Here is a 57,671-nt window from a genome sequence, read left to right on the forward strand (position 1 = left end):
AAATTTTTTTAAGAATTATCCACTCCTTATTGTAACTTTTCTCATAAAGGATGCAAGGATAAAAGTTTGCTTCTTAAAAGATGACGAATTCTCGCTGAATGTATAAAATGATAAACAGGATAAAGAAAAAGGAGAGATACGATGAAATTTTTTATGAAGGAAAATGGCTTTGAAACTGAAGTGGAGTATGGTAAATTGCAAATTTGTGGTGATGAGAAATATGGATATCGCCCGTATCAACTTTTGGTCTCAGCAGTAGCAGTATGTAGTGGTGGCATTCTGAGGAAAGTATTAGAAAAAAAGCGAATTTCTTTTTCTGATATCACGGTAACGACAGAAGTTGAACGCAATGAGAAAAAGCAAATAGCATTAGTAAGATACATATGCACTTTTCTATCACAGGTACTGGCTTAACAGATGAAATCGTTGAAAAGTGTCTGAAATTAACCAGAAAAAATTGTTCGATGGTTCAATCAGTTGAAGGTAGTATCGAGATTACGGAGTCATTTGAAATTAAGGAATAGTGTTATTAACCATGATATAAACGAAAAAAAGGGCTGCGGCAATGCAGCCTTTTTCCTATTACAATTACATAATCGTCGTTTCGTGATTGCCTTCAACTAATTCGATATGTTCTGGTTCAATTTTTAATAAGCAATACTCAGGATCATTTGGACCTTCTAACCAAGGTGTCAATTGGTCATTCCAATACTTTTCTTTTAATTGTTGGTCATTTACGACGGTTGCGGTTCCTTGAAGCTCAATGTATTTATCGCCTTTTTGATCAAAACCTAAAAGCACATGTACGTTAGGGTTGTCTTCAATTTCCTCTACTTTATGTGTTTTCTTATTTGTGGCTGTATAAAGTTGTAATTCATCATGAAAGAACATCATATACCTTGCATGAGGCTTGTTTCCCTGCATGGTAGATAACACACCGACATGGTCGCTATCGATGATATTTATTACTTGTTGCAGATTGTTGTTGTCCATTTTGGTACTCCCTTCCAATTTATCTAAGGGTAAGATGGAACGATCCCCTCTAGTTAGTTTTTTGTTCTAAACTTGATTTCATTCATTTTTTTTATAGTGCTTTCATTTTAGTCCTTTTCGGTAAAAAATTTGTGTTAGAAAAGAGCCAGATGACCAGAGAGAGTAACACTCTAGGTAAAAAATTGGTTTAATAAGGTAACCTAAGTTTAATCATCGAGGATATAATAAAAACAACTCCTATTGAAGATGGCCGTGATCGCGTTGATTGCTGCCTTTTGTTTTTACTTCCGTAAACAGCTGATTATTTTGGTTTTGTGCCGGTATAATAGTCGGTGGAGGGATTTGCCCGCCAGGAAGCTTGCTATGGATATAATTAATTAAGAGTTGAAGATCCTGCTTTGTGGCAGGTTGGGCATGTTCTTTTAATAATAGACCGATTTGTCCACTTGGCTCGATAGTAGCCATTTGTACATCGGAAAATTGTTTAACACTTTCTTGACGAAGCCTTACTTCAAGCTGATCGATGGTTAAACGTAGCCTCTTTAGATTTTTTTCTAATACCACACCGTTTTCAATGACGAGTATACCTTTCCCAGTAATAAACGACTCGAATTTATCATTTTTCATTTGAATAAATTCCATAAAAATAAGCACTAGGACAAGCAGTAAAGCAATTAGAAATGTAACAAAAATATTGCGGTTACTCACTGGTTGTATCATTAAGTTCCCAATTGAAATCATGATGACGGTTTGTGAAACAGTTAGCTGGGAGATTGATTTTCTTCCCGCTAATCGTAAAACAAGTGAACCGACAATAACGATTAAGATTGATTTCCAAACCCAATGGAAATCCATTAATCTCACCTACTTTAAAAAAGATATATGAGGTAAGTTTCCATTAATATGCAATTATTATTCTAGTGCAGTTTATTAATTGAAAAAGTCTTTGCTATCTATCTAATTTTGATAGATAATATTTATTTACTTACTTTTAGACGTGGTACTTAAAAACGTACACACGAGCAAATGCTAATTAAGGAGTTTTTGAAATGATAATTAAAAGAATACTTAGTTTCCTGTTAGGGTTAATCATCCTCTCACTAGGAATAAGCTTTTCCATTCTTTCAGATCTAGGTGCCGGGGCTTGGGATGCATTGTCTGTTGGATTAGCAAATTTAACTGGATTTACGGTAGGTACTTGGACCATCTTAGTTGGAGTGATATTAATTTTTATTAATGCACTGCTTCTGAAAAATCGGCCTGATTTCATTGCAATGGTTACGGTATTGATCATAGGCTACTTCATTGACTTTTGGCTATTAGTTATTTTTCCTAATTTTGTTGTAGGAACAATCGTAATGCAAGTTATCATCTTACTTAGTGGTGTTCTGCTTATGGGGTTTGGTATTGCCACGTACTTGCAGGGGAAATTTGCTGTTGTACCTATTGATCGCTTTATGTTAGCGATACAAAAGCGGGCCAAGGTTAGTTTAGGGGTTGCTAAGACATTGGGTGAGGTGACGGCTTTAATTCTTGCCTTCATTGTCGGAGGGCCAGTTTGGGTCGGGACTATTATTGTCACGTTATCGATTGGACCACTTATCCAAATCTTTTTCCCACACTTAGAACGTTTAATTCATGGTTCTAACTAAATAATTCCTTAACAAATGTAGTTGCGAATCATTTTGAACTCAGTAGCGAAAATAATAATTAGGAAATTCATAAAAGGTGGATAAATTTTTCTTCCTTCGAAAAAATAACGGTAGCCACTTTTGTAAATATCGTTATTTTAGGAGGGAAATTGCATTGAAAAAATTAATGATTATTTTTACCTTGTTTTGCTTACTAGTAAGCCAGCCTTTTTCAGCTTTTGCAGAGGATAAAGAAGAAGATAAGGGAATCCCTAATTATGTCTTAAATATCTCCAAGGAGAATACGTATCCAAATCCTACTCAAGATTTGCCATATTTACAACCTAGTGAATTGGCTCAAGAGCTATTGGATACGGCGAATGTTCCGATTGAGAACCCTGAATTAATTAGGATATTAAATGAGTCGACAATTAAGGGGAACAAACTCGCACTTACGTTAAATGCTTCCATTTATCTAGGTCAGTGGCCTTTGGCATATGAGTCTCAAGAAACGAGTGTCAATTGGGAGTATCAAAAGGTAAACACGAATTATCATGATAATCGTGGGGCAACTGCGCCAAAAAGAATTCAATACACTCAAGAACAACAAAAGAAGGTTAATGGTGGTTTAACAGCGCAAATCCCAAACAGTGACGAAGTTCAAAAAATGATGATGATTAAAGCAGCCGAAAAGACAGGTCTACCATTAGCTTTATCAACTGTGATTGGTCACGGTACGAAGAAAGAGCAAGTATATAATGTGCCGATCAAACAGGTTGGATATTTATATTCGTATGTTCCAGCCGCTAACGAAAAAGGGAAAGTAACCTATGGCGAAGTGTACTTAATTATCAAAGGCGGTAAAAAGCGCATTGAAGTGAAAAACGTGACTCAACAAGGGATCGGAGCATGGATCCCTGTTCAAGACCATGTGGCACTTAAATTTTACTCAGCAAATCAACCACGATAAAAAAATCTTGGGTGCCAATGAGCACCCAAGATTTTTTATTTCAGACATTTTTTTCGATTTTTGCTTGTTGCTTCGTAAAATCAGTCGTTGGATAATAGGTATCTTTCACAAGAAGATTTGGGCCTAAGCATTTTACGTGTTTACAATGACATGACAAGCTTTTGGCAACAGCGGTGGCGTTCCAGTTATTATAGGCTTCGATTAAGGATGTTTCCTGAACATTCCCTAGCGAAGGCACGTCTCCAAAGTCAGTAACGATTATCTCACCATCAAATATATTTACATTTAACCTTGAACGACCATCTGGATCGTTACGAACAGTAACATTTTTTTCTCGATAAAGACGCTCTAGCAAGGCGACGTCTGCTTCTCTCTCACTGCATGCATAAAAGGGGAGTGTCCCAAATAACATCCAGACGTTTTCATTGCGATGATTTAAAAGACGATGAATGCCATCCTGAAGTTCTGAAATTGAGGCAACTTCTAAAGAACTAGCAAAATCACTCGGGTACATCGGATGAACTTCATGACGCTGGCAGCCCATTTCAACAATTTGATCATGAATGGATTCTAAATGAGGAAGAGTGCGCTTATTAATCATCGTTTCAGCAGAGACGATAACCCCTTGGCTCGTCAGTGCTTTTGCATTTTCAATCATCCGCGTAAAATAGAGGGCCCTTTGCTCGTAGGATGGTTTTTTGTCCATCATCGCAAATCCAATCTCCGCAAAGTCTTCAACACTACCGTAATTATGAGAAATATGAAGAACATCTAAATATGGGACGATCTTTTGGTAGCGGCTCAATTCTAACGTTAAATTTGAATTTATTTGTGTCCTAACACCTCTTTGATGGGCATACTTCAAAAGGGGGACAACATATTCATCCACGGACTTCATTGATAGCATCGGTTCGCCACCAGTAATACTTAGTGAGCGCAGATCAGGAATTTCTTCTAAGCGCTGCAGTATTAACTCTAAGGGTAAAGGTTTGGGATCCTTCGTTTGTAATGTATAGCCAACAGCACAATGCTCACAGCGCATGTTACATAATGTCGTTGTTGTGAACTCAACATTAGTTAAACGCATCTCACCATATTCTTCTATGTCTAGATATGCTTCCCACGGATCATAGGAAGGAGTAATTGCTTTTAAATTTTTCAAACGTAACTTCCTCTCTAATGCATTTTAAAAATTTATAACTTATATTAGGGTAATTAAATATTACCGTACTTAATACATTCTACATTATATTAACGGTTAGAATAATAGCAAAAACTTTGTTTTCGAAGCAAAACAATACTATACTAAGGAAGTATAGAATCGAAAGGGGTAATTCAACTTGGGTAAATCAGTTTACGATCAAAAAGAACAGCTTAACTTCTTACATGGGAAAATGGAACTTTTAATGACTATGTTAGATTCCATTGAACCGGAAGCAGCTGGGGTTGAAGAGATCGACCGTATCATTGAAATGTTAGATGAGATTGAAAATAAATGCAAAAAATTTAGAAACGATCTAAAAGAGGACTAGAAGTAGTAGCAAAGGGAGAGGTACGTTTGATATTATACCTAATTCGTCATGGACAGTCTGTCGCCAATCAAAGTGGTATTATTCAAGGACGCAAAGAATTTCCGTTATCAGCAGCTGGCAAGAAGCAAGCGACGCTGTTAGGAGAGTTTTTTGCGTCTAAATCTATTGACTATCTGTATTCAAGTGACTTAGAGCGAGCCTATGAAACAGCAACCTCTATTAGCGCACATCATCCCTTAGACGTAATTCCATGGGACAAGATTAGAGAGATTGGTTTAGGTCCACTTGAAGGGAAAACAAGACAAGAGATTGTTTTACAGTATCCTGAAATAAACAAAACTTCATCGATTTTAACCACTGGAATTACTGGGACAGAGACTGTGGAGGAGATCACAGCCCGATGTCAGTACGTACGACAACAGTTACTTTCGGGGCACAAACGTCATCGGGTTGCCCTTGTTTCTCATGGTGGCTTTATTAGTATTTTCCTGATGTATTTAATGTTTGGAGAGAGCTGGAATGAGGTTCATCGTCCATTTATTATTGGCAATACAGGCGTTACGAAAATTGAGTTCTTGGAAAATGAAAAGCCCGTTTTTCATTATATTAATAAAGATTCCCACCTATTGCTTGGTGATGTCAAAAGTGAGAGTGTGCTATATTAATAGTTGAGAGTGTAGAGTTAAGAGTTTAGAGTTAGTGAAAGATCTGCTTCGGAGCCATTCTGAAGCGACTATAAACTCTACACTCTACACTCTACACTTTAAACTATTTGAAATCGTTTTCAGTAGTTTTTAAAATTTTTAGACAAATAGTATCTTTAACGTTGTATAATTACTAATGGATAAAAAATATATTTTTTTGCTTGGGAAGGGGAAATTGGAGTGGAGAAATTTAAAGAAAGCATGTATAAGCTGATTGTTGAAACATCTACGAATCTTCCAAACGATGTGCGACGCGCGATCCTTCAGGCTAAACAGAGAGAAAATGCTGGAACGACAGCTGCTTTATCTCTTGGAACAATTACAAAGAATATTAGTATGGCAGATGAAAAGGTATCACCGATTTGTCAGGATACGGGAATGCCAACGTTTGAGATTAAAGTACCAGTTGGGGCAAACCAAATCGAGATGAAAAAAGCGATTAAAGAAGCGATTGCTGAGGCAACTAAAAATGGTAAGCTTCGTCCTAACTCTGTTGATTCCCTGACAGGTGAAAATAGTGGGAACAATTTAGGTGACGGAACACCGATTATCCATTTTGAACAATGGGAAAAAGATGAAATTGATGCGCGCCTGATTTTAAAAGGTGGCGGTTGTGAAAATAAAAATATTCAATATAGCTTACCTGCAGAGATTGAGGGTCTAGGCCGAGCAGGTCGTGATTTAGATGGAATTAGAAAATGCATTCTTCACTCAGTATATCAAGCACAAGGACAAGGCTGTAGTGCTGGTTTTATTGGGGTAGGTATTGGTGGAGATCGTATCTCTAGCTATTCCTTAGCAAAAGAACAGCTATTCCGTTCTTCAGAAGACGTAAATCCAATTGAAGAACTACGCATGCTTGAGGACTACGTAATGGAGCATGCCAATAATCTTGGGATTGGGACGATGGGCTTTGGTGGTGAAGCGACATTACTTGGCTGTAAAATAGGGGCTCTTAACCGCTTACCAGCGAGCTTCTTTGTTTCAGTTGCGTACAACTGTTGGGCGTTCCGCCGTTTAGGTGTGACGTTAGATGCAGCGACTGGTGATATCAAAGAATGGCTTTATAAAGATGGTGAAGAAATCAAATTTTCTCAAGATGAAGTGGCAGCAGCGACAGAAGTTAAGTCAACGAGTCGTGAGGTTGTTCTTCAAGCGCCAATCACTGAGGAGCAAATTCGTGATTTAAAAGTTGGTGACGTGGTTATCCTTAACGGTGCGCTTCATACAGGACGCGATGCGATCCATCATCATTTAATGGATCACGATGCACCGATTGATTTAAATGGTCAAGTCATTTATCACTGTGGACCTGTTATGCTAAAAGATGAGCATGGTGAGTGGCACGTAAAGGCAGCAGGACCGACGACAAGTATTCGTGAGGAGCCTTACCAAGGTGATGTGATGAAGAAGTTCGGCATTCGTGCCGTTATTGGTAAAGGTGGAATGGGACCAAAAACATTAAAAGCATTACAAGAGCACGGTGGTGTGTATCTAAATGCAATAGGTGGAGCGGCTCAATATTATGCGGACTGTATCAAAAAAGTAGAAGGTGTTGACCTTTTAGAATTTGGTATACCAGAAGCAATGTGGCATTTACAAGTAGAAGGCTTTGCAGCCATCGTAACGATGGACTCGCATGGTAACAGCCTACATGCTGACGTTGATAAATCGTCATTTGAAAAACTCTCTGAATTAAAGGAAAAGGTTTTTAAATAAGTAGTAGATGACCCAAAACCAACTTTAAGTTGGTTTTGGGTCATCTTTTAGTTATATGGTCACGCTGGCTCGTGGTGCGTGTGTTCCTGACACCCAGCAAAAAATAGTAAGACAAAACGAAACGAAACATCTAACGAAAACGGATATTTTTCCACCTAATGAAAAAAACTAACAGAAAATCATGTGGAGAGGTTGGTTAGATGAAAAAATTTATTTATTTACTACTTATTGCATTCACCTTTTTTGTTTTGCCCCAAGCAAATGCTGAAGCCTATAGTAATAAAGAATATAATTGGAGTTTTAATCCAAAGCCTAACAATGAACCAGCGACAACCGAAGCTATTTATGAAGAGCTTCTTTCTAAATACGGGGGCTTTTGGATTGGTGATACTGAAAAGAAGGAACTTTACTTAACCTTTGATAATGGGTATGAAAATGGATATACACCGAAGATCCTTGATGTTCTGAAGGAGAAAAAAGTTCCAGCAGCATTTTTCGTTACAGGTCATTATTTATTAGATCAACCAGAGTTAATAAAACGAATGGCTGATGAGGGACATATAGTCGGTAATCATTCATGGCATCACCCTAGCTTACCTGCAGTAGATGATGCGAGGTTAAAAAGAGAGCTTGAAAAAGTGAAAGTGAAATATGAGGAACTAACTGGTAAAAACGATATGGTCTACTTACGCCCACCACGTGGGGTGTTTAGCGAACGGTCATTAGCGTTATCACAACAGCAAGGCTATGTAAACGTCTTTTGGTCGTTAGCCTATAAAGATTGGGAAGTAGACAATCAAAAAGGTTGGAAGTATGCATATGATCAAATTATGAAGCGTGTTCATCCTGGGGCTATCATGCTTATACACTCCGTATCAAGTGACAATGCCGAGGCGTTGGATAAGGTTATTGATAACCTTCGAAAACAAGGATATGAATTCAAAAGTTTAGACGATTATATGCTCCAACAACAGTTGGACGGTTTAGAGTAGAAGTGTAGAAGGCCCATTCATAAATTGAATGGGTTTTTCATTTTAGGTACAACCAACTAATTGGAATATTATGCTAAACTGTAAATGGTTTGTTTGTGTAACAAAGGAGGAGTTCCAATGCAAATTAGGAGACCAAGTCTGGAAGATGTAGAAGTATTACATCAATTTTTCAGACTGGTAATTACTGATACGTTCGCAAAAGAGGGTTTAGGTCATCTGCTGGATGACATAGAAAAGGAAATCGAAAGTAAGAGAAAGCTTGTCAGTACAGACCTTGAGAGTAATGGAAAAGATCGCTACTTTTTAGTAGCAGTAATGAATGATCAGCTTCTAGGTACAATTGAATTTGGCGCTGCTAGCAACCTAATTATTGAGTGTACAAACGGTGAGTTACAGGGGCTAAATGAAGTCGGGACAGTATTCGTTCACCCCAATTATCAGAGACAAGGGATAGGAACTTTGTTACTAAATGCGATGTTCTTAACTTTACAAAATATCGGGACAGAAGAATTTTGCTTGGATAGTGGCTATAAAACAGCACAGAAGATTTGGCAAAAGAAATTTGGTGATCCTGAATATATATTGAAAGATTATTGGGGAGTGGGAAATGATCACCTGATTTGGCGAAGAAGGTTGAGTCAGCTCTTAAAGTAACTTGTTATTAATTTAGTGCTAGAAATTTTCAAAATGTGAAGAAAATAATGTAACCTTTTCCAGGTTGGTTCGTTTTTAAAGTGAGAGGAGGAAATAAATGAAAAACAGTATTATAGAAGATTTATATAAAAAGTACTATAAAACTGCTTATATTTACACCTTCTCTCTTTGTAAGAAAAAGGAGTTAACAGAGGATATAGTTAGTGGAGCTTTCGAAAAGGCACTTCTCACATTAGATGAGGAAAAAAAGCACTTTAAATATTGGTTACTAGTAGTTTGCAAGAATATTTGGATAGACCATTTGAAAAAACATAAAAAGATGATCAATAAAGCCTTTACTGAGAGTAATCTTATTGATCAAGCTTGTGTAATGGAAGAAATCATTCAAAAAGAAAAAAATCGTCGACTCTACAATTGTATTATGCTCCTTCCGGAAAACTATCAAGAAATATTAATCTTACATTATTATGCGGATATTCCTTTAGTCGAGATCGAAGGGTTACTGAAACTTTCAAAAGCAAATACGAAGACACTAATTTATAGGGCCCGTACAAAATTAAAAAAAGTACTGGAGGAGAACCGATATGAATTTTAGAGAATTATTGGAGAAATATCAAAATGAAACTGCAACAGAAGAAGAAAAAAGAATTGTAGAAGACGAACTAGAAAAAAACAGAGTAATCAAAGAGTATCTTGATATTGTAGACGAGAATGAAAGTTTAAATTTCAAATTTGAGGAAGAAAACTTTGATGATATGAAACAGATAAGGAAGGAAGTACGTAAAAAGAAGGCGACGGTCATCCTTTCTTCCGTGGCACTCGTGTTTATCCTGTTGGCGGGCTTTCGTTTTATTTTGACCCCTGTATTGAATAGTTTTTATTATAATCCTAATCAAAATAGTTATTCAGATTATAGTATTGATTTAGGTGCTAAGCTAGCAACTTACACAGAGCTCCATTTTCCAACGATCGTAACAAATGGAGTTAATGCTAGCAGTACGGGAATAGGAAGTTACTCTTTCTCATTAAAACAGTATGATACTTTTAAAGGTGAGTTAATAGGTATATCGGGTGACATTAAGCGTTCACGGCTTACAGTAGATGAAGCCTTTTGGAAGTATCCGCCTTTAAATCTTTTTCTCGAGCAACCTACCCTTTTGGTACGATTCCTGGTGGTGAGGATACAATGGAAAAATTAAAAAGCTTACCAACGTTTAGTTACATTAAAGCCTATATTTCTTTTGATAGAGATCTATCTATGGGAGAAATTGCGGAGCTCGTAAATAAAACGGGTGACTCGGGGCTATATATTGCATGGGTAGGGATAAGGAACTCTGAAAAGGATATTCAAAGATTGCCACTAATAGGCTTTGAACCTACAGGGACAGGTCCTGTATTTAATAAAATAAATGAGGAATACCCTCATTATGAAATTAGCGAGTACATGTCGGCATCGAATACTGTTAACGAAAACCTGTACGAAAATCATTTTCGAGATTTAATTCAATTTCAATTAGACCATCTTGATTTTTTTAATATGATAGATCAAAGACATTTTAATGAATATTATCAATCAGTGAAAGATTATATTAATCAAAATGGAATTTATTCGTATGGAATCGTCGTTCAGGGCTATCCAGAGTCTATCCTTCATCTTACAAACCAAGTTGAACGTTTTTCTGATATTTATGTAGAAGATATAAAGATGGTATTGCCTTTTACTTCAGGCGATAGTAATGGGTGATGTAGGGATATATAACAAAGATGCTACATCAAAAGAATTTTTGATGTAGCATCTTTTTTCCGACCATTAGTTAGAATAACAAATTTCTCCAATAGCTTCTGCAATGGTTTCTAATGTTGAAACATCAGTGACATCAAAGCAGATGGCCTGTTTACTGCGAACAATGATCACACCAATTTTTTCATTTAATGAATTAGTGATTGGGAACTTTAATTCTCCGTTACATTCCCATCCTAAATCGTTTTCTTCGTCTGAAGCAGCAGCAAGTTGTGGGCTTCCATTCTCTGAAATTAGGTAAATGCCTACCCAATCTATGTAAGAAACCTCGTTAACTAAACTGTTAACAGTTTTTTCAAAAACGGATTGGGAACTTTTCCTTTTAAATACGTCTGCCATGATTTGTAGTGAAGCTACGTCAGTTGAAATTGACAAGTTAAATCTCTCCCTTTACCAAGTTTACTTCTCTCATTTTAACAAAAATTATTCAACTGTGAGATAGTAAGTTTAGGAAGTTTTTTTCAGGAAAATCTCTATATATGAAGATGTTAGGAGATCATTCCAAGTTCAGGTATATTAAATAGAAGGCTCTTTTCGTAAACATTGGTGCTTTAAAACTAAAATAATTAAAAAAATCCCTGAGTTAGAGAATTCATCCAGTATAATAAGTAAGAAAAGAGCAATGCCCATTAAATAAGTAGTGATATCTCAGTGTTTATGTGTAAAAATCCGGCTTTTGGGATTTTTACGAAAGCAACAAACTATGCGGAAATAGCCATATAGAAAGGAGTGGACAATATGGAAATTAAACTGCAGGGACCATATAATTATCTTCGCGTTCTTGAACGCCTAAGTTATGATCCGTTGAACGTTATTGATAAAGAAAAAAGCCAGGTAAAAATTCCATTAAAACTATATAATGAGCTGATTGTTGCGACTGTATCGTTTAGTGGTACCATAGAAGCACCCATTTGTCAGATTGACATTCCCGCTGAATATGAGGAAGATGGCGTTCGTCAGCTAAATGAAATATTTCAGCTTGAAGTCCCTTTGCAAGAGGTGAATAACCATTTTTTACATACAGATTTAGCTCCTTTGTTTCGCCAATTTTCAGGTATGCCATTGATCTGTGATTATGACTTGTATTATTGTATGATGAAGACGATTATTCATCAGCAGTTAAATATTCGGTTTGCCTATACACTAACAGAGCGCTTTGTGAAAAGCTTTGGTACCGAAAAAGATGGAGTTTGGTTTTATCCTTCTGCGAAGACCGTTAGCGAGCTTACCTATGAAGACCTTCGCAAGCTGCAATTTAGCCAAAGGAAAGCAGAGTACGTCATTGATACGTCGAGATTAATTGCAGATGGTAAAATAGATTTGGCAGAACTAAGAGTAATGACCGATGATGAGGTTATAGCAGAACTTGTCAAAGTCAGAGGTATTGGCTATTGGACGGCTGAAAATATTCTTCTTTTTGGATTAGGAAGACAGAACTTATTTCCGGTAAAAGATATTGGTATTCAAAATGCTTTAAAAATGTTGTACAAGCTCGATGAAAAGCCAACACTAGAAGAAATGCTGAAAGTAAGCGAAGGTTGGTCACCATATAAGAGCTATGCCTCCCTGTATTTATGGGAGAGTTTAGATAATCAAAAAGCACGGAGTTGAAATAATGAAAAATGAGAAGGTATCAGTAAAAGTAGGACAGGAGTTTTTACTCACAATTAAACGCCTTGGGATTAACGGCGAAGGTGTTGGATATTACAAAAGACATGTTGTGTTCGTGCCAGGAGCCCTCCCTGGTGAAGAAGTATTTGTAACTGTTACAGATGCAAAAGAAAAATTTTCAGAAGCGAAAATAAAACGAATTCGTACTAAATCTAAGGATCGTATCGATCCACCTTGTCCAGTCTATGAAAAATGTGGTGGCTGTCAGCTACAACATCTAGACTACAAGGTACAATTACGAGAGAAACAAGACATTGTCAGACAAGCCTTTGAACGACATACAAAGCTAGCAGGTGATAAGTTACCACTAAAAGAAACCATAGGCATGGAAGACCCTTGGAACTACCGCAATAAAAGTCAGCTTCAGGTAGGACATAATCAACACGAAGTCATTGCTGGTTTATATGGTATGAACTCACATGATTTAATTGATATCTCCGAATGTGCTATTCAGCATCCAGCGACAAATAAAGTAACGCAAACAATGAAGGCGATTTTGCAAGAGTTAAAAATCCCTATCTATCATGAAAAAAAGCGCAAAGGTGTTGTCCGGACGATCGTTACAAGAGTTGGTTTTAGTACTGGTGATGTGCAGCTAGTTCTCATTACCGCTACAAAAGAAATTCCACATAAAGAAGAGCTGATTGAAGAAATAAAAAAACGCCTTCCAGAAGTGAAATCAGTTTTACAAAACATTAATGGCCGCAGAACATCGCTAATTTTTGGCGACGAAACGGTTCATTTACATGGAGAAGAAGTTATTCAAGAAGCGTTAGGAGACTTACAATTTGAATTATCAGCTCGCGCTTTCTTTCAGTTAAATCCAATTCAAACCGTGAAGCTTTATGACGAAGTGAAAAAAGCTGCCCAACTAACAGGAACAGAAAAGCTAGTAGACGCATATTGTGGTGTCGGAACGATTGGCCTTTGGCTAGCTCCTCACGTCAAGGAATTAAGAGGAATGGACGTTATCCCAGAAGCAATAGAAGACGCTAGACGTAATGCAGAGAAACATGGCTTCACTCATGCTTTGTATGAAGAAGGAAAAGCAGAAGAAATTCTTCCAAAGTGGTTCAAACAAGGTTGGCGCCCAGACGTATTCGTAGTCGATCCACCAAGAACAGGCTGTGACCGTAAACTCTTGGAAGCAATGATTAAAGCCAAACCAAAGCGCATCGTTTATGTTTCCTGTAACCCTTCAACATTGGCCAAAGATGTCGATGTCTTGATGAAAGCCGGCTTCAAATTACAAAACCTTCAGCCAGTTGACATGTTTCCGCATACGAGCCATGTGGAGTGTGTAGCAACCCTAGTATTAACCTAAAATAACCATTTGCAAAGAACCCTAGAGCGCCAATCGCTCTAGGGTTTCTACATAATATAACAAAACGGGGGGAGTGACAGGCGCTACTCAATAGTTGATTTTTTTAAAGAGGGAATGCAGGATATTCGGTGTAAGTTTTTTTAAGTTAATACATTTTTAAGCTTCTTACCGATTTAAACAACGTAATCTTCATTAGCACATTCCTGAAATTTTCATATAGCTCTGTATTTTTTTCGAATATAAAAGGCCCCTAGTTATCCTCATCAACTTCTTTTTCAATAATAATTCCTTAAAGATTCCCTTCACCTTTCTATAGAAACTACAAATCGTTCTCCTGAAAAGAGTGGTAACATATTTTCCTTTTCAGCATGTAATGTATATATGCTGTTTATTTTTTCAGATATTTACTTTGATAAGGGAGGCTATGTGATGAAATTCTTTTTACCTTTTGTAACTGGACTGCTGTTGTTTTTTCTAACTGGATGTGGGGATTTACCAGCGGAGGAAGCAGGTAAAGAGGCCAATAACCCAAAAGTAGAGGAAACAACAGAAGAACAAGAGTCTGAAGCTAACTCACAAGAACCGAGGAATGATGGAACATCAGAAGCGGGAGAGCAAGAGATAGAGGATATAGCAACGTTGCCAGACGAAGAGCAAATGATTCAAGTGGTTAAAGATAATTTGCTGTCTGCTAATAATAAAAATATTGATGATTATATGGCTACTATACATGTAGAGTCCCCCCTATATCAATCGACGCGGGATACCATGTTAAAAATATATAGTGTTTATGATTTAGAGTACTCTTTTGTTGAAATCGAGGTCATTGACGTTTCCGGAGATACAGGGGCAGTAAGGTTTATTCAAACAACGCGTAAAATAAACGGTCCTGAATTCAGAGACAACCAATTAGAAGGTATTAATATTATGAAAAAGTATAATGATGAGTGGAAGATATACGATACAGAGGTTCTAGACATTGTTTATTTGGATTCAGAACAAGGAGAAGCCAATGCTGGAGTATCTACAAATAGGGAAGAAGCTGACATAATGACAAAGGCAGAATTTTTTGCCATGATAATTCCCTTAGTTGACGAAATAAACGGAAATACCCCTGCTCAGGTAATTCCGAATGACACATATACTTTTATTAATCAACACCCCGATTTATTCCCTGCAACGGAAGACACTATAGAAAAAGGACTAGATTTAATAAATATTGAAATTGATTACAGTCATTTGTCCAAAGGATTAGATGATTATACGTCAACAATGTTTTTTGATGCAGGCTATGTCATCGAAATTTATGTGAATTATATACAAGATATTAATGATTATCTGTCTGAGCTTCTCGTCAAAACCGATTACGGCGAGGTTTATCAGATAATTTATCCTGGACGACTAGACGATGTGTTTTATGATGATTATGTAGAATTCATCGGCTTACCAGTAATTCACTCGGGATTTCCCAACTTGGGTGGTGGGTATACGAATGTCATTGTTGTCATTGCTAGTCATGTGGAATAAAAGCATAGAATGTTAAGATGCACTAGGTAAAATATGACTATAACATTAAAGGTAAAAATCACTGAGAACGGACCGTTCGTACGTCCCCGTAGATCCTAATAATCTATGAAAGGGATTTTGGAAATGAGTTAAAATAAGCATGGTATCAGTGGGTTTAGCGGAGTTTATTTGTATATTAATTTAAGTTTATATTCCCTCAGACTAAAAAGTCGGGGGGAATTTTGCTTTAGTGAGAGTCTAATTTATACGTAGAACTAAGGAGTTTTGCGTAAAGATTTATAGTTTTGGATAGATATCGGTTTGGAGATAGAATAGATTTAATTGTTTTGTGTAGGAAATATATGGGTGTGATAAAATGGGTAAGAGTTTAGAGAAAATTCTAATAAAATTCAAGAAGTTAGATCAAGAATAGAAGACTTAAGGTAAAAACAAGTAAGTAAAGAAGTGAATAAACGAACTAAATATAAAACAAGTAAATCAAGAGTTATTTGAGGAGGTAGGTATATGGATGTTGCTGATATTGTTGATGGAATAAATGATCTTTTCAATGTAACAAATAAGGAAGTCTATTCTAGTGAATCTGGGATTACATATCAAGCGGATAAAAAAGTTAAAAAATTGGGATACTGTGTTAACCTAACGCTTGAAACGATAGAGGAAGCAAGAATTCATGGAGTTGATATGATGGTGACACACCACGATGCATGGGATGAAATATTTGGATTAAAAGAGGCATGCATCGAGAAACTAGCTGAGTATGGTATTAGTCACTACTATAATCACTTGCCACTTGATGACTGTAACTTTGGAACAAATGATAGTTTATTAAAAAAATTGAATTTAGAAATTGTTAAAAGAACGCACGAGTGGGAAGGATTATATTTTGGTAGAGTCGCAGAATATGATGAAGAAATTGAATTTAATGAATTAGTAAAAAAACTTGAAAATCTACTAGAAGAACCAGTTAAATCTTGGCGGTTCAATGACAAAAAGGTGAAGCGAGTGAGCTTAGTCTGTGGTAATGGAGCGCCAACAACTTGCCTAAAGGAAGCAGTTGAAAATAAGTGTGATGTATACATTACAGGTGAATGTAATTTGTATACAATTCAATATGCTCAGTTTAAAGGGATAAATCTTATCATTGGGAGTCATACTTTCACAGAATTCTTTGGAATTGAAAGTTTAGCACTGAAATTGAATGAGAATATAAATGAACTTGAAATAGTGAGACTTAATGAGGAGCATTATGAAGCGAATATATAATAAGACATAATAACGTAAGCGTTAAATAACGCCAAACTGGTTAAATGTAAGCAGTTATTTTACACTTGCGTTTTTCGCTTCAATTTAAACATTCAAACATCTCTCTCGCATAATGTTGTTTCCATTGAATTTATACTGTTAAATTAGTGCTTTCTTGGCTAAACTAGAGTTAAAGATTTTAATGATTGGAGTAGCCTTATGGATATTCTAGAACAGCTCAATCAAGCTTTAAAAGAGATTGATAGACTAAAAAAGAAAATATACAATTAGGTAATTTAAGTATTAGTTTCAGTGAGAGAGGTGAAGGCAATGTTCGAACAAATTAATGAAAAAAAAGCTATTCTAGATGCGAGTCGACCATTACCTAAATATACAGTCAAAAGTTTACGTGAAAAGTTATTACTCGAATGGACATATAATTCAAATGCGATTGAAGGAAACACGTTAACTATCAATGAAACAAAGGTAGTTCTTGAAGGAATTACTGTTGGTGGAAAAACGTTGCGTGAACACTTGGAAGTTCTTAATCATCGTGATGCGATTCACTTTGTAGAGGAGATTGTACAAAAGGGAGAAGCTTTGTCGGAGTGGCAAATTAAGAATTTACATCGACTTGTATTAAAAGGCATTGATGATGAATATGCAGGTGTATATCGAGACCAGCAAGTTTTTATTTCTGGTGCTAAACATATACCGCCAGTACCTTTCCTCATAAAGGAAGAGATGGAGCAGCTGATGCTATGGTATGAACAAGCGGAAATCAAAAAAATGCATCCAGTTTCTCGTGGAGCTATGTTGCATGCTATTTTTGTAGGAATTCATCCATTTATTGATGGAAACGGCCGGACATCACGCTTGTTATTAAATTTGGAACTCATGAAAGACGGTTTTCCACCAATTGTTATTAAAGTAGAAAATCGCTTAGGTTATTACGAAGCATTAGATAAAGCACATACACAGAAAGAATATGATGATTTTATTAAGTTAGTTACAATTGAAGTAGAAGATTCATTAAACCTTTATTTAAGTGCAATTAATAAAAATGCTTAGTTAATTTACGTAATGAATAAAGTCGTCGCTAAATGTATTTGTAAAAAGGTAAACACTACCACTACACCATGTTGGAGTTGGTATAATAGAAAAGCAGCTGATATAGAAAAAATCTATACCATCTGCTTTTTTGTTTATAAAAATACCACACAGAACTGATTTTAGCTTAAATAAACATTGCTGATTTTCAAATAATATAAATGACCAAATGGAATTGTGTTTGATTATAAGGTATTAAGCATGATATAAGTGTAAAAGAAGTTGAACATTTGGCTTTATTTTTTTAACTGAGTGTTGGAATTTGTATCCATAGTGAGAGGATTTGAGTTTGAAATGATAGATAATTTTTGGCGTGATTTACCACGGCCGTTTTTTGTACTTGCACCGATGGAAGATGTGACAGATGTTGTTTTTCGTCACGTAGTAAGTGCAGCTGGTCGACCAGATGTGTTTTTTACAGAGTTTGCAAACTCGGATAGCTATTGTCATCCAGAGGGTATCAAAAGTATGCGCGGCCGTTTGACTTTTACAGAGGATGAACAGCCAATGGTGGCACATATTTGGGGGGATAATCCCGAATATTTCCGTCAAATGAGTATTGGCATGGCAGAGCTAGGATTTAAAGGTTTAGATATTAATATGGGCTGCCCTGTACCGAATGTGGCATCGAGAGGGAAGGGTAGTGGTCTTATTCTGCGTCCAGATGTTGCGGCAGAACTTATTCAAGCAGCAAAAGCGGGCGGACTGCCTGTCAGTGTGAAAACGCGACTTGGCTATAAGGATGTTCATGAGTGGGAAGAGTGGCTACCGCATATTTTAAAACAGGATATTGCGAACCTTTCTATTCACTTACGTACAAGAAAGGAAATGAGCGAAGTAGATGCGCATTGGGAGCTAATTCCGGAGATCAAAAAATTACGTGACCGTATCGCACCAAATACACTGCTAACAATTAATGGAGACATTCCTGACCGTCAAATTGGGCTGCAGCTAGCTGAACAATATGGTATCGATGGCGTTATGATCGGGCGAGGTATTTTTAAAAATCCTTTTGCTTTTGAAAAAGAGCCCAAAGAGCATAGCAGCAAAGAATACCTTGATCTATTAAGACTCCAACTTGATCTTCAAGATCATTATGCGGAAGTACTGCCACGTTCAATCACAGGACTTCATCGCTTTTTCAAAATTTATGTCAAAGGATTTCCTGGAGCTGGGGAATTAAGAAGTCAATTGATGAACACCAAATCAACAGATGAAGTGCGTGCATTGCTTGATAACTTTGAACAAAAGTGTTGAAGCTATGATGATGGTGAAATGATGTAAGTCTCAAAAAGTTGGAGAAAAAATAAATTAAATTAACTGATGTGTATTTATTTTATTCAGTGTTTTCAAGTTTCTTGCAGCCGACAACTTTTATTTTGATTGTGGATTGCGTAGCAAACTTAGTTTTAACCAAAAATTAAAAAAACGTAAAGAACCCTAGAGCGAAAGTGCTCTAGGGTTTCTACATAATTTGACAAAACTCGGGAAGTGACAGTTGACCCGACAAGTCACCGCTTAATTTTTATAAAGCGATAGGTTAGGTAAGCGACATAGATTGGTGTCGCAATATAGATTAGGTAAGGGAAGCTAACATATGATTCCCTATAAATAATGAATAACATTACCCCTAAAAACAAGGACACTATGGTTCCGTATTTAGGCAGAGGAACACTTTTTAGACTTGGTATTCGCACCCTACTTACCATCAAAAAGCAAAGTCCAGTAAAAATAACAGTAATGACAACACTAGGGATTAAATTCCCGAACAATGTTAGTATTGCTAGTATCCCCCCTGCAGCTGTTATTGGGACACCAATAAAGTATTGTAGAGAAGATTTATCTTTACTTACATTAAAGCGCGCCAATCGGTATGCCCCAAATAAAGGGAATAGCCCAGCAATGGCAAATCCTAAAACACCCAAATTCATGAATGTTGTGTAATAAACTAAAAATGAGGGGGCTACCCCAAGGTGACAACGTCAGCTAACGAATCGAGTTCCTTACCTAGTTCACTCTCAACCCCTAGCATCCTTGCGACACGGCCATCCATGGCATCAAGCATCATGCCGATAATAATTAAAATAGCGGCATTACGAAACTGTCCAGTTGCAGCATAACCAATCGATAAAAAGCCACAGTAAATATTTCCTAACGTTAGAAGGTTAGGCAGAGATCGTCTTAAGTACATGGTTTCACACCTTTTTGTTTATAAATAAAATTAATTGATAGTTCCGATGTTGATTTGATCTGTTTTATTATAGCTTTTTTTAGAAAAAATAAAAACCTTTCCATATTGCATACTGATCAGTCGTCACTGTGCCCCGGAAAATATTGTTTCGCAGTTATGTTTCAAAGGTGTCGTTGATAAATCGTGAACATCTGTGAAACATGAAACTTCGAGGGAATTTTTTCTTTTTAGAGTGGTTAGCGCATAGGGAATTTATATGTTAAAACAAATGGGTATTATGGTATTATTTGGTTGTATATACACAAATAAAATAATTAAATTTCTAAAAGCTTTTATTCATAACGCTCTTTTCTAAAAGATTGTTGCTATTAGCTTTTAGGTCGTACCAAGCGAATGCTTGATTCTTTACGCTTTGCGTGAAGCTTTTGAGAATAAATAAGCCATAGTGACAAATAAATTTGTTCCCAAAAGCTTATTTATTCTCAAAAGACGATGTAAAAGCAACAAAGTTTACGAAAACAGCCATTCATAAAAGGAAGAGAGAAATTGGATTATCGTAAGGGTATTAGCATTTTGGTTTTGCCCTTTACTGAAGTTGCCCTAGATAACTAAGGTAGGAAAAATAAGGCTTGGTGGATGCTGCATGATACTTGGTGGAGCGGAATACTATTGAATGGAATAGAGAGCAAGCGATCGAACTGCATATGCAAGATCAAAGGTGCTAAAGCATTCGTGGAGGATTTTTTGGTAGTTCGTATAGCGTTGCGATTGATGAAGCTGCCCAGACCTTGGAATAGTGGGGAGGCAGTAAATAGAAGATACAAAGCTAATAAGAATACTATTTAGATAGAATTACTCGATGCGATAAAGATGGTAGATCTATTAGTATAGAACCAGGGTTCTAGATTGTACTAGCTGGAATGTGGAGCTTGTTAGAGTTGGACGAAAGATTGCAACGTTTGGGCAAAAGAAGTATCCAGACAAATGTTTACAAATGAAAAATGGAGGAAAACAAGCATGAAAAAGAGGTATTATATTTTAGTTAGTTTTGTTATTCTCGGTTTTATTGGGTGGTATTTTGGGAGTACAACACATTCACACTTAAAAGGAACTGATGCTGAAAAACTAACAGCATTTATGGATCAAAAAGCTAGTGACATTGGGTTTAATGGTACGGTTCTAGTTGCTAAGGAAGGCGAAGTTCTATTTTCAAAAGGGTATGGTTATGCAGATAAAGAAAACGAAATTGCGAACACACCTGATACGGTTTTCCATATTGCATCCTTAAGTAAAAGTTTCACAGCACTTTCTATCCTTCAGCTAGAGGAGCTAGGGAAATTGCAGACAGAGGATCCTATTAGTAACTATTTTGAGGATTTCCCAAATGGAGACAGAATTACTGTCCATCATTTACTCAATCATTCTTCAGGGATACCGGAACTATTATCTTTAGTTGAGAATGGAAAAGAGCACACATTAGAAGAATTATATGTAGCTATTAAAACCGCGGAATTAGAATTTGAACCTGGATCTAAATATTCGTATTCCAATAGCGGGTACTTCTTGTTAGCTTTGATCATCGAAAAACTATCAGAACTGTCACTAGCTGACTATATCCAAGAACATATCATTGAACCTGCTGAGATGAAGCATACTTATTTTGTTGCTGCGCCGGTACCGCAAGCGATCGGATACGAAAATATGGAAGAGCCTACACATCTTATAGATATTAGCATTGCGTATGGAGCAGGTAATATGTTATCGATCACGGGTGACTTGCTATTGTTTGATAAAGCGATAAACGAAGGAAAGTTACTTTCAAAAAAGAATGTAGACAAAATGCAAACAGGTAATATCAATGCGGCACCTTTTGGAATTGTTCAATATGGATATGGGTGGAGCATAAGTGAGAGTTGGTATAGCTTTAATCATAAGGCGGTAGCACATGTTGGTGGATTTACTGGCTTTAAAAATTTCTTATTACGTTTCCTGAGGATGAAGTTACGATTATTGTTTTGAGTAACAATCTGGGCAAATGGAATGTTGGAGGCTTATCATTAGAGATGGCTGCAATTGTATTAAAAGAGAGGTTTTGGTACATTATTAATCGATTATAAGTTTGCTAGTTAAATAGGGAAGTGACATGCTCCGGATTTCAAATTGACTTGATAATCCAAAAAACTGCTAGAGGCAATAAAAGCACGGAACGTATTTCAAGCAATCTACGTATATTCATGATTAATAATTATAAAAGGGAGCAATGCCAAAATTTCACGGCGTCGCGCCCTTTTTTCGTAGTAAATATTGACAGCACTAATACTTCTAACGACCATAGCCGATCATTTTTTCCATAGGGGTTTAACTTCTAGAAAAAATCATCCCGGCTACTTGCTAGTGCAAGATCATTAACCAACTACTTTTTTAAATTCGTCTTCATTAATGAGGAAATTTGTTGCTCATCTGTATTTGAAATTTGATTTAGTTGATTAATAACTAGCTCTTGTCGCTGTACTGTATGGTTTTGACTTAACTTAGCTTTTCCTTCTATATTATTGATTTTTATTTTGAAACCTTGTATTCCTTTGCTCATACTAGTGAGAAATTCAGGATCTACATCCTGCAATTTGTATGAACTGTCAGGTGTTTCATATTTTAACACCATTTCCTGTAAGGAACCCATTAACTCCTTTTCGTCCTCTAAAAGCTCGACTTCTCCATAAACATGAACTGTCACGTAATTCCATGTGGGTACTGCTTGATTCGTCTCATACCAAGATGGGGAGATATAACAATGAGGACCATGGAAAATGGCGAGAACTGTTTGATTTTCGATATCTTTCCACTGAGGGTTTGGACGAGCAAAGTGTCCATATAAAAATGTTTTCTCCTTGTTCAATATTAACGGTAAATGAGTTGCAACTGGCATTCCATGGTGCTGAGAAAAAAGAGTCGCAAAACTATGGTCTTTCATAATGTCGTAATTTAAAGTTTCATCTATGATATTAAAATGTGAAGGGGTATACATACGAATCCACCTTTCAAAAAAAGTTATCTGAGTATTTTTGTCATGATAAAGTCTATTTGTTCTTCATCCCCCATATAAAAAGAGTGGGTTCCAGTTTGGACAAATCCCATTTTTTTATAAAAGGCAATAGCATTTTCATTTTTTTCCCATACGCCTAGCCAGATTTTCTTTTTATTCCGTTCCATTGCAGTTTCCATTGCTTTATTCAGCAGATATTTACCTAGCCCATGTTTATGAAATTTGTTCTTTATATAAACCCTCTCAATTTCAAGTAGTTCCTCACCCATTTCTTCTGACTGAGCATCATTCGTATTGACCTTTAAATATCCAGCAACTTCATCATGAAAATAAACAAAAAAGAATTCCGAAGAAGGATTGGATAATTCTTTTTCTAATTGTTTTAAGTTAAATGCTCTTGCCAAATAGGCTTTCATGTTTTCAGGTGAATTCTGATCTTTAAATGTATCGTTGAATGTTTCAATACTAATTTCTTGAAGTATTTGTAAATCATCAAGGTTGCACTTTTTTATTTTTACAGTCATGTTAAAATCTCGCTCCTTTACATCATCAATAATTTCGCGTGTTTCCCTTTTTTACAATCTCCCAGTCTTTTTCGATATTTTTTCTTACCTTTTGAAGAAGATTGAAAAGGCTATCTACTTCAGTTTCGGAAAATCCCATTAATGCGACACTATTCGAATGTTCATTTTCTCTTTGATAAAAGGAAAAACAGTTTCCCCTTTTTTTGTTGGAAACAGCTTTTTAATTTTTCTGTTATGTGTATCTTCTATCTTTTCAATAAAGCCATTCAATTCAAGTTTTTTTATCGCACGAGCTGCTGTTGTTCGGTCCACTTTTATCATCTCAGCTAACTTTTCTTGAATGATTCCTGGGTTTTCACATATTCGCACAATATATAAATACTGCCCTTTTGTAAGGTCGTATTCTTTGAATTCTATATTACTTATAGAATCCAGTGCTCTTGCGATCATTCCAATTTCACGAAGAATTTCCTTCATAATGGCCTCCTTCCCTGTAAATGCAATAGAAATAACATATATTAAATCTAATTGAAAAATGTTGCATTTGCAACAAAAAAATAACGAAGAGGTCGAGTACAATGAAATATATTTTTACGAATCGCATTGGAAAATATTGAGTATTCGCCACAATGCTCAATAAATATTAAACTTATAATATCCGTCCCTATCAGAGTATAATGTGAAGAGGGCACCTTCTGGCAATAATCAAACATTCGCGAAAATGGATCAATCAAATTGATAAGTTCATCACACGTTGAAGCAGTTGTGAAGCTTGTTCTAACCTATGATATTATATTTAAGAATATTTACCATGTTCGAGGCAGCGGTTGAGCATTACAAAGGTATTTCTGCACCTTGGACAAGTACTATAGAACTCAAGATAACCTTGAAAAATGATGTAATAAGCAAATATTTGGAAAAGACACTCTAGCGAGTTTGAAAGGATTGATGATATGAAATTAGGATTCATAAGTGATACGCATGGAGGTTATGAAAATGTCGTCCAAGTTCTAAAACTTCTTAAAGACTCTGATCAAATTTGCCATTTGGGTGATGTCCTTTATCATGGTCCAAGAAACAATATTCCGACCACTTATAACCCGAAAAAATTGGTCGATACCCTTAAGGGAAGGTCAGATATTATATATGTTCGCGGAAATTGTGATGCGGATGTCGACGAGACTGTTTTGGAGCAAGACCTTTCTAGTAAATCGAGGGTTATTACCTTCGACAATTACAAATTTTTTCTCGTACACGGATATGAAGAGACGGAAGAAGAGCGCATTCAGTTGGCAAAAAAACATGGGTGTCAGGTTGTTATCTCAGGTCATACTCATGTCAAAGTTCTCAAAGAACAAGACGGGATAATCGTACTAAATCCTGGAAGCACGACAATTCCTAAAGATGGTACAACATCCTTTGCGTTTTATGAAAATGGTCAAATTGAACTTTGGGATCTTGATAGCGAGTCTGTAATCAAGATTTTTAAATTGTAAAATGAATTTTTCGAATGGTGATTATTAAACGGTAGAACTAGGGATTTCGTTACAGTGATACCTCGAAAATATTGTTCCGCAAACATATTTCACAGGCATTGTCGATAAATCGTGAAACATCTTTGAAACAAGCGATTTGGGGAAGTCACAGTAGAGAGATTTAGAAGTGAAAATGAATTTATTAACAAATGTGGAGGTATATTCTTTCGAATATATCTATTTTTTTGTTGTCATTAAATATACAATGTTTTAGGGAGAATTCCTTGGTGCACACCATTTCTCTTTTACAGTTCCTTAAAAACAAAGTAACAAATATAAAAACTGCAATAAATTAAGGATGGATTCTAACATGTTAAGAATAAGTAATATTAAGCTTCGAGCCGATTTTGACCCAAGTAAGGAACAGGAACTTTTAGTAAAGAAAATCCAGAAAGTACTAAAGGTCAAACAGGACAAAATATTGTCTTTTAGTATATCTAAGAAGTCGATCGACGCAAGGGAAAAACATAATGTCCAGCTTGTGTATTCTGTTGATGTTGAAGTCAAAAATGAGAAATTGTATTTAGGAATTAATAATGTATCTTCCTTTGAGCCATTAGAATATGTGATCAAGAAAACTAAAAAAATCACCCGTCCTGTAGTAGTTGGCAGTGGTCCTGCTGGGCTTTTCTGTGCCCTAGTATTAGCAGAACATGGGTTAAACCCAATTGTTGTAGAGCAGGGAATGGACGTCGATAAAAGGAAAGTTGCTGTTGAGAGGTTTTGGAAATACGGAGAACTTGACACAAATTCTAATGTTCAATTTGGAGAAGGTGGGGCAGGAACATTTTCCGATGGTAAATTAACAACAGGCATAAAAAATACTAGAATTCCGAAAGTGTTTAATGAATTAATAGAAGCTGGTGCTCCAGCAGAAATCGCCTACCTATCAAAACCTCATATTGGAACTGACATTTTGATAACGGTTTGTAGGAATATTCGAAAAAAAAATCGAACGACTAGGTGGAGAAGTGCGTTTCGAAACAAAAATGAAGGAACTTATTATTGAAAATGGTGCAGTTAGAGGCGTGCTACTAGAACAACAAGGAAAAACAGAGTCAATTGAAACTGATGCAGTGGTACTCGCGATCGGCCATAGTGCCAGGGATACATTTTATATGTTAAAGGATTTAGGTGTAGACATGATACCGAAGCCTTTTGCAGTAGGTGTCCGTATTGAACATCTCCAAAAATCCATTGATGAACAGCAATTCGGTTCTTTTGCCAGTAGTCCCCTACTTGGCGCATCTGAATATAAGTTGAACGCACATCTTGCTAATGGAAGAGGTGCTTACACGTTTTGTATGTGTCCTGGAGGTCATGTTGTTGCTGCTGCATCAGAAAAAAATACAGTCGTTACAAATGGTATGAGCTATAGTGCAAGAAGTGGTGAAAATGCTAACAGTGCATTGCTTGTTTCTGTCTCACCAAATGATTTTAATGGAGACATTTTGGGGGCTATTGAATTTCAAAGAAAACTAGAACGAAAAGCCTTTGAAGTTGGTGGCAGAAATTATTACGCACCAGTCCAACTGGTTGGAGACTTCTTAGCAGATAAACCTAGTAAACAACTCGGGCGTGTTATCCCAACTTATACCCCAGGTGTCACACCTACGGATTTAAGAGAATGTCTTGATGAATTTATCGTTGATAGTTTAAAAGATGGCTTACGAGCAATGGATAAAAAACTTGCGGGCTTTATCAAACACGATGCTGTTTTATCAGCTGTAGAAAGCCGAAGTTCATCACCAGTTACAATTAGGCGAAATCCGCTGACATTTGAGTCAAACATCAAAGGGTTATACCCTTGTGGTGAAGGGGCAGGTTATGCTGGAGGAATCACGTCTAGTGCTGTTGACGGCATTAAATGTGCAGAAGCGTTAATGGAGATTGAAGTTTAGATCTCGTCACAATGTAAAACTGAAAAATAGTATGTTTCACAGGCATTGTCGATAATAAATCATGAAACGTCTGTGAAACAGAAACTTCGGGGGAAAACCTTTTAGGAGGAAACCAATTTGAATAAGGAATTGTCACAAGAACAACGTGAAGTACTACTCGGAACCTTAAAAGTTCGTTTTGAGAAAAACATGAACCGCCATAAAGATCTTGAATGGGATAAAGTACAAGCTAAGATCGAAACTAATCCTGAAAAACTGTGGTCCCTCAATGAAATGGAAGGAACTGGCGGTGAACCTGATGTAGTTGACCATGATAATAAGACGGGCGAATACATTTTTTATGATTGTTCAGCGGAAAGTCCTAAAGGTCGTAGAAGTGTTTGTTACGACCATGAAGCACTAGAATCAAGGAAAAAGCACAAGCCAGAAAATAACGCTATCGATATGGCAACTGCCATGGGCATTGAACTTTTAACGGAGGAACAATACCGAAAGCTGCAGGAACTTGGAAGTTTTGATATGAAAACGTCGAGCTGGGTGCAAACACCTGCAAATATTAGAAAACTCGGCGGAGCCATCTTTTGTGATCGTCGCTACGACACTGTCTTTGTATACCACAATGGAGCAGAATCCTACTATGCTGCAAGAGGTTTCCGTGGCTCGCTAAGGGTATGAATATTGCAGACACAGTGGCACTGCGAAGTGGAATTTACCCGGATAAAATAAAAAATAGTCTAATATAATAAGAAGCCAAAATAAGCATTTAAGTGAATGAAATAATGCATATTTTGGCTTCTTTGAGATTTATAGTTGTTTTACTAACGCATCCTTTAGTTTAAGATAATTTTTCATGGCAACAATAAATTTAGAGATTTGGAGAAACCTTATGGATATTCAAGAACAGCTCAATCAACATTTAAAAGAGATTGATAGACTAAAAAAAATATACTATTAAAAAGTGAAAAGGGGATATAGTGGTGGCAAAGAAAAGAAATAATCAAGACTGGGTAGAGGCTAAAAAGATCTGTCGATTAAATGATTCAGATATACAAATGGCGAAGGAACTAGGGATGAAACCAAAGTCTTTAATTAAAAATATCCCTGTGCCTAATGAACAATGGAAAGCACCTGTAAAACTATGGGTTCGTGAGTTATATGAAGAAAAGTTTGGAAGGATCCTAACCGCTACGTCATCTCTCAATAAAGAAAAAAACAAAAACGAGGAGTTTTACGATAAGGAGTTGCCGTTTTGATGAAATCTAAGGTACCTAATGAAGAAATAAAAGTTATTTTAAGAGCAGCTGATGAAATTATTGCACGAGGTGGAAGAACACTTCTCGCCAAAATATTAAAGGGTTCACGAGAAAAGAAAGTATTAGAGTTGGGCTTAGATAGTTGTCCTGTATATGGTTATTTTAAGTCAGAGAAGTTAGAAGAAATTATTCAAAAGATTGATTGGATGGTTGACTATGATTTCCTAGATATTGAGTATCATGGAAAACTACCAATGATCATTTTACAGAACGGGGCTGGCAGATTGAGTCCGATCAATATACGGATGAGCTTTTAAATCAATGGAGGCAATGGTTAAAACATGGGCAGCAAAGTCCAGATATGACCTATTTAAAGGATCGGAATAGGGAGTTGATTCTATTACTTCTAGAGAAGATAAAATATTCAGGAGATCAATCGCTTATCCCTTATTTAAAATTATGGGAGAAAGTTGATTATAAGAAGGTAAGAGCTGAGATTTTAAAAACCATAGATGTATTGGAATACAAAAAGCCGGTGGATGTTCAGGCTGCACAGGATAGAACAGAGTCTATCAATGAGGCTTTAAAGGGCTCAGCACCGCAAGATCTTCTTTTAAAATGCTGGGAATGTAGCAAGCGATTTACTTTTACAATAGCGGAGCAGAAATTTTATAAGCAGAAAGGTTTTGCATTACCGAAAAGATGTAAAAAATGCCGAAGCGATAGGGGGTGATTTCTTTTTAGTTTATTTGTAAGAATCTACATACAGTAAAGGTTGTATCTTAATATTTATAGGTGATTGGTTTCACAAAACGTACCTGATTACGGAGGAGGTAGTTTAACATTAGTAGTGGGGAGGCTAGATTATTATAAATTTTCTTAACGGATAGAAACGATAAGGTATTGTCAAAAAATGGGAATTAATTGACAAATGTAAGAATTCTATTAAACTATAAATAGTTGTACCCTCAAACTCTTCTTTATTATGTTAGCTACTCTTCCAAGGCTTTATTTGCATTTTAATTTCTCCAATTTAAGACACATTATAATTCTTCTTTTCACTCGCAATAACGCTCACTAATTTTTAAAAATCTTTCCTGAATTCAAATGAAATATAAATGGAGATAATTCATTTATGGCGAAGTATGGAGTTTCTGAATACGGTTTATGATTCCGATTGAGGTCTATTAAAGGTCAGTGAAGGTAACGCCAAATTTTAATAGTAGAAGAAATTGAGGAAAGAACGGATTTCAAATTAATTAAGTCATTTACGCTACCTGAATAATTTTAAAGTTAGTCCACTAATTTTTTTACAATAGTTTATTGAGGGTCCTGTAAAAGACATGACCATTGGATAGGAGAAGGGATGCTATGGGATTTGAAGAAGAATACCAGATCTTTATGAATGCTCACTTACAGACAAGAACCGGTGAATGTTTGCGGCGCTTAGAAGAGGGTCACAAACATGCTGAAATGTTGTTTTTGAAAGAAGTGTGGTGGCCTTTATTTCACCATTTTCGGTATCTGTATCCAGAATATGAAGTCAATGATTTCAAGGATGGCGTAAGGTATTTGGATTTTGCTTATATCCGGCCCGCTATCCGAATTTGCTTTGAGATTGACGGATACGGCCCTCACTTAAAGAACATAAGCAGATGGCAATTTTCCGACAGCTTGGAACGTCAAAACCAGTTGGTGATTGACGGATGGACCGTGATACGCTTTTCTTATGACCAAGTTAAAGAGAAGCCTCGTCGATGCCAACAAATTGTTCAGCAAGTGATTGGCCGATGGGTGGGGGATGAACTTGACCTGACCACCTTATCCTTAGTAGAAAAGGAAGTGCTGCGTCTAGCGATTCGAAAAGGAGAAGTCATATACCCTATAGAAGTCGAGAAGTATTTGAAGCTAAGTGGCAAGACGGTAAAAAAAGTTCTTTCTCAACTAGTCGATAAAAAGATGCTAATTCCCGCATCAGGGGTCGTGAGGGTCCGCTCTTATCGGCTGGGGGATCAGGTTAAGAACCCAATCTGATAAATAAACGGAGAAATTTCTCTTATTTAGTAATTAGCACTGAAAATAGCTTAAATAGACGGAGAAATTCCGCCTATTGATGCGAAAAACCTTAAATTGGGTAATTTTTCTTTGAATAACCGGAAAATCTCCCCTTATATCCCCCGGAACGAGCTCTATTCTGCATTTAACCGGAAAACCTCCGCTTATTTTACTATTGCTAGTTACTCAATTATTGACAATACTTCTTATTTAATGGAGGTGAGAGCAGAAGTGGTACATTCTTATGCCCGTAATCAACCTTTTTCAAGGTAGTTATGATGCATAGGCAAAGAGGTGGGAACCGAGTACTATAGGTATTCGGGTTATTCACCTGTATGTGATAGCGGAGTGGGATAAAGATTATTGTCGTAAACCCTAAAATAAACATTAGCAAAGAACAGTGACACCTCGAAAAATTTGTTCCGCAAGAATGTTTCACGGTCGTTGTCGATAATTCATCAAACATCTGTGAAACAAGAACTTCGGGGAGTCATAGTGAAACCTTAAGCCTTAAAATTTTGTCGAACCATTGATTATTGACAAGTTTAGCAGAACATGAAATTATGTATACAGATAGCCTCACATTGCCTCGTGCTTACTCACATTTATTTAAACCTTCTTAACTTGAAATCCCTGAAAAGTAAAAACTACTAATGAATTAAACCCCTGTTTTGGAACCACTTCAAAATTGAACTTCGAGTTACCCTACCTTAACACCCTTTTCTACTAAACTCTTTCTACCAAAACTGTTCAAAAAACCAATCAGCAAAGGAGTGTGAAATCGAATAACGAACCAACTAGGACTAGGTATATTTTATGGTATTTAAATTATTTGAAGGAGGATTACTAATGGGTCACGACATTTCAGGCTTTAATAAAGCAGGAGAAGAAATTGCTTATGCACGATTTAGCATGGGGAATTATAATGCCATTATACTGTACAGTTTACTAGATGCAGATGATTACTATGCAGGAGTTAGTGGATCAGGCAAGGGTTCTACTTTTTCAACACAACAAATTGAAAAGGCTTTGAATTCATATCAACAGATATACAGTAATGGTAATTCTACCATGTCGGAAAATGATTCCTTAGATTGGGATCAAAAACAAATTCTAGATTTTTACTTAACTGTTTAGCAACAGCACAAAGAGAAGGGAGTGTGGGAGTGTTTTTTGGCTAATTTTTTTTAAGAATGTTTGCTGAATTCTTCTACTTGTCTCAGTTCCCACTATAGTAGCAATTACTTCATATGTAACAAATTTGCATTCCTCTGCCCGCCAATCTATGGGTTTTTTAACTCCCTAAAAATCACCAGTTAAACTTAGAAATACTATTAAACAGCTACTTTCATACCGACAAAACCATCCTTGTACTCTATTTAATATTACCCATTACCAAATATAGAAGTTCCATCCTTTGGCCTTTGTTAAGGTACTAAGATTTGGTTTTCATTAAAAAAGCATGGGGAAAGCATAGAAACGGTTCTTGTGGATTCTGTAGGAAGCAGCAGAACCGTTCCCACGCTTCTTTTGATATAATATAAAGAAAAACGGTGTCTCTCATTTACTTAGTAAAGCTATTCATTTAAAAATGAATGACAGAGTTATGGTTGATAAAAAATACGAAAAAATGTGTCAGTAACAATAGCAATCTTACTTATTCTACTATATATAGTTAAAATGCTCTTATGTATAAACTGGCACTTTTGTACCAGGTCGACTTGAACTAGGGAATTCTTACATGATCGGACACTAAAGTGAGTATTTCTAGAGATTTTTATACATTTGAAGAAAATTGAGCTAATAGAATAATCATTATAGAAAATTATAAATGAACGGGAGGCGCATGTTAATGAAATGGTCAGAAGTTCGTCAGCTTTTCCCAGAACGTTGTGTCTTAATAGAGGTACTAAAATCAAAAACTATAGGTAGAGAAAGAGTGATTGATGAAATGTCAGTTATTGATCAATTTGAGAACGGCAATGCTGCATGGAAAGTGTATAAAAAACTAAATGCTGAAAATCAAAGCCGTGAATTATATATCTTTCACACAAATAATGAGGAAATAAAAGTAATTGAGCAACCGTATATTGGAGTGCGAAGAAGAGTATGAAATTTGAAATGGATGACTATTTGCCCCTAGTTTCTGCCCGGGTTGAATACATTGGAAGGAAAAAAACTTTTAGTAACGTCCTACTAGATACTGGGTGTTCTTCAACCATATTAGATACGGATTTATGTGAAGAAATCGGACTATTACTTGATTTAGAAAAAGCTACAACGAGAAAAATGTATGGAATTGGCGGCACTGAAATCTGTATAGAACAAAAGTGAGCCATATGACAATTGATAAGTTCCAAATCAATGACTTTACTATACAGCTTGGTGATGTTAGAGAAATGCATGGTTTTGATGGGATCATAGGCAGCGATTTTTTTCTAGCAAATAGATTAATCATCGACTTTGTAAATATGGAAGTTCGAAAAAATTAAAAAGGCAACTAACCCTTATGCGGAAGTTGCCTTTTCACGATATGTAATCACAACTCCGACTTGATTAAACCTCTTTATTCATCTCCAATTCTCACACTCAACTGTGTCTTGCATCCTCTTGATTATATGTTTCCTATCTCAAATCAAATTATCTTTAACATGTTCATTCTTTAATCTATAAGGGGAAGTTTTCATAGAGTGCGCCTTTGATAGCATAATTTATGAACTTGAAATCATAGAAACGGTTCTTGTGATTTTGTAGGAAGCAGCAGAATCGTCCCCACGCTTTCAATGATGTTTAATTTGTATGGTATAAACTTAGCTTTTTAATGGTGTAAATACTTATGTGAAAATTTACAATTAAATAATAAATTGAAAGGAGGCCATTTTTTAATCTTTTTGTAAGCGCTTTATAAGGTCGTATCAAAATCCTTTATGGGGGAATGCACAAGTGAGAAGAAAGTTTAAAAAGTTTGTATCATTATTTCTTATTGCTCTTTTGTTAATCCCGTCAGGCTTAATTCCGCAGGCAGCAGAAGCGGGAGAACAGAAAGTGACGGAAACGGTCTATCACGAAACTTTTGAAAGCGGTTTAGGCGTTGCAACCCAAGCAGGTAACGCAAGATTGGAACCGGTCTCCAACAAAGCTTTTGAAGGCAATGATAACGGTAAAGCTATTTATGTAAATGGGAGAACGAATAACTGGGACGGAGTTGACATCCAATTCAGCGACGTCAACATGGAAAATGGAAAAACCTATACGATTACATTTACAGGTTTTGTAGATGAAAGTGTGAGTGTTCCTGTAGGCGCACAAGCATTACTTCAGAATGTAGACAGCTATAATGGTTTGTATGTACAAGCTGATATTGTTGCCGGACAAGTTTTTACATTAACCGGTAAATATACTGTTGATACAAGCAAAGATAGAGCGCTACGCATTCAATCGAACGATGCCGGGAAAACCGTTCCGTTCTACATTGGAAATATCCTCATCACGACTGAAAAAACGACTGCACCAGTAACCGATAAAGTAGTCTTTCATGAAACATTTGAAAGTGGTGTAGGTGTTGCGACACAAGCAGGTAACGCAAAATTGGAAGCGGTCTTAGATAAAGCCTTTGATGGTAATGATAACGGGAAAGCTATCTATGTCAGCGGGCGAACGAATAACTGGGACGGAGTTGACATTAAATTCAGCGACGTCAACATGGAAAATGGAAAAACCTATACGATTACATTTAGAGGTTATGTAGATGAAGGCGTGAGTGTTCCTGTAGGCGCACAAGCATTACTTCAGAATGTAGATAGCTATAATGGTTTGTATGTTCAAGCGGATTTTGTTGCCGGACAAGCCTTTACATTGACAGGTCAATATACGGTTGATACAAGCAAAGATAGAGCACTGCGCATTCAAACGAACGATGCTGGAAAAGCGGTTCCTTTCTACATCGGAGATATCCTAATCACTGGGAAGGAAGCTACAGGCGGTGGAGAGCAGCCAGTACCAGCGGAACCTAGACCACCTGCGAAAGAATTCACAACGATTACATTTGAAGATGGTACAACAGGTGGATTTGAACCTAGAGGTAGTACTGAGGTCCTGACTGTAACGGATGAAGCGAACCATACTGATGGTGGTTCTTATGCTTTAAAAGTTGAAGACAGATCTCAAAATTGGAATGGTCCATCGCTACGTGTTGATCAATATATTGAAATTGGTCAAGAATATCATATTTCCGCTTGGGTGAAATTAATCGAACCTTCAAGCTCACAGCTTCAGTTGTCCACACAAATTGGTAGTGGCGATAGCGCAAGCTACAATAACATTCAAGGGAAAACAATTAGTGCCCAAGACGGTTGGGTTAAATATGAAGGAACCTACCGTTATAACAGTGTTGGCAACGAATACGTAACGATTTATGTAGAAAGCTCAAATAATAGTACGGCATCTTTCTATATTGATGATATTACTTTTGCGCCTACTGGTTCGGGACCGGTTGACATCGAAAAGAATCTAACTCCAATCAAAGATGTATATGCAGACTATTTCTTAATTGGGAATGCAATCTCTTCTGCAGATATGGAAGGAGTTAGACTAGAGCTACTTAACAAGCACCACAATCTTACTACAGCAGAAAATGCAATGAAACCAGGCTATAACTATAATGCTCAAGGGGAATTTGATGTTGCTGCTGCAGATCAGTTAGTTGAAAAAGTGATAGCAGAAGGGCTGCTTATGCATGGGCACGTCCTTGTATGGCACCAGCAATCACTTGATTCACAGCATACTGCTGCAGATGGAACTCCTTTAAGTCGTGAAGAAGCACTAAATAATTTAAGGACACACGTGAAAACGGTTGTCGAGCATTATGGTAATAAATATGATGGGGATAAACACATCATTTCTTGGGATGTTGTTAACGAAGCAATGAACGATAACCCACCAAACCCTTCAAATTGGAAAGGTGCATTACGTCAGTCTGGTTGGTACAGAGCGATCGGAACAGATTATGTAGAGCAAGCTTTCCTAGCAGCAAGAGAAGTACTAGATGAAAATGGCTGGGATATTAAGCTTTATTACAATGACTACAATGATGATAATCAAAACAAGGCAGAAGCTATTTATCAGATGGTAAAAGAAATCAATGAGAATTATGCAGTAGAGAATAATGGGAAACTACTAATCGATGGGATTGGTATGCAAGGACACTACAATTTAAACACGAACCCGGAAAATGTAAGACTTTCTTTAGAAAAATTTATTTCCCTAGGTGTAGAGGTTGGTGTGACTGAGCTTGATATTACTGCTGGAAGCAACAACGTACAAACAGAAGAACAAGCAAATGCTCAAGCTTATTTATATGCACAATTATTTAAACTTTATAAAGAACACGCTGAACATATCTCTCGCGTAACATTCTGGGGTTTAAATGACGCAACAAGCTGGAGAGCTGCTCAAAGTCCATTGTTGTTCGATAAGGACTTGCAAGCAAAACCAGCGTACTATGCTGTAATTGATCCAGAAGGATTTATTGCAAATTATGAACAGGATGAGAAAGAGGCAAATCAAGGAACAGCTAAGTTCGGGACTCCTGTAATCGGTGGAGGAATAGATGAAATTTGGCAAGATGCACCGACACTTTCAATTGACCGCTATCAGGCGGCATGGCAAGGAGCAAATGGTGTAGCTAAAGTTTTATGGGATTATGATAACCTCTATGTTTTACTTCAGGTTAGTGACTCAGAACTTGATAAATCAAGTCCAAATCCATGGGAGCAAGATTCAATTGAAGTATTTGTGGATGAGAACAATGGTAAAACATCGTTCTATCAAGAGGATGATGGACAATATAGGGTGAATTTTGATAATGAAACTACCTTCAATCCAACTAGCATTGCCGCTGGTTTCGAATCTGAAACTTATAAATCTAGCAATGGCTACACAGTTGAAGTGAAGATCCCTTTCAAAACGATTACTCCAGAAAACAACACAAAGATCGGCTTCGATTTACAGATTAATGATGGTAAAAATGGTGCCCGTCAAAGTGTAGCAACATGGAACGACACGACAGGGAATGCATACCAAGACACGTCTGTTTTTGGTGTCTTGACGCTTGTAAAATCAACGGTTGAACAACCAGAACCAGGACAACCAGAGCCAGGTCAGCCAGAACCGGGTCAACCAGAACCAGGACAACCGGAGCCAAAGCAACCTAAACCAGATAAGCCAGAGAAATCTGAGAAACCTGAGAAACCTGAGAAGTCTGAGAAAATTGAGAAACCAGTAGATGGGAAGAATAAACTTCCTAATACTGCTACAAATACATTCAATTTTTTACTTCTAGGATTGATCATGGTACTCGCTGGTACTATTTTCTTAAAGATTAATAGAAGAAGAGCTTAACGGGGTTACAAAAAAGGAAGAGACTGATCACATTGTAACGGGTTTAGTTATTAGGTGCAAAATTAAAGATAACAGATAGATTGGCGTTGAAACTGAAAACAGTTTTAACGCCTTTTTTTGAAATTTCAACGTATTAGGAACAAATGTCATTAAAATTGGTTAGGAAAATGGCATTGTGTTTTTAATGAATTTCATAATTCATTATCTTCGCTCCTACATTTAGATTGATATAGCTTGGATTCACTCAAGTAGAAATAGATTATGGAAGGAGGCAAAATGAAGCCATTTCTTGAGTCAAATACCTCTCCAAAACGATATCCAATTCTTTAAAGTTGATCATAAGAAATCGAATTATGAATTATATTGATATTTATTAACGGGAAATTCCATTTTTACATTAAAATAGAGGAAGTGAAGTTATTGAGGGAACGAAGCAGGTTAGTGAAAGAAGATTTGTTTTTTGTATCGCTTAAGATGAAAAATGTACAAAAAAAAATAAAAAGAAATGTTGAGGGACATACAAGGATGTTAGCCCTAGGATTAATTAAACATTTCTTTTTATTTAAGAATTACTAACAAATGATAAATTAAAGGCTATTAGTTATTTACGCCCTTATCTAAGCTATCAATATGAACAAGAATTGTTTTATGAGCACTGGCAAAGCTACTTTCGACTAATTCACAGCCCCCATTGCTGTATATCCATAGAATTTTGTATTCCTTATCTTCAAAATATACAATATCACCTATTTGAAACATTAACCCTCCTGTATAGACCTAGGGCTAACGTATTAACTATAAAGTAAATAAAGATGATTAGATATAGGTCGAATAACCTATATAAATATGTATTATGAACTAGTAGTAGAAATTTTACTGATACGTTTTTTCAATAATACAAACGGAGTCGACTGCAGAACAAGGCTGACGCTTATTCAACTATTGAACAGACTTTTACAAATGGAATCAGTGTTTCTTCATTTTAAATTATTAATTTCGCAAAATCTTCTCTAGTGCTTTTCCCATGATTTCATCGACTTCTGTTTTCGTACGTCCTTTTTTCTTCGCCTTCGTAACATAATGGGGATAGACATTTGCAACACTCATTGTATAGACCTTATGTTTTGCTACGATACACATCCTCTTTTACATGGTTTTCTTTATTATAGTACGAAAAATAGTCGGGTTCAAACGAAGTAACCGTATCAATTTGTCTATAACGCTGTTTAATTAGGCTATTGAATGAGCCTGCTTTTTAATTAGTGAAATAGTTCACAGAACTTAATGCAGAAAGAATCATATACATATAGTAAGGAAAGGTTGCAACAACAAATAATGTCTAATTGAAGAATTATTCGCTCCATTTTTCCTATTTTAACAAAGGAAGGGGTGGAAGAATTATGGATCACTCAAGGCCTCTAGTTCAATGGTTTTCATTAACTTTTGATCTCTCTATTATCCTCACTACTACAGTAGCTTCTCTTCTAGTTTTTTTCTTTGTTTATTTCATCACTAGAAATATTACCTCAGAGGTTCCTGAAACCAGACAAAACCTAATGGAATGGATTGTTGAATTTGTTCAAAACATCATGAGAAACACAATTGGTTCAACAAAAAATTTATTTACTCTCTCTTGTGGAATTGTTCTCTTATTATATGTTTTTACTGCAAATATTTTAGGTCTTCCTTTTACAGTAATTGTAGGGGAAGAACATGTTTTGTGGTGGAAGTCCCCAACAGCAGATGCCCACGTAACGATCACTTTAGCTATTATGATGGTTGTTTACTCTCACTTTAATGATCTTCGAACTTTCGGTCTAAAACACTATCTCATGGGCTACATCAAACCATTCAAAGCTCTTTTCTTAACAAATCTAATGGAGCAGTTTAGCAATACTGTAACGTTAGGCCTGCGGCTTTTTGGAAATATTTACGCAAAGGAAATCATGTTATTAATGTTGGTAGGTTCGATAAAAAAGGCTTTTTTATTGGCTTACTCGCAGCAGCTCCACTGTTACTTTGGATGGGTTTTGGTTTATTTGTTGGTGCAATTCAAGCCTATATCTTTGTTACGCTAACAATGGTTTATGTTTCATTACGAGTCCATCATTAAATGAGGAGGAGATTTGTTATGGGCGATATTACGATATTTGGAATGCCAGTTTCGTTAGGGACAATGATCTATCAAGCGGTTGTTTTTACTGCTCTTTTTTGGATATTACACAAGCTATGTCTAAAAAAAGTCGTCGGTGCTCTAGAAAGGAGAAAAGATCATATCGCAAACCAACTGAAAATGACAGAACAGTATAAGGAAGAAGCCAGACAAAAATTAACAGAGCAGGAGCGATTGTTACTAGAAACAAGACAAGAAATAGTGAAGATGCGATTAAACTGCAAAGAAGAGAGCGAATTAATCTTAAGAAATGCTAGGGATGAAGCTTATAAAATCCGTACAAAAGCCTATGAGGAACAACAGAAACGATTTAGGCAGGGGGCTTAAATCACATGAAAAAGACGATTGTTAAACAACATGAAGATATGTTAGAAAAGATGGAAATTATCAACGAGGATAGATGGATCTATGTTCATTATTGGAGAGGAAATCATGAAAAAACAGCCATATTCTTAAAAGATACAGATAAGTCTATTGATCATTACTTCCAGGAGTTCTATAGCGAAAATGCGGTGACATTCCAAATGATATGTGAAGTAAATAAGTTTATCAGAAAACAAAAAGACGACTTGGAATATGTCCTCAAAGTTTCATCATTACACTTGAGTCTTGGCATTATGTTTGCCCTTGCTTGCTTGGCTGGATTTAAATTAGGATCTAAACTAGATGTGATTTATGGCATCTATCCATTATTTACACTCATCGGCTTATTTATTGGGATTGGTTTCGCAGGTTTTTCTGGTTATAAAATGATCCAGAAATTTCTCAAACCTGATATGTAGTCGTTAAAAACATGAAGGGAGGGATTGTTTCATGTTTATGTTTAGAAAAAGAAAAGCTAAAAAGCAATATCCTTCAGTTGATGTTTCCATTCATGAAGTGCGAAAGGCGGTTATGACGTTTTCTGATCGTCTCGCAAAAGGAGTTTTTACGACAATTCTAATAAAAGATGATAATAGTCTTGATTATGAACAACTTGCACCTATTTTAGGTGGTATTCCATCAAAAACGTATTATATGTCAAAAGAAACATTTGATATTTTTGAAGAAGAAGAAAAAGAAATTCCTAGAATAATAGATAAGGTTCAAAGAGCGGTCGACGCTTTTGTCAAGGAGTTCAAAACCCCACCCTTAATAAAATATGATCCATATTTTCGTGTGAATTACTATCTCTTAATGCAAGAAGGCTTTCTAGATTTTCGTCCAGAAATTTCGTTATATATACATGAAGATGGTATGGTAACACACAAGAAACCCGATAAATGAGTAGTTCACAATTTAAGTTTGTTTCATCCCTCTTCATTCCCGCCATCCTTAAAGGTTTAAAATTTTTGCGTTTTTCACACTTTCTGTATTATTGTTACTCTATCAGATAACTTCCCAATCGCTCATTACCCTAATCAACCGAAACTGGCATCGGTTGAGGTGATACCTACCTTGACCGAACCTTATTTTTTTCATGTTGGTTATTTCATGAGAATTTCTTGGGTAAGCAACTGTATTAGGTCACCCTAGTGCTTCTGCATAGGAACAACTGTAAAAGACGTTTCCTTGAAGCGTACCGAATAATTCATTGGAAAAAGTTAGACACTAAAAGAGGCTACACCTTGTGTTATTACATACGCTTTTCCCAGAACAAACATTAATGATGAAATCATAGGATTTTATTTTAAGGCTCTTTTCGTAAACATTATTGATTTTTTGCCCTAAAAAATCGGAAAAATACCTTAGATGAAGATATTACCCAATAAATTAAGTAAGAAAAGAGCAATACTTACTAAATTAGTTGTGAATTCTTAGTGTTTTGTGTAAAAGTCCGGCTTTTGGGATTTTTACGAAAGCAACAAACTTTGCGAAAATAGCCTCTATTTTTAAAAGATTTTTTTCGTATTTCAGGTTCTTTGGCAATAACAGCTTCAACGATGCTTTCAAAAATATAGGGATTATAAGGAGATACAATGACAAATAAAACTGGATGGAACTTAGATAATAGTTATGCTCGTCTACCTAAGGAATTTTTTTCTAGTCTCAACCCAACACCTGTACGCTCACCGAAGTTGATTATCCTTAACCGTACATTGGCTAAATCCCTAGGTTTAAATGATGAAGAACTGCAAACGAGTGGTGTTGAAGTGTTTGCAGGTAACAAAATTCCTGATGGAGCTTTGCCTCTTGCCCAGGCTTACGCAGCTCATCAATTCGGACATTTTACCATGTTAGGAGACGGCAGGGCCATTTTACTTGGTGAACAAATGACTCCTCAAGGTGAACGGATGGATATCCAGCTCAAGGGCTCAGGCAGAACACCTTACTCCCGCCGGGGTGACGGTCGAGCGGCACTTGGTCCGATGTTACGAGAATACATCATCAGCGAAGCTATGCATGCGCTAGATATTCCTACGACACGTAGCTTAGCTGTGGTAACAACTGGTGAGTCTGTATATCGAGAAACTGAACAGCCTGGGGCAATTCTAACAAGGGTGGCTGCTAGTCATTTGCGCGTTGGAACATTTCAATACGCCTCAAGCTGGGGAACTGTAGATGATGTAAGGGTTCTGGCTGATTATACATTGGAAAGACATTATCCAGAGGTTGTCGGAACGCCCAATCGCTACCTATCACTACTAAGAGAAGTCATTAAGCGTCAGGCTATCCTGATTTCCAAATGGCAGCTTGTTGGTTTTATTCACGGTGTGATGAACACTGATAACATGGCCATAAGTGGCGAAACGATTGATTATGGTCCCTGCGCCTTCATGGATGTCTATGATCCGGCAACGGTTTTTAGTTCGATTGACACACAAGGTCGTTACGCTTATGGCAATCAGCCGTATATTGGTAGTTGGAATTTAGCAAGATTTGCTGAAACCTTATTGCCATTATTGGATGAAAATGAAGAAAAAGCCCTTGAAATAGCTAAGGAAGCGATGGCAGAGTTTAGCGATTTATATCGTCATCATTGGCTTACGGGAATGAGAGCTAAATTAGGGATCTTTAACGAGGAGCAAGAGGATGAAACCTTGATTGAGGGTCTTCTCAGTATGATGAAGAAGTATCGTGCGGACTATACCAATACGTTTCGCTCGTTAACATTAGAAGAACGAGAAGATTCGAACCTATTTGGAAGTACTGAGTTTACCCAGTGGGATGAGCTCTGGCAGGCCAGATTAGATAGGCAACCAGAAGCGAAAGCTAGTTCACATGAGTTGATGAAAAAATCCAATCCAGGTGTAATTCCTCGTAATCACCGTGTTGAAGAGGCGATAGAGGCAGCAGAAAAAAGAGGTGACTACAGTGTGATGGAGCGGTTACTGAAAGTTCTTTCATGCCCGTACACATACTCCCCTGAGCAATCTAATTATGTCATGCCTGTAGAAACAACTCGTCCATACCGAACCTTTTGTGGTACTTAGTTCCAGAGGTAGAGGGATTTTAGGTACAGGTCTATCGTTACAATGCAAAAAACTGGATGGGCAAGCAACTGCTCATTCCAGTTTTTTATTGCGTTCGTAGCTACATTCAAGGTTTAGTTTCCTCCAGGTGCTAAGCCTATTATCCTAATGCAACATCAAGGATCATCATAACTGCAAATCCAATCATTAAACTCATCGATGCTAAATCTGAATTGCCATTTTCATGCGATCCAGGTATTACTTCTTCGGCTACTACAAAGATCATTGCGCCTGCTGCAAAGCTCAGAGCATAGGGCAATAGTGGTTCAATATAGAAAACTGCTAAGGCACCGATGACTGCTGCAATTGGTTCAACAGAACCAGAAAACTGCCCGTAAAAGAAACTTTTTCGGCGAGACATTCCATCACGTCTGAGTGGCATAGATACCGCAACTCCTTCAGGGAAGTTTTGGATCCCGATTCCAATTGCTAAGGCAATTGCCCCCATGATCGAGGCAGAAGGATAGCCTGCTGCTACGGCACCAAAGGCAACACCGATTGCTAACCCTTCTGGAATGTTATGCAACGTGACAGCTAGAAAGAGTAATGTACTTCTTTTCCGCTCTTTTGGTTTAATTCCCTCGGCACTCTCAATCGGTAGATTAGGATGAAGGTGCGGAAGTACTTTATCGATCATTGATAAAAATATTCCACCTAACAAAAAGCCGACAGCTGCTGGAACCCACGAGGGGACAGAGTGTCCTTCTGCCATTTCAATTGCTGGTGCAAGAAGTGACCAGTAGCTTGCGGCAATCATTACGCCACCGGCAAACCCTAACATACTATCTAAAAATTTCTGATTGACTCCTTTACTTGTAAAAACCAAGGCTGCCCCTAGTGCAGTCATTCCCCATGTAAATAACGTCCCAATAAGTGCTTGAACAACTGGATCGAGGCCAATAAACACTTCTAACATCCTTATTCCTCCTCGAAAGCGTATTTTAATATGTTGCACCAAGGTAAAAATGTTGCGTTACACTAGGTATATTTCAAAAAAAGACTTTGGTGCTTATACATAAAAAATTTAAGAAAAGCGCATTTATTTAAGGTCTTTTAGAAAAAACGTTTACCCCCCCTTGTAAATAATAACTTTCTAAATGTAAAATATACTTTACTTTTCGTCGGTTATTATTTACAATAGGAATATAATACCAGACGAAGAAGAGTAAGATTGAAAGTAGGTGGAGAAGTGGGGAAAAACATAAAGCTGAAGCTTGCTAGAGTTGAAAAGGATTTATCACAAGAACAGCTTGCAGATCTTGTCGGGGTAACGAGGCAGACGATAGGCATGATTGAAGCGGGAAAGTACAACCCAACCTTAAAGCTTTGCATTTCAATATGTAAAGCGTTAGGGAAAACTTTAGATGATTTGTTTTGGGAGAACTAAATACAAGTTTAGGAGGATGAAACATGAGTATGAAAGAGTTTTTTCTTAAAGAATCTAGTGATGAAAGAGTAGTATTAATTAATAAAACCCTAGCTAGTAGGGGATTTTATCTTTTACTTATTGCTTTAGTCATCTCTAACATCGTAAAAGCATTCTTCTTAGAACTTGATAAAGGATATTGGTGGGACATTCATATCCTATTATTGGTCGTGGGCTCCATTTTAGTAATTATGGTGGTATCCTCTGGGGTTGGAGGAGTGAAAAACATACCAAAGGCAGAAAGAAAAAGAAGTAAAATTATCTCATCAATCGCATTTGCCCTTGGTGTTGTATATAGCCAATTTACCAATGGAAGTGTATATTCTAATTTAGGTATTGTTGGAGTGATCGCGATTTTCCTGTTTGGGGCTCTGTTCGGTCTTATCGCCTACGGAATTATCACCTTACTCCATAATAAACAGAGCAACTAGCAAATTCAGAAGAGTCCACATCTTGCGCAGAAGGAGAATGGTCAATGAATATCAAACTAACTCATAAACTAATCAAAGACATGTGCGGTCTCGTCTCCTTCAAGAAAGGGGACTCTTTTCATCGCGCAAAAAAGGTGAGCATTGAAACAGTCAGTTCGAACCGTTGCGAAGCGATTGTGAAGGGAAACGAGGAGTTTCATGTAACAATTGAAACAACAGGCAATAGGGAACTGCAGACAAATTGTAGCTGTCCTAAGTTAGCTTCTTATACTCGTGATTGTCAGCATGTCGCTGCAGTTTTACTCGCATTATACGATGCACAGCAAAATGGTACGATCCTCCTTGATACGCCTAGCACTTTAACGGATGGTTTACTCACACTTTTCAGTGACCAGCCACTTAAGTCCAGCGAGCAGCTTCACTTTGAAAAAAGGAAACTGCTTGCAGCCGAGTTTTTGATTGAACCAGTTTCCCTTGCGAAGGGGCAAACGTTGTTTGGAGTGAAAATTCGGGTTAACCAAACGGTCATAGCAAATATTCGTGAATTTCTAAAAAAAGTTGAAAGAGGGAGCCGGTACTCGGTATCTCACTTTTTTCAATATGACCCAAGTCAGCATTGCTTTCAAAAAGAAGCGGATGCTGTTCTTTGGCAGCTCATCCAGGTAATTGGGGATGAAAAAGTTTATCTTGATAATTTACCGGTAAAAGCTGCTGAAAATCAAAAAGAAGAAACCCTACTGATCCCCCCTTCTTCGTGGGATAGACTTTTTCCTTTTCTTGAGCGTACTTCTTTCGTTACACTAGAGGTGGACTCTCAGTTATATAATGGTGTTCGTTATTCAAATGAACCGCTAGCTCTACAGTTTACCTTTTCTGAGGGCACAAGCAAAGAGTATCAGTTGAAAATCCATGGTTTAAAGCATTTAACTGTGCTTTTGCCATATCACCTTGTCATTGCTGGTGGGAACCTTGTTAAGCTAAAGAGTGACGACTGCAAACGGCTTGCAGAGTTAAAACAAATGTTAGCAGTTTCTGGTACCAATCAAATTCCGATTTCACAAGAGCAACTACCATTTTTCTTAGAAAAAGTAGTTCCGGGATTACGCAAGCTTGGTGAGGTTAGCATTGAAGCAGCAATTGCCGAGCTCATGCTAATTAAAACGCCTTTAAAAGCCAAACTCTTCTTAGATCGTGTCAGCAATCGCTTGCTAGCAGGAGTGGAATTCCATTATGAAAATAACGTCATTTATCCACTGGAAACCGGTAACCAGCGACTAGCGCCTCACCTATTCCGAGATTTAGAAAAAGAAGAGATAATTTTAGAACTCTTAGAGGAAAGTGGCTTTGCCAGAACAGATGGCGGTTTCTTTATGCATAATGAAGAACTAGAATATCAATTTTTGTACCATGCTGTTCCACACCTCGAAAAGCTTGTTCAAATCTATGCGACATCAGCCGTGAAAATCAGGATTTTTAGAGGGAATACGCCGCCACAGATACGGGTAAAGGTCAAGAAAGAACGAACAAATTGGCTTGAGTTTAAATTTGAAATGGACGGGATACCTGAAACACAGATCCGCGAGATATTAGAAGCACTAGAGGAAAAACGTAAGTATTACCGTCTGCCAAATGGTGGTTTGCTCTCTTTGGAAACAAAGGGGTTTGCAGAGATAGGACAATTTTTGCAGGCTGTCCCAAACCGTTTGGAAGAACTTGAAAAGGGGTTAAATGTCCCGATTGTTCGTGGACTTCAGCTTATCGATGTTGGTGAAGGAAAGCAGACATTTACATTTGAGGAATCCTTCCGTGAATTCATTGATAGACTCCGCAACCCGGGAAGCCTCCAATTCCCTTTACCAAAGAGTTTAGAGCCAATTTTACGCGATTATCAAAAGCAAGGGTTTACTTGGATGAAAACACTCGCAAGCTTTGGGTTTGGCGGCATTCTTGCTGATGATATGGGTCTGGGAAAAACACTTCAAAGCATCACATTCATCGTTTCTGAACTTGCTGAAATCCGCAAAAAGAAGCATCCTACCCTAATTGTCTGTCCATCATCACTGACCTATAACTGGCTAAGTGAATTGAATAAATTTTCACCTGAGCTACAAGCTGTGATTGTTGATGGTCAGAAAAAAGAGCGGCTGAAAAAGTTAAAGCATCTACCTGATGTCGATGTGGTTATTACTTCTTATCCAATTTTACGAAAAGATATCAGTGAGTTTGAAAAACAAATGTTTCACACGGTGTTTTTTGATGAGGCTCAAGCATTTAAAAATCCATTCACGCAAACAGCACGATCCGTAAAGAAAATTCAAGCAGATCATCGTTTTGCTCTCACAGGTACACCTGTAGAGAATTCAAGAGAAGAGCTCTGGTCAATTTTTCATGTTGTCTTTCCGGAACTTTTCTTAGGCTTAAAGGAATATAGCTACCTGACAAGTGAAGCAATCGCCAGGAGGACTCAACTATTCTTGCTACGTAGAATGAAAGATGAGGTCTTGTCTGAGCTTCCGGAAAAAATTGAATCACTTGAGCGTGTCGATCTCCTCCCTGATCAAAAAAAACTTTATGCTGCGTATTTAGCAAAGCTAAAACACGACACCTTGAAGCATCTTGATAAAGACACCTTAAGAAAAAATCGGATTAAAATTCTTGCCGGGTTAACTCGGTTACGACAAATTTGTTGTCACCCAGGTTTGTTTGTTGATGGTTACCAAGGAACCTCTGCAAAATTTGAACAACTCTTTCAAATTTTAGAAGAAGCAAAACATTCTGGTAGAAGAGTGTTGATATTCTCGCAATTTACGAAAATGCTTGAGCTCATTGGGAGGAGACTAGCACTCGAGGGACTACCCTTCTTCTACCTTGATGGACAAACTCCCTCAGAAGAACGAATAGAAATCTGTAATCGTTTCAATAGTGGTGAGCGAGACCTGTTCTTAATTTCTTTAAAGGCTGGCGGTACAGGACTCAATTTGACAGGCGCTGATACAGTCATTCTCTATGATTTATGGTGGAATCCAGCCGTTGAGGCTCAAGCAGCAGATCGGGCTCACCGGATCGGACAAACCAATGTGGTTCAAGTGATTAAACTTGTAGCCAGAGGAACCATTGAAGAAAAAATCAATGAACTGCAAGACAAAAAGAGGCATCTCATTGAAGAAATCATTGCCCCTGAAGGGAACAAGGCAACAGGACTCACTGATGAGGACATCCGTGAAATATTAATGATCTAAATAAGCATAGTAATGGATGTGTGTAGAGTGAAGGAAAAACGACTCGAAGTAGATTTATATAGGCCAATACAAAGCTATTTTCAGAAATTAGGCTTTCAGGTATATGGAGAGGTCAATGATTGCGATATTGTTGCGGTTAAGGATGACGAGGTAATTGTTATTGAATTGAAACTTTCTTTAACGATTGAGCTGTTGATCCAAGCAACGAACCGACAGCGCTTAACAGATCAAGTCTATATTGCCATCCCAAAACCAAAGTATAAATTACGATCCAAACGTTGGGCCGATCTTTGTAATTTATTAAAAAGACTAGAGTTAGGTCTGATACTTGTTTCCTTCTCAGGGAAACGTAAGAGTGCAGAAGTTATGTTTCAGCCAGAGCAAAGTCAAAGGATTCGGGTAAATAAGCGAAAAAGACAAGCGCTACTGACCGAAATCAATGGTCGAAGTGCTGATTACAACGTCGGTGGTAGTACACGTACAAAGATAATGACAGCCTATAAAGAAAACTGTATCCAGATTGCTTGCTACCTTGAGCTGCAGGGGCCGTTATCCCCTAAGGCACTAACAGAGCTCGGAACAGGTGCAAAAACGCCTTCTATTTTAACGAAAAATTTTTACCGCTGGTTTGATCGAGTCAAGCGAGGGGTCTATGTGATTAGTGAAAAGGGAAAACAAGATCTTAAGGAATACCCAGAGCTTGTGTCTTACTATTTAGAAAAGATGGTACAAGTCAACAAAGGAGAAGACGATGAACAATTATAAGTTGCTGATTCAATACGACGGGGGCCGCTATAAAGGCTGGCAACGTCTTGGTGGTAACGAAAATACGATTCAAGGGAAAATTGAAGCGGTCATCACTGAAATGGTTGGGAAAGAGACGGAAATCATCGGCTGCTCGCGGACAGATGCAGGTGTCCATGCGCTTGCTCAAGTTGCAAATTTTAAGAGTAGTGTGAAGTTAACGCCCGAGGAGGTAAAGAGTTACTTAAACAAATACCTACCGCAAGATATTAGTGTTGCTGATGTTAGCCTAGTTCCTGAACGTTTTCATGCTCGTTACAATGCTAAAGATAAAACATATATGTACAAAATTTGGAACGAGGATTATCTCAACCCATTTATGCGAAAGCACAGTATGCATATTGAGAAAAAACTCGACGTTAATCGGATGAAAAAAGCTGGTCAATACTTTTTAGGGGAGCACGACTTCACAGCTTTTTCAAATGCAAAGTCGAAGAAAAAAACGATGGTTCGCGAAATCTATGCCGTTGATCTTGAACAAGTCGGTGGTTTTATTGAGATCAGAATCTGCGGTAACGGATTTTTATATAATATGGTTCGAAAAATGGTCGGCGTCTTGATTGAAGCAGGTCAGGGGAAAATAGAGCCAGAAACAGTTGCGACCATCTTAGCTTCAAAAGAGCGAAATCAGTTAAATTTTATGGCAGATCCCAGTGGGTTGTATCTTGAAAAAATTGAATACTAGGCAAGTGATTAAATTAATAAAATAAATACTGTTTGCTTTCCCTCACATCTTCTGTTATGCTTAGGAAGAATTATTTTTGTTCGGTCTGTAGGAAAAGCAAAAGTATTTAAACTTTTCGCCTTTGATATCTAATTGAGCATTGATAGTAACAAATGTGGATAGAATATCCACCCAGGAGGAAACACACATGCAACAAGGTACAGTAAAATGGTTTAACGCAGAAAAAGGATTTGGATTTATCGAAACAGCAGGTGGAGAAGACGTATTCGTACATTTCTCAGCTATCCAAGGCGAAGGATTTAAATCTTTAGACGAAGGCCAAAAAGTTACATTTGACACAGAACAAGGTCAACGTGGACTTCAAGCTACTAACGTTAACAAAGCATAATTTTGAAAGGACTCTAATTCTAGAGTCCTTTTTTTGTTGTTCATTCATAATTTGTTCATATTAGTTTGGTAGGATTTCTTTGACCTAAGGTAAAGGAGCAAACATGATGAAGAAAACGTTAAAGGTATTAATTATCGAAGACGACCCGTATATTCGTGATATCATTCGGTTATATATTGAAAAACAAGGGTATACCGCAGTTGAAGCGCAGAATGGTGAAGAAGGCTTGCAAGTATATTTTGATGAAAGTCCTAATTTTATAGTCCTTGATATCATGCTCCCTGAAATGAGCGGGTGGGAAGTGTGCAAAGAAATTAGAAGAGACAATCTATCCATTCCTATCATCATGTTGACAGGAAAAGGTGAGAGCTATGATAAAATCAAAGGCTTAAATTTAGGCGCTGATGATTATATCGTCAAGCCATTTGATCCTAACGAATTAATTGCACGTATCAAAGCGGTTTTACGAAGAACGAACTTTGATGAGGGAGGGGTTGAGGTTATTCAACTTCCTTCGTTGTCAATCGATATGAAGCAGTTCAAAGTAAGTAAGGGTGAGGTTGAACTGATTTTAGCACCAAAAGAACAAGAATTACTTTATTTTTTTGCGAAAAATCAAAATCAAATTTTTACACGCCAGCAATTACTAGACCAATTATGGGGCTATGAATTTGATGGGGACCCAAGAACGGTCGATGTCCATGTGAAAAGGCTCCGTGAAAAGCTAGGTGATCCTTTAAAAGAATGGTCGATCAAGACGGTGTGGGGCATTGGCTATAAATTTGAGGTGAATTTTGATGAATAGAAAAGGGATTTTTACGAAGCTATTTGTAACAAACATGGTCATCGTGTTAGTGGCTTTTGTGTTTTTTTGCTCGATCTTTCTATATCTATTTCATCTAAATCTCTACGAGAATTATGAAGAAATCTCTGAGCACTACGAGGAACTGATAAAGGACCATATTCTACTACTAGATGAAGTAGGGTGGGACAATGAGATCGTCAGGTCTTCGTTTGAACTAAGTTTTAACCAGTTAGGTCGAAACATCTTTCTCTATGACTCCAATGGCCAGCTTCTTTATTATCCGAATAACCCAAATGTGGTGGAAGTTGATCGCTCTATTATTGTACAAGCGGTAAGCGGGGAGAAGTTCTCTAAAGGAATGAGAATTGAAGAGGGCCTGATTTATGTCATAGCGACTCCATTAAAAATAGATGCAGAGTCTGCGAGAGAGTATGTGATGGTCATGAAATTTAATGAAGTCAATCATGAATATAAACAATTGATCTTTATGATTTTCATTACCTTCTCTATTACGATTGCGGTTGCGGCCATTATTTTATGGCTTACATCTAAAAAAATGACCGCACCTCTTAGAGAAATGAACCATGTCGCCTTAAAGTTAGCCAAAGGAAATTTTACAGAGAAAGTGAAGGTTCGCTCAAAAGATGAAATTGGTCACCTAGGTGAGACGTTTAATTACATGGCGAATGAATTGGCTAGCCTAGAGCAAATGAGAAAAGACTTTATGGCAAATGTCTCTCATGACCTTCGTTCGCCGCTGACTTCAATTAAAGGGCTATTGGTCGCTTTTCTAGATGGTACCATTCCAAAGGATCAAACGAATTATTATTACAAAGTCATGAAAAGTGAAACCGAACGTCTTATCAAGCTTGTGAATGACCTCTTAGATATGACACAACTAGAGGCAGGACAAATTCAACTAAAACCTGATTCGTATAATCTAACAGAACAAATGCGGTTGGTCATGGTGAAAATGGAACCGCAATTAGTAAAGTATCAACTTGATATCGAATTACTTAGCGAGGACGACGACTTGCTTGTTGTTGCTGATGCCGATCGAATTGAACAAGTGTTGATAAATCTAATCCAAAACGCTATTCAACATTCGCCACCTAAAAGTGTAATTAAACTTCTAATCGAAAAGCAAGGCGACCAGGCTGTCATAGAGGTTGAAGATTTTGGTAGAGGCATTAAGACTGAGGATATTGAAAAAATTTGGGAGCGTTTTTACAAAACAGACCGAGCTCGTTCTAAGAAGGTAGGAACCGGTATCGGCTTATCAATTGTAAAATCAATCCTCGATTTACATCATTCAGGGATTGAAGTTCGAAGTGAAGTGAACCGAGGAACGATGTTTACATTTAGACTTCCTCTTTCTAAGTGAGGAAGAATGTAGATTCGGAATGCTTTTCAAGTTTTCAGCCTGATCCTTTCCATAGAGCGCGGTTGACATAGGTTCGGAATGCATATCTAGTTTTCAACCTGATTTTTTCTGAACTCAACCTCATTCAATTAACGCCACGTAGCATTTGTTATCCTTCATACAGAGTACCACTTAAAAATAGACATGGGTGATTATGTACATTCTTAAACTGTTAAAAATGTACATCGATATATTGACATTTACACCTGAGCTATAAGGTCATTTGATTGGGTGAATGGGGAAACTCGGGAAAGTGACGTTCTGAGAAGTGAATTGGGGTTTTAGAACTGTAATTCTCGGGCGCTAATCAGAGCTAATGGAATTTTTAAATTTAAGGAACTGAAAAAAATGCTTTACTCCCGTTGTTCATTTTTTGTTAATAATTTATTGCTACTATAGGAAAGGTCATTAGTTTGAAAGTACACTAGGAAAGAAGGAAGAGAGAAGGATGAAAAAGTTAGCTGAGTTTTCTTCAAACAGAAAATGGATGTGGGTTGTTTTATTATTATGGGTCATAGTCGCGGGCGCACTGAGTGCAGCTCCTTCGGCAAATGATTATACGGTCAATACTGGTGACGATGATTTGCCGCAAAATGCCAAATCAGTCATCGCGAGTGAAAAGGTCAATTCATATTTTACGGAAGACAATGGGCTCCTGGCCTTACTTGTTTTTCATAACGAATATGGTTGGGATGAAGGGAGCTATGGCGAGATTGATAAGGTGAGTGAATGGTTGGCCAGTGACGTTAATGGGCTGGAAACGATTCAATCAACGATCCCATATCATATTTTTCCTGGTCATGCGAAGTCAGCCTTTCAATCAGAGGATAAAACTACGGTTGTCCTACCTGTGATGTTATATTCTGGATTAGAAATGTCTGAGATTAATGACACGGTAACTTCTATTCAGGAAGTTAGTGATCAGGAGATGGCAGTTGGGGCATTGAAAATTACCGGACCAGCCGGGATTGCCTCAGATACGATTGCCATTTTTTCTAATGCGGATTTAGTGCTGCTATTTTCGACAATTGGGTTAGTTCTTGTCTTATTAATTTTGATTTACCGTTCGCCTTTATTAGCAATTATTCCATTAGTCGCTGTTGTGTTTGTGTACCAAGTAGTTGACCGGGTCCTCGGCTTGTTTGCCGCAAATGAGGTGTTCTCAATTGAAACACAGTCGTTATCGATTGTGATGATTTTGCTATTCGGGGCTACCACAGATTATTGTTTATTCGTTTTTTCTAGGTACCGTGAAGAATTAAGAAAGCAAGAAAGTAAACACCTTGCCATGAAGGAAGCGATGGAAGAAGTTGGAGAACCAATTTTCTTTAGTGGTGCAACTGTATTTGCGGCTATGCTAGTCTTACTTTTAGCAGACTACGGTCCTTATCAGAACTTCGCCTATGTTTTTGCGATTACGATTGCGATAGTTTTACTAGCTGGGTTAACGTTAATTCCAGCGTTGTTCACAATTTTTGGACGTCGCTCGTTCTGGCCTGTAATACCAAAGGTTGGAGAGGAAACATTAGCAAAAAATCGTTTCTGGGGAGCTGTCGGTACTTTTGTTACTAAAAAACCAAAGCTTGCTGCAGGGGTTGTATTAGTAATCCTAATTATCAATGCTTTGAATGTTACTACGATCCAATATTCTTTTAATCTTATTAATTCATTTCCAGAGGATATGAAGTCACGGATTGGATTTGAACAATTAGAACAGAGTTTTCCAGCAGGTGAGCTTGCACCTGTGACAGTTCTACTAGAGAAACAAGAAGGCTTTCTTTTAACAGACGAGGAATTTGACGCAATTGAGACATTGAATGAGAAACTCATAAGTCTTGATGGAGTCGCAACTACTTCGTTACCAGAGCGTGAAGCGTTGCAAACCGGAGAAGTTCACGGAACTTCATTGTACTCAGAAGATCATCAAGCGCTAAAATTTAATTTAATCCTCTCTGACAATCCCTACACACTCGAAGGATTAGATACGATGGATCAATTGAATGAGGTACGTGAGGAACTCCTTAGCGCAAGTGGTCTAGAAAATTACCAGCTATACTTTGCTGGACAGTCAGCAAAGCAAGCAGATGTGCGCCAACTAAACAATCGAGACACGCTGGTTGTTGTTATTACTGTCACACTAATTATCTTTGTGATGCTAATCTTCCATTCGCGCTCGTTAGTGGCGCCAATTTATATGATGGCGACGATTTTACTTTCGTATTTTTCAGCGTTAGGGTTAAGTTGGTTTGTTTTTGAGAACTTCTTCGGATTTGAGGGCATGAGTTATCGAATTCCGCTATATGCATTCGTCTTCCTTGTTGCACTTGGAGTTGACTACAACATCATGTTAATTTCGAGAATACGTGAGGAAACACGTCATTTTAATATCAGAGAAGCTGTTCAACGTGGGGTGGCTTTAACTGGTGGGGTAATTTCATCGGCTGGTTTAATCTTAGCAGCCACCTTTGGGGTCCTAATGACGCAACCAATTTTGGAACTATTTATGTTTGGTTTTATCGTTAGTTTAGGGATTTTAATGGATGCCTTTATTGTTCGTGGTGTTCTTGTCCCTGCTATCGTGACACTATTGAAAGGTTGGAATTGGTGGCCTTCAAAAAAAAGAGTCCCTCAAAGGGAACAATAAGTAGCTACTACTAAAGTACTAGCAGGATATATCATATGAGGAATTGTCATATAAAGAAAAATAAAGTTTAATATAAGAAACGATAAAATCGTTTTCCGGCAATTGGTCAGTGCTTTCATTAGACCAGTGCCGGTTTTTTTTGTGCGAAATAGTTCTTGGGAAAGTTATAGAAGCTTTCCAGTTGTTTTAGGGTAGTCATTCTTTTTGAAACTTATTAGTTTCTTATTATTCTAAATATTTATATAATAGAGCTAAACTAGGTAGGGGGGATGTTTTATCAATCAAGCTTATCTACAAAAAAAGGAGCGCTACGCCAATATCTATATGGCAGCAATCTCAATTCTCGGTTTTTTGGCTGTTGTAATCAGTATGTTTTACATTGAACTAAGTCATTATTACATTATTTTTATTTTACTTGTGAGCTTTTTGGCGGTAACAGAATATTATCCATTCCCTGTATGGAAAGGATTTACGACCTTAAGCTTCCCAATTATCTTTACGATTGACCTTGTTTATGGACTTCCAGTATTAATTGTTGTCTATGCGTTGATTGTTCTAGTGGTTAACATTCTTCATAAGCGCCCGCTTCGAGTGGTTTGTTTTAATCCGGCACAACTTATTTTAAGCTATCTAGCCGCTAAAGGATTGATGGTGCTAATTTTTGAAGCATTTCCGGTATCTCGTTCAATCACTGATTTTGCATTTATCTTAGAAATTATGTTTGTTGTTTCCTTATTTTATATAATTAATAATTTATTAGTGGATATAGTTCTGTTGATCCGCCCGCAACCTTATCCTTTTGCTTTATGGAGAAAAAAGACGTTAACAGAACTAATTAGTTTTGTCTTTTCTATATCCTATGTGATCTTACTTTTTTTCCTTGGCGGACAAAATCGAGGTATTATTGATGGTTTTTCTTTCTTTTTCTTCTTTTCACCGCTTATTGGTTTATCGTTATTAGGAGCGAGTAATTCAAGATTAAGAAAGGAAAAAAATCGTTTAAAGACGCTTTTTTCCATTACGAAGCAGTTAAATAAACAGTTACCATCAAAAGACTGGGTTAGTTCTTTGCAACATGGTACTAAGGAACTTCTAGGCGTTGAAGCAACTTTGCTCTGGATAAAAGAGGATGAGAAATGGGAGTTGGTTCTCGTAGAAGGTCGTGTCAGTAGGAGTGAAGATTTAGCTCAGCAAGATTTCGAAACAATCAACAGGCCAACAGTTTTTCCAGATCACCGCAAAGAGTTTGGTCCAGTCAACGAATATTTTGAAGAAGGATTAAAGACTTCCGTATATGCTCCTTTGTACTTTGAAAATGAGCTAGTCGGAATGTTAGTTGTTGCCCGCAGTAGAACGCATAGCTTTAATGAGGAAGATGTTCAGTTAGTTTACGCACTCGCCAATCAGTTAGCTGTAGTAGTTAAGACGAGACTGTTAATCTCAGAACAAGAAAAACGCATCGTTCTAGAAGAACGTAATCGAATTGCTAGAGAAATACATGATGGCATCGCTCAAACTTTAGCAGGTGGAATCATGAAGCTTGAAACTGTAAAACGTAAATGGCATCTTGCACCGGAGCGATCGGTAGATTTTATTGACGATAGTCTTGGGAAATTACGCCAAAGTCTTAAAGAAGTAAGAGATGTTATCTATGCCCTCCGCCCCCTCCCAACTGAGCATGTAAGCCTGCAGCAAGCGATAAAAAAGAGGATAACTACTTTAGAAGACGAGCATGGCCTAGCAATCTCTTTCCATGTCAACGGAGAACCAATTGTTCTAGCTAATCAGGTTGAAAAAGTCATGTTTGAGACTCTGCAAGAAAGTTTACAAAATGTGATCAAGCATGCCGATGCTACAAAAATTGAAGTTCAGTTAAATTATCAAACCGAACATGTTCTATTGAAGATTAAAGACAATGGAAAAGGTTTTTCATTAATGGATGCAATGATCAAAGCTCGCAATGATGCTCATTTTGGGATTATGAGTATGAATGAGGAAGCGAAAAAAATTGAAGCATTTCTTCAAATTGAAAGTACTCCTGGAGAAGGAACAATGATTATTTTAAAGGTTCCAAAGCCCTAGAGAAGAAGGAGGGATTTTACTTGATTAAAGTGATGTTAATTGATGACCATACAGTGTTACGAGATGGCTTAAAAAGTATTTTTGAAATGGAAGATGATATTTCTGTGATCGGTGAGGCAGAATCAGGTGAAGTTGCCCTAGAAGAAGTCCCGAAGCTAATGCCAGATGTTATTTTAATGGATATCAATTTACCAGATCAAAATGGCGTTGAAATCACAAGGCAAATTAAAGAGAAATACAAAGACATCAAAGTGTTAATTTTAACGATGCATAGCCATGAAGAGTATTTTATGTCTGCGATTAGAGAAGGAGCAGATGGATACCTTCTGAAAGATGCTCCTTCTGAACAGGTAGTGGAAGCTGTTAGAACAGTGATGCGCGGTGAGGGGGTTATTCATCCCTCTATGACTAAGAAGCTATTAACCTTCCACCAACAGCAAACGACTGCAACAAGAGAAACGGAACTAACTGAGCGAGAGAAAGAAGTGCTTACTTGCTTAGTTCGTGGCTTGAGCAATAAGGAAATTGCCGAACAGCTTTTTATTAGTGACAAGACTGTAAAAATTCATGTTAGTAAAATTTTTAAAAAGATTAATGTAAAAAGTAGATCGCAAGCGGTCATCCATGCGATCCAACATCAAATCGTACCAACGCCATAATTGCATAATACAAAGGTAGTAGTACAGAACAGTACTTCTGCCTTTTTTTTTATATCTTCTGAGTAATAGTTATCTATTTTATAAAAAGGGATAATGGAACTAAGAAAATAGTAAGGAGGAGAAGTTTGGTGAAAAAGTGTTTATCCATTTTTATAGTCATACTACTTTTACTAGGTCCTAGTTTGCCACAGACTGTTACTGCTACGATTCAATTAGAGGAGACTGTCATCGATCTTGAATTGTTAAAGGTATTAGAAAAAGTTACGACACCTGTAGAAATCCTTGTTACTTTTGACGGAGATAGTGGACCAACCATTGAAAATATTGATTTACTAAAAAAACTGGGGATTGAAACGGGCGTCACGTTTCAAAACTTCCCAATCGCAGGGGTTCTTGCGACCGCAAAACAAATTGACCTACTTAGCAAAGAAAAAGATGTTCGGTCTTTGTACTTAAATAGTAAAGTGAAATTCGAAAATAGAGAAGCAACTGCAATCACTGGTGTTGATAAACTTCGAACGGATGATACATTGAGGAAATTAAATGGAGGCCAACCTGTCTCTGGTAAGGGCGTCACAGTTGTTGTTAATGACAGTGGCGTTGATGGTACGCATGAAGATCACAAGTTTGGTGATCATCTAGTTCAAAATGTTTTAGCGGCTACAAATCTTAATTCTTTAGTTGGGATT

General features: G+C 37.2%; 54 protein-coding genes and 5 pseudogenes (1 of these 59 running past the window's edge). 48 read left to right on the forward strand and 11 right to left on the reverse strand.

The annotated features are described in order from the left end of the window. The first annotated feature begins 141 nt into the window (after positions 1-141). Positions 142-524 (forward strand): annotated as a pseudogene (locus H1D32_RS03145) (OsmC family protein). A gap of 64 nt (positions 525-588) precedes the next feature. On the opposite strand, the gene H1D32_RS03150 reads toward H1D32_RS03145, so the two are convergent. Beyond that, the gene (locus H1D32_RS03150; RefSeq protein ID WP_261176703.1) at positions 589-993 is read right to left on the reverse strand and encodes a pyridoxamine 5'-phosphate oxidase family protein; all 405 of its coding nucleotides are present in this window, start codon (positions 991-993) and stop codon (positions 589-591) included. A 237-nt stretch (positions 994-1,230) separates the two neighbouring features. Beyond that, positions 1,231-1,848 carry a DUF421 domain-containing protein gene (locus H1D32_RS03155; RefSeq protein WP_261176704.1) on the reverse strand — a complete coding sequence of 206 codons (618 nt, stop codon included), beginning with the start codon at positions 1,846-1,848 and terminating at the stop codon, positions 1,231-1,233. A gap of 194 nt (positions 1,849-2,042) precedes the next feature. Between H1D32_RS03155 and H1D32_RS03160 the strand changes: the two genes are divergently transcribed. After that, complete coding sequence (locus tag H1D32_RS03160; protein ID WP_261176705.1) at positions 2,043-2,645, forward strand: YczE/YyaS/YitT family protein; 603 nt, start codon at positions 2,043-2,045, stop codon at positions 2,643-2,645. 154 nt (positions 2,646-2,799) lie between these two features. After that, entirely contained in the window at positions 2,800-3,594 is a 795-nt protein-coding gene (locus H1D32_RS03165; protein WP_261176706.1) for a YfkD famly protein, read from the forward strand. A gap of 40 nt (positions 3,595-3,634) precedes the next feature. On the opposite strand, the gene yfkAB is transcribed toward H1D32_RS03165, so the two are convergent. Next, positions 3,635-4,756, reverse strand: a complete 1,122-nt coding sequence (gene yfkAB, locus H1D32_RS03170; protein ID WP_261176707.1) for a radical SAM/CxCxxxxC motif protein YfkAB — start codon at positions 4,754-4,756, stop codon at positions 3,635-3,637. 178 nt (positions 4,757-4,934) lie between these two features. Between yfkAB and H1D32_RS03175 the strand changes: the two genes are divergently transcribed. From H1D32_RS03175 to H1D32_RS03210, 8 genes are all read left to right on the forward strand, one after another. Continuing rightward, positions 4,935-5,126, forward strand: coding sequence for an SE1561 family protein (locus H1D32_RS03175; RefSeq protein ID WP_261176708.1), 192 nt, complete (start codon positions 4,935-4,937; stop codon positions 5,124-5,126). Positions 5,127-5,152: 26 nt separating this feature from the next. Further along, positions 5,153-5,791 carry a histidine phosphatase family protein gene (locus H1D32_RS03180; protein ID WP_261176709.1) on the forward strand — a complete coding sequence of 213 codons (639 nt, stop codon included), beginning with the start codon at positions 5,153-5,155 and terminating at the stop codon, positions 5,789-5,791. 219 nt (positions 5,792-6,010) lie between these two features. After that, entirely contained in the window at positions 6,011-7,549 is a 1,539-nt protein-coding gene (locus H1D32_RS03185) for a fumarate hydratase (protein ID WP_261176710.1), read from the forward strand. Positions 7,550-7,749: 200 nt separating this feature from the next. Continuing rightward, entirely contained in the window at positions 7,750-8,541 is a 792-nt protein-coding gene (gene pdaA, locus H1D32_RS03190) for a delta-lactam-biosynthetic de-N-acetylase (RefSeq protein WP_261176711.1), read from the forward strand. A 117-nt stretch (positions 8,542-8,658) separates the two neighbouring features. Further along, positions 8,659-9,195 (forward strand): GNAT family N-acetyltransferase, encoded by a 537-nt coding sequence (locus H1D32_RS03195; protein WP_261176712.1) that lies wholly within the window; start codon positions 8,659-8,661, stop codon positions 9,193-9,195. Positions 9,196-9,292: 97 nt separating this feature from the next. Continuing rightward, the gene (locus tag H1D32_RS03200; protein ID WP_261176713.1) at positions 9,293-9,790 is read left to right on the forward strand and encodes an RNA polymerase sigma factor; all 498 of its coding nucleotides are present in this window, start codon (positions 9,293-9,295) and stop codon (positions 9,788-9,790) included. Beyond that, positions 9,780-10,394 (forward strand): hypothetical protein, encoded by a 615-nt coding sequence (locus tag H1D32_RS03205; protein ID WP_261176714.1) that lies wholly within the window; start codon positions 9,780-9,782, stop codon positions 10,392-10,394. Before H1D32_RS03200 ends, H1D32_RS03205 begins: the two co-directional genes overlap by 11 nt. Continuing rightward, positions 10,382-10,939, forward strand: a complete 558-nt coding sequence (locus H1D32_RS03210) for an anti sigma factor C-terminal domain-containing protein (RefSeq protein WP_261176715.1) — start codon at positions 10,382-10,384, stop codon at positions 10,937-10,939. Before H1D32_RS03205 ends, H1D32_RS03210 begins: the two co-directional genes overlap by 13 nt. 66 nt (positions 10,940-11,005) lie before the next feature. Here the strand turns inward: H1D32_RS03210 and H1D32_RS03215 are convergent, their stop codons facing one another. Next, complete coding sequence (locus H1D32_RS03215) at positions 11,006-11,371, reverse strand: GAF domain-containing protein (RefSeq protein ID WP_261176716.1); 366 nt, start codon at positions 11,369-11,371, stop codon at positions 11,006-11,008. A 363-nt stretch (positions 11,372-11,734) separates the two neighbouring features. Here H1D32_RS03215 and H1D32_RS03220 point away from each other — a divergent pair, with 363 nt between their 5' ends. The 6 genes from H1D32_RS03220 (at position 11,735) to H1D32_RS03245 (ending at position 19,127) form a co-directional block, all read left to right on the forward strand. After that, on the forward strand, positions 11,735-12,607 hold the full coding sequence (locus tag H1D32_RS03220; protein WP_261176717.1) for a DNA-3-methyladenine glycosylase family protein: 873 nt from the start codon (positions 11,735-11,737) through the stop codon (positions 12,605-12,607). Between the two features lie 4 nt (positions 12,608-12,611). Then, complete coding sequence (gene rlmD / locus H1D32_RS03225) at positions 12,612-13,991, forward strand: 23S rRNA (uracil(1939)-C(5))-methyltransferase RlmD (RefSeq protein WP_261176718.1); 1,380 nt, start codon at positions 12,612-12,614, stop codon at positions 13,989-13,991. 429 nt (positions 13,992-14,420) lie between these two features. Further along, on the forward strand, positions 14,421-15,518 hold the full coding sequence (locus H1D32_RS03230; RefSeq protein ID WP_261176719.1) for a hypothetical protein: 1,098 nt from the start codon (positions 14,421-14,423) through the stop codon (positions 15,516-15,518). A 504-nt stretch (positions 15,519-16,022) separates the two neighbouring features. Further along, entirely contained in the window at positions 16,023-16,781 is a 759-nt protein-coding gene (locus H1D32_RS03235) for a Nif3-like dinuclear metal center hexameric protein (protein WP_261176720.1), read from the forward strand. Between the two features lie 309 nt (positions 16,782-17,090). Further along, positions 17,091-17,831 (forward strand): Fic family protein, encoded by a 741-nt coding sequence (locus tag H1D32_RS03240; protein WP_261176721.1) that lies wholly within the window; start codon positions 17,091-17,093, stop codon positions 17,829-17,831. Positions 17,832-18,143: 312 nt separating this feature from the next. Continuing rightward, positions 18,144-19,127, forward strand: a complete 984-nt coding sequence (locus H1D32_RS03245) for a tRNA dihydrouridine synthase (protein WP_261176722.1) — start codon at positions 18,144-18,146, stop codon at positions 19,125-19,127. Positions 19,128-19,381: 254 nt separating this feature from the next. Here the strand turns inward: H1D32_RS03245 and pssA are convergent. Next, positions 19,382-20,061: pseudogene (gene pssA / locus H1D32_RS03250) on the reverse strand (CDP-diacylglycerol--serine O-phosphatidyltransferase). A 1,017-nt stretch (positions 20,062-21,078) separates the two neighbouring features. Between pssA and H1D32_RS03255 the strand changes: the two are divergent. Continuing rightward, on the forward strand, positions 21,079-22,080 hold the full coding sequence (locus H1D32_RS03255) for a serine hydrolase domain-containing protein (protein WP_261176723.1): 1,002 nt from the start codon (positions 21,079-21,081) through the stop codon (positions 22,078-22,080). Positions 22,081-22,474: 394 nt separating this feature from the next. On the opposite strand, the gene H1D32_RS03260 is transcribed toward H1D32_RS03255, so the two are convergent. The 3 genes and pseudogenes from H1D32_RS03260 to H1D32_RS03270 form a co-directional block, all read right to left on the reverse strand. Continuing rightward, positions 22,475-23,086 (reverse strand): FMN-binding negative transcriptional regulator, encoded by a 612-nt coding sequence (locus tag H1D32_RS03260; protein ID WP_261176724.1) that lies wholly within the window; start codon positions 23,084-23,086, stop codon positions 22,475-22,477. Positions 23,087-23,109: 23 nt separating this feature from the next. Continuing rightward, positions 23,110-23,628: a spermidine/spermine N(1)-acetyltransferase gene (gene paiA, locus H1D32_RS03265; RefSeq protein WP_261176725.1), complete on the reverse strand. Its 519-nt coding sequence runs from the start codon at positions 23,626-23,628 to the stop codon at positions 23,110-23,112. Between the two features lie 25 nt (positions 23,629-23,653). After that, a pseudogene (locus H1D32_RS03270) lies at positions 23,654-24,105 on the reverse strand (MarR family winged helix-turn-helix transcriptional regulator). 476 nt (positions 24,106-24,581) lie between these two features. Between H1D32_RS03270 and yfcE the strand changes: the two are divergent. The 13 genes from yfcE (at position 24,582) to H1D32_RS03335 (ending at position 36,771) form a co-directional block, all read left to right on the forward strand. After that, positions 24,582-25,124 carry a phosphodiesterase gene (gene yfcE / locus H1D32_RS03275; RefSeq protein WP_261176726.1) on the forward strand — a complete coding sequence of 181 codons (543 nt, stop codon included), beginning with the start codon at positions 24,582-24,584 and terminating at the stop codon, positions 25,122-25,124. A 349-nt stretch (positions 25,125-25,473) separates the two neighbouring features. After that, a complete protein-coding gene (locus H1D32_RS03280) occupies positions 25,474-26,172 on the forward strand; it encodes an FAD-binding protein (protein ID WP_261176727.1) in 699 nt (232 codons plus the stop codon). Next, complete coding sequence (locus tag H1D32_RS03285) at positions 26,135-27,064, forward strand: NAD(P)/FAD-dependent oxidoreductase (protein ID WP_261176728.1); 930 nt, start codon at positions 26,135-26,137, stop codon at positions 27,062-27,064. Before H1D32_RS03280 ends, H1D32_RS03285 begins: the two co-directional genes overlap by 38 nt. A gap of 117 nt (positions 27,065-27,181) precedes the next feature. Continuing rightward, entirely contained in the window at positions 27,182-27,739 is a 558-nt protein-coding gene (locus H1D32_RS03290) for a DUF4256 domain-containing protein (protein WP_261176729.1), read from the forward strand. Between the two features lie 302 nt (positions 27,740-28,041). Next, complete coding sequence (locus H1D32_RS03295) at positions 28,042-28,317, forward strand: hypothetical protein (RefSeq protein WP_261176730.1); 276 nt, start codon at positions 28,042-28,044, stop codon at positions 28,315-28,317. Next, on the forward strand, positions 28,317-28,634 hold the full coding sequence (locus tag H1D32_RS03300) for an RQC-minor-1 family DNA-binding protein (protein ID WP_261176917.1): 318 nt from the start codon (positions 28,317-28,319) through the stop codon (positions 28,632-28,634). Before H1D32_RS03295 ends, H1D32_RS03300 begins: the two co-directional genes overlap by 1 nt. 44 nt (positions 28,635-28,678) lie before the next feature. After that, positions 28,679-29,050, forward strand: coding sequence for a zinc-ribbon domain-containing protein (locus H1D32_RS03305; protein WP_261176731.1), 372 nt, complete (start codon positions 28,679-28,681; stop codon positions 29,048-29,050). Between the two features lie 638 nt (positions 29,051-29,688). Continuing rightward, a complete protein-coding gene (locus H1D32_RS03310; RefSeq protein WP_261176732.1) occupies positions 29,689-30,351 on the forward strand; it encodes a DNA-binding response regulator in 663 nt (220 codons plus the stop codon). Positions 30,352-31,221: 870 nt separating this feature from the next. Beyond that, on the forward strand, positions 31,222-31,509 hold the full coding sequence (locus H1D32_RS03315; protein ID WP_261176734.1) for a hypothetical protein: 288 nt from the start codon (positions 31,222-31,224) through the stop codon (positions 31,507-31,509). Positions 31,510-32,224: 715 nt separating this feature from the next. After that, positions 32,225-32,485, forward strand: a complete 261-nt coding sequence (locus tag H1D32_RS03320; protein ID WP_261176735.1) for a hypothetical protein — start codon at positions 32,225-32,227, stop codon at positions 32,483-32,485. Then, positions 32,482-32,706, forward strand: a complete 225-nt coding sequence (locus tag H1D32_RS03325; RefSeq protein WP_261176736.1) for a pepsin/retropepsin-like aspartic protease family protein — start codon at positions 32,482-32,484, stop codon at positions 32,704-32,706. Before H1D32_RS03320 ends, H1D32_RS03325 begins: the two co-directional genes overlap by 4 nt. 5 nt (positions 32,707-32,711) lie before the next feature. Then, positions 32,712-32,864: a hypothetical protein gene (locus tag H1D32_RS03330; RefSeq protein WP_261176737.1), complete on the forward strand. Its 153-nt coding sequence runs from the start codon at positions 32,712-32,714 to the stop codon at positions 32,862-32,864. A 451-nt stretch (positions 32,865-33,315) separates the two neighbouring features. Further along, positions 33,316-36,771: an endo-1,4-beta-xylanase gene (locus H1D32_RS03335; protein ID WP_314733327.1), complete on the forward strand. Its 3,456-nt coding sequence runs from the start codon at positions 33,316-33,318 to the stop codon at positions 36,769-36,771. Positions 36,772-37,368: 597 nt separating this feature from the next. Here the strand turns inward: H1D32_RS03335 and H1D32_RS03345 are convergent. Then, positions 37,369-37,530, reverse strand: a complete 162-nt coding sequence (locus H1D32_RS03345; protein WP_261176738.1) for a hypothetical protein — start codon at positions 37,528-37,530, stop codon at positions 37,369-37,371. Between the two features lie 264 nt (positions 37,531-37,794). Beyond that, positions 37,795-37,911: pseudogene (locus tag H1D32_RS03350) on the reverse strand (DUF2200 family protein); the annotation flags it as partial. A 260-nt stretch (positions 37,912-38,171) separates the two neighbouring features. On the opposite strand from H1D32_RS03350, the pseudogene atpB reads away from it, so the two are divergent. The 5 genes and pseudogenes from atpB to H1D32_RS03375 all read left to right on the forward strand — a co-directional run bounded on the left by atpB (position 38,172) and on the right by H1D32_RS03375 (position 42,357). Further along, a pseudogene (gene atpB, locus H1D32_RS03355) lies at positions 38,172-38,884 on the forward strand (F0F1 ATP synthase subunit A). 18 nt (positions 38,885-38,902) lie between these two features. Next, a complete protein-coding gene (locus H1D32_RS03360; protein WP_261176739.1) occupies positions 38,903-39,271 on the forward strand; it encodes a F0F1 ATP synthase subunit B in 369 nt (122 codons plus the stop codon). Between the two features lie 5 nt (positions 39,272-39,276). Beyond that, complete coding sequence (locus H1D32_RS03365; protein ID WP_261176740.1) at positions 39,277-39,726, forward strand: AtpZ/AtpI family protein; 450 nt, start codon at positions 39,277-39,279, stop codon at positions 39,724-39,726. Between the two features lie 31 nt (positions 39,727-39,757). Beyond that, positions 39,758-40,210 carry a DUF3939 domain-containing protein gene (locus H1D32_RS03370; protein WP_261176741.1) on the forward strand — a complete coding sequence of 151 codons (453 nt, stop codon included), beginning with the start codon at positions 39,758-39,760 and terminating at the stop codon, positions 40,208-40,210. 692 nt (positions 40,211-40,902) lie between these two features. After that, on the forward strand, positions 40,903-42,357 hold the full coding sequence (locus tag H1D32_RS03375; protein WP_261176742.1) for a protein adenylyltransferase SelO: 1,455 nt from the start codon (positions 40,903-40,905) through the stop codon (positions 42,355-42,357). Between the two features lie 139 nt (positions 42,358-42,496). Here H1D32_RS03375 and H1D32_RS03380 read toward each other — a convergent pair whose 3' ends face one another. Next, positions 42,497-43,312, reverse strand: coding sequence for a ZIP family metal transporter (locus H1D32_RS03380; RefSeq protein ID WP_261176743.1), 816 nt, complete (start codon positions 43,310-43,312; stop codon positions 42,497-42,499). A 273-nt stretch (positions 43,313-43,585) separates the two neighbouring features. On the opposite strand from H1D32_RS03380, the gene H1D32_RS03385 reads away from it, so the two are divergent. The 12 genes from H1D32_RS03385 to H1D32_RS03440 form a co-directional block, all read left to right on the forward strand. Continuing rightward, positions 43,586-43,783, forward strand: a complete 198-nt coding sequence (locus tag H1D32_RS03385) for a helix-turn-helix transcriptional regulator (RefSeq protein ID WP_261176744.1) — start codon at positions 43,586-43,588, stop codon at positions 43,781-43,783. A 23-nt stretch (positions 43,784-43,806) separates the two neighbouring features. Beyond that, on the forward strand, positions 43,807-44,253 hold the full coding sequence (locus H1D32_RS03390) for a DUF6773 family protein (RefSeq protein WP_261176745.1): 447 nt from the start codon (positions 43,807-43,809) through the stop codon (positions 44,251-44,253). 44 nt (positions 44,254-44,297) lie between these two features. After that, the gene (locus tag H1D32_RS03395) at positions 44,298-47,492 is read left to right on the forward strand and encodes a DEAD/DEAH box helicase (protein ID WP_261176746.1); all 3,195 of its coding nucleotides are present in this window, start codon (positions 44,298-44,300) and stop codon (positions 47,490-47,492) included. A gap of 27 nt (positions 47,493-47,519) precedes the next feature. Then, positions 47,520-48,257, forward strand: coding sequence for a DUF2161 domain-containing phosphodiesterase (locus tag H1D32_RS03400; protein WP_314733328.1), 738 nt, complete (start codon positions 47,520-47,522; stop codon positions 48,255-48,257). After that, positions 48,244-48,981 (forward strand): tRNA pseudouridine(38-40) synthase TruA, encoded by a 738-nt coding sequence (gene truA / locus H1D32_RS03405; protein ID WP_261176748.1) that lies wholly within the window; start codon positions 48,244-48,246, stop codon positions 48,979-48,981. The genes H1D32_RS03400 and truA overlap by 14 nt, the downstream gene beginning before the upstream one ends. A gap of 187 nt (positions 48,982-49,168) precedes the next feature. Beyond that, complete coding sequence (locus tag H1D32_RS03410; RefSeq protein ID WP_146950016.1) at positions 49,169-49,369, forward strand: cold-shock protein; 201 nt, start codon at positions 49,169-49,171, stop codon at positions 49,367-49,369. A gap of 103 nt (positions 49,370-49,472) precedes the next feature. Continuing rightward, positions 49,473-50,174, forward strand: a complete 702-nt coding sequence (locus tag H1D32_RS03415) for a response regulator transcription factor (RefSeq protein WP_314733329.1) — start codon at positions 49,473-49,475, stop codon at positions 50,172-50,174. Next, positions 50,167-51,558 carry a HAMP domain-containing sensor histidine kinase gene (locus tag H1D32_RS03420; protein WP_261176749.1) on the forward strand — a complete coding sequence of 464 codons (1,392 nt, stop codon included), beginning with the start codon at positions 50,167-50,169 and terminating at the stop codon, positions 51,556-51,558. Before H1D32_RS03415 ends, H1D32_RS03420 begins: the two co-directional genes overlap by 8 nt. A gap of 487 nt (positions 51,559-52,045) precedes the next feature. Further along, positions 52,046-54,241, forward strand: a complete 2,196-nt coding sequence (locus tag H1D32_RS03425; RefSeq protein WP_261176750.1) for an MMPL family transporter — start codon at positions 52,046-52,048, stop codon at positions 54,239-54,241. Positions 54,242-54,610: 369 nt separating this feature from the next. Then, positions 54,611-56,323, forward strand: a complete 1,713-nt coding sequence (locus tag H1D32_RS03430; protein ID WP_261176752.1) for a GAF domain-containing sensor histidine kinase — start codon at positions 54,611-54,613, stop codon at positions 56,321-56,323. A 20-nt stretch (positions 56,324-56,343) separates the two neighbouring features. Next, on the forward strand, positions 56,344-56,982 hold the full coding sequence (locus H1D32_RS03435) for a response regulator (RefSeq protein ID WP_261176753.1): 639 nt from the start codon (positions 56,344-56,346) through the stop codon (positions 56,980-56,982). 128 nt (positions 56,983-57,110) lie between these two features. Beyond that, positions 57,111-57,671, forward strand: the 5' end (the start) of a protein-coding gene (locus H1D32_RS03440) for a S8 family serine peptidase (RefSeq protein ID WP_261176754.1). Its footprint extends 1,866 nt past the window's final position; 561 of the gene's 2,427 nt are visible here — the first part of the coding sequence; it begins with the start codon at positions 57,111-57,113; the stop codon falls past the right edge of the window.

It is taken from the genome of Anaerobacillus sp. CMMVII (assembly GCF_025377685.1).
Classification (GTDB): Bacteria; Bacillota; Bacilli; order Bacillales; family Anaerobacillaceae; genus Anaerobacillus.

Excerpts from the sequence above, each read along its gene's own strand:
- H1D32_RS03345 (WP_261176738.1), bottom strand. The coding sequence starts at position 37,530 with ATGTTTCAAATAGGTGATATTGTATATTTTGAAGATAAGGAATACAAA.
- H1D32_RS03395 (WP_261176746.1), top strand. The coding sequence starts at position 44,298 with ATGAATATCAAACTAACTCATAAACTAATCAAAGACATGTGCGGTCTC.
- H1D32_RS03415 (WP_314733329.1), top strand. The coding sequence starts at position 49,473 with ATGATGAAGAAAACGTTAAAGGTATTAATTATCGAAGACGACCCGTAT.
- H1D32_RS03150 (WP_261176703.1), bottom strand. The coding sequence starts at position 993 with ATGGACAACAACAATCTGCAACAAGTAATAAATATCATCGATAGCGAC.
- H1D32_RS03410 (WP_146950016.1), top strand. The coding sequence starts at position 49,169 with ATGCAACAAGGTACAGTAAAATGGTTTAACGCAGAAAAAGGATTTGGA.
- H1D32_RS03280 (WP_261176727.1), top strand. The coding sequence starts at position 25,474 with ATGTTAAGAATAAGTAATATTAAGCTTCGAGCCGATTTTGACCCAAGT.
- H1D32_RS03230 (WP_261176719.1), top strand. The coding sequence starts at position 14,421 with ATGAAATTCTTTTTACCTTTTGTAACTGGACTGCTGTTGTTTTTTCTA.
- H1D32_RS03375 (WP_261176742.1), top strand. The coding sequence starts at position 40,903 with ATGACAAATAAAACTGGATGGAACTTAGATAATAGTTATGCTCGTCTA.
- H1D32_RS03310 (WP_261176732.1), top strand. The coding sequence starts at position 29,689 with ATGGGATTTGAAGAAGAATACCAGATCTTTATGAATGCTCACTTACAG.
- H1D32_RS03240 (WP_261176721.1), top strand. The coding sequence starts at position 17,091 with ATGTTCGAACAAATTAATGAAAAAAAAGCTATTCTAGATGCGAGTCGA.
- H1D32_RS03255 (WP_261176723.1), top strand. The coding sequence starts at position 21,079 with ATGAAAAAGAGGTATTATATTTTAGTTAGTTTTGTTATTCTCGGTTTT.
- H1D32_RS03430 (WP_261176752.1), top strand. The coding sequence starts at position 54,611 with ATGTTTTACATTGAACTAAGTCATTATTACATTATTTTTATTTTACTT.
- H1D32_RS03320 (WP_261176735.1), top strand. The coding sequence starts at position 32,225 with ATGAAATGGTCAGAAGTTCGTCAGCTTTTCCCAGAACGTTGTGTCTTA.
- H1D32_RS03330 (WP_261176737.1), top strand. The coding sequence starts at position 32,712 with ATGACAATTGATAAGTTCCAAATCAATGACTTTACTATACAGCTTGGT.
- H1D32_RS03315 (WP_261176734.1), top strand. The coding sequence starts at position 31,222 with ATGGGTCACGACATTTCAGGCTTTAATAAAGCAGGAGAAGAAATTGCT.
- H1D32_RS03365 (WP_261176740.1), top strand. The coding sequence starts at position 39,277 with ATGAAAAAGACGATTGTTAAACAACATGAAGATATGTTAGAAAAGATG.
- H1D32_RS03200 (WP_261176713.1), top strand. The coding sequence starts at position 9,293 with ATGAAAAACAGTATTATAGAAGATTTATATAAAAAGTACTATAAAACT.
- H1D32_RS03425 (WP_261176750.1), top strand. The coding sequence starts at position 52,046 with ATGAAAAAGTTAGCTGAGTTTTCTTCAAACAGAAAATGGATGTGGGTT.
- yfcE (WP_261176726.1), top strand. The coding sequence starts at position 24,582 with ATGAAATTAGGATTCATAAGTGATACGCATGGAGGTTATGAAAATGTC.
- H1D32_RS03220 (WP_261176717.1), top strand. The coding sequence starts at position 11,735 with ATGGAAATTAAACTGCAGGGACCATATAATTATCTTCGCGTTCTTGAA.
- H1D32_RS03195 (WP_261176712.1), top strand. The coding sequence starts at position 8,659 with ATGCAAATTAGGAGACCAAGTCTGGAAGATGTAGAAGTATTACATCAA.
- H1D32_RS03420 (WP_261176749.1), top strand. The coding sequence starts at position 50,167 with ATGAATAGAAAAGGGATTTTTACGAAGCTATTTGTAACAAACATGGTC.
- H1D32_RS03370 (WP_261176741.1), top strand. The coding sequence starts at position 39,758 with ATGTTTATGTTTAGAAAAAGAAAAGCTAAAAAGCAATATCCTTCAGTT.
- pdaA (WP_261176711.1), top strand. The coding sequence starts at position 7,750 with ATGAAAAAATTTATTTATTTACTACTTATTGCATTCACCTTTTTTGTT.
- H1D32_RS03380 (WP_261176743.1), bottom strand. The coding sequence starts at position 43,312 with ATGTTAGAAGTGTTTATTGGCCTCGATCCAGTTGTTCAAGCACTTATT.
- rlmD (WP_261176718.1), top strand. The coding sequence starts at position 12,612 with ATGAAAAATGAGAAGGTATCAGTAAAAGTAGGACAGGAGTTTTTACTC.
- H1D32_RS03390 (WP_261176745.1), top strand. The coding sequence starts at position 43,807 with ATGAGTATGAAAGAGTTTTTTCTTAAAGAATCTAGTGATGAAAGAGTA.
- paiA (WP_261176725.1), bottom strand. The coding sequence starts at position 23,628 with ATGACTGTAAAAATAAAAAAGTGCAACCTTGATGATTTACAAATACTT.
- H1D32_RS03360 (WP_261176739.1), top strand. The coding sequence starts at position 38,903 with ATGGGCGATATTACGATATTTGGAATGCCAGTTTCGTTAGGGACAATG.
- H1D32_RS03325 (WP_261176736.1), top strand. The coding sequence starts at position 32,482 with ATGAAATTTGAAATGGATGACTATTTGCCCCTAGTTTCTGCCCGGGTT.
- H1D32_RS03235 (WP_261176720.1), top strand. The coding sequence starts at position 16,023 with ATGGATGTTGCTGATATTGTTGATGGAATAAATGATCTTTTCAATGTA.
- H1D32_RS03305 (WP_261176731.1), top strand. The coding sequence starts at position 28,679 with ATGACCTATTTAAAGGATCGGAATAGGGAGTTGATTCTATTACTTCTA.
- H1D32_RS03260 (WP_261176724.1), bottom strand. The coding sequence starts at position 23,086 with ATGTATACCCCTTCACATTTTAATATCATAGATGAAACTTTAAATTAC.
- H1D32_RS03205 (WP_261176714.1), top strand. The coding sequence starts at position 9,780 with ATGAATTTTAGAGAATTATTGGAGAAATATCAAAATGAAACTGCAACA.
- H1D32_RS03155 (WP_261176704.1), bottom strand. The coding sequence starts at position 1,848 with ATGGATTTCCATTGGGTTTGGAAATCAATCTTAATCGTTATTGTCGGT.
- H1D32_RS03210 (WP_261176715.1), top strand. The coding sequence starts at position 10,382 with ATGGAAAAATTAAAAAGCTTACCAACGTTTAGTTACATTAAAGCCTAT.
- H1D32_RS03300 (WP_261176917.1), top strand. The coding sequence starts at position 28,317 with ATGAAATCTAAGGTACCTAATGAAGAAATAAAAGTTATTTTAAGAGCA.
- H1D32_RS03160 (WP_261176705.1), top strand. The coding sequence starts at position 2,043 with ATGATAATTAAAAGAATACTTAGTTTCCTGTTAGGGTTAATCATCCTC.
- truA (WP_261176748.1), top strand. The coding sequence starts at position 48,244 with ATGAACAATTATAAGTTGCTGATTCAATACGACGGGGGCCGCTATAAA.